Below are 53,984 nucleotides of genomic sequence, written 5' to 3' on the forward strand. Positions count from 1 at the left end.
GTAACACGCTCCTGACCGGCGTGACCGGCCGTCTGACCGGCGAGGGCCGGGTGATTTGCGACGGGCGGCCGCTCACCTACGACGCCACCGGCGTCTCGGCCAAGCTGCACCGGCTGCGGGGCGAGCGTGAGCAGTTGGCCGCCAAGCACCGGCACCAGGGCAAGCTCTTGGCGGGCATGACCGTCGCCGATTCCCGCTTCGCCGCGTTGGCCGCGGCCTACGAGGGCGTCGGTGTGGAACACGAGCGTGTGTGCGTGCGTATCCGGCATCTGAACACGGCGCTGGCCTGGTCGGCGGCGCGCTGGGCGGTCGATCAGGCCGTCGCCGCCGGGGCGACGGTCATCTACCTGGAGGACCTGGCCACCCTGGAAGCACGCGGACGCCGGGGGCGGGCGAACGCGCGCCTGTCGGGGCAGGTCCGCGGGCAGATCGTGGAGGCGATCCGGCACCTGGCGGCCAAGAGCGCGATCGCCGTGGTCACCGTCCCGGCGCGCGGCACCTCCAAGTATTGTCCCCGCTGCGGGGACGGCACCTCGGTCCTTACCCATTGCCCGGCCCCGGACCGGCTCGCCGAGAAGGGCTGGACGTGGGCGTACTGCCAGGGTTGCGGCCTGTCGTGTGATCGGGACTGGGCGGCGGCCGAGCGGATCGTCGCGCGCGGCCTGCTCGGCCAGCACGCCACCCGCACCCACCGCGCCACTGGCGCCCGCACCATCCCCACGGTGGTGGAGGGCAACGTGGCCCGCGCCCGCCGAACGCGCAGGCCCACCCGGGCGGCCCGGCGCGCCCGCCGCACCCAAATCGACGTGCACCCCCGGCCCGCGGCGCGGGACAGATCCAAGAACCGTCCCACCCCAAAACGACCGACCCGCACCGCGAACAACCCGGCGGACACCTCGGTGAACGCCTCAGCAGCGGATACCAATTCCGCAGACGATGCGATGACCTCCAGCCGTGTGCCCGACCGGCGCACGGTGCCCGCCCCATTCCCCTCGGAGAGTGGACAGTGTCCGGCGGGCCATGCACCCAAGGCGGGACGGCGCGAGCCGTACCGGACAGGGCATGTCAGGAATTCTCACCACCGGACCGGCTTCCACCACGCCAAAGCCACCCCCGTGCTCGCGCTCGCCAAGCACGGGAGCAGCCCAAAGCAGGCTACGCCCGTCCGAGTTGCCTGATTCCTTCAGGGAACCACAGAGGATTCAAGACGCTTACGGTTCGTGCTCGCGACCTCTACCGCCTCGCCGTCCCTTCCGATCCCCAGGTGCGTCCCGACGGGGGAGCGGTAGCGTACACACTGACGACCGCTGTCCGAGACTCCGACGAGAACCGCACCGAGATCCGCCCCGGTGTGGGGCCTCATGCGGTCGATGGGCGCGGCCGGGCTGATCTGCGCCCGCCCCGCCGACGTGGTCGCCTTCGGCCGCGCCCATCTGGAGAGTGGCCTGCTGAAGGATCCGAGCGTCATGTGGGAGCCGCAGGTCGACATCCCCAACCCCGCGTGTCCAGATGGTCTTCCAGGATCCGTACGCGTCGCTCGACCCGCGTATGACGATCGGGAAGGGCACCGCGAAGCGCTGCCGCGTCACCTGGTCCGCGGGGCTGCGCGACGAACTCGGACTGTCGATGCTGTTCATCTCGCACAACCTGGCCGTCGTCCGGTACGTCGCCGACACCATCGCCGTCATGCACCGCGGCCGGATCGTCGAGCACGGGCCCGCCGAGCGGGTCGTCGGCGAGCCGGCCCACGACTACACGCGCGCGCTGCTGGCGTCGGTGCCACGGCTCAGAGGGTGATCCACTCGGTGGACGTGGTCACCTCGTCGAGCACGTCCGGGATCGGCTCGACGCCGATTCCGGGGCCGGTGGGCACGTCCAGGTGCCCGTTCACGAGTTCGAACGGTTCGGTGATGTCGGTTGCGTAGTAGCGTCGCGATGCTGAGGTGTCGCCGGGGAGGGTGAAGCCGGGTAGGGCCGCCAGTGCCACGTTGGCGGCTCGGCCGAGGCCGGTTTCGAGCATGCCGCCGCACCACACGGCGATCCCGTTGGCCTGGCAGAGGTCGTGGATGCGCCGGGCTTCCAGGTAGCCGCCGATGCGGCCGGGTTTGATGTTGATGATGGAGCAGGAGCCGAGGGCGATCGCGGCGGCGGCGTGCTCGGCCGACTCGATGGACTCGTCCAGGCAGATCGGGGTGTTGAGGCGCTGTGCCAGTTTGGCGTGCTGGATGAGGTCGTCGTTGGCCAGGGGTTGTTCGATGAGCAGCAGGTCGAAGGCGTCCAGGTGGGCCAGGCGGGGGGCGTCGGTGAGTGTGTAGGCGGCGTTGGCGTCGACTTGGAGCAGCACGTCGTCGCCGAACCGTTCGCGTACGGCCTGGACTGGTTCGAGGTCCCAGCCGGGTTCGATTTTCAGCTTGATCCGGAGGTAGCCCTCGTCGAGGTAGCCGGCGACGGCGTCGAGCAGTTGCGGGATGGAGTCCATGATGCCGACCGATACGCCGCATGGCACGCGGGTGTGGGTGGCGCCGAGGAAGTGGGCGAGTGGCTCGCCGGCTGCGCGCAGTTGGGCGTCCAGTATGGCGGTTTCCAGTGCGGCCTTGGCCATGCGGTGGCCCTTGATCGGTTCGAGGGCGTGGCCGATGTCGTGGACGTTCGGGTTCTTGGGCAGGGCGGGTAGCAGGAAGCGGCGGATCACCTCGGCGGCGCCGTCGGCGTATTCGGGGGAGTAGAGCGGTTCGGACATGGCCACGCACTCGCCCCATCCTTCGGCGTTCGGTGTCACGACCCTGACCAGCAGGACGTCGCGGGCGGTCTCGGTGCCGAACGAGGTGCGGAACGGCGCCACCAGCGGCATCGCGATCCGCCGCAGCTCGACTCCAGTGATCTTCACACTCTCTCCACTACATAGAAGGACTTCTCGCAGAACCCGGTCACCTGACCGCCTTCGGCCATCAGGCCGCCGAGCACGTCGCGAACGGCGTGCCGCCACGCCTTGGCCGTGCCCGGATCGCTCCGCCGCAACGCCTCGATGTCGGCGGGCAGGCCGACCAGCACCGTCGCCCCGTCGGCGCGCCCCACGACGGGCCGCCCGCCCTCGTCCGCGAGCACCACGACGGCGTCCTGCGGCGCCGCTGTGACGTACGGTTCGCGACGTGCGAGAGCTTCGACGTGCGGTGCGGTGAGCGGCCAGGAGGCGAGCAGGCGGTCGGACTCGTCGCCCTGGTTGATGGCGTCGTCCATGACGCCGTAGAAGCAGGGCAGGTACTCCTGAGGGCGGGCGCCGAGTTTAGCCAGGTTGAAGTGGGCGTTGCGACGTACGAGAGGGTCGTAGGTCCAGGTGATGCACTCCAGGCCGCGTTCCAGGGCCCAGCGCCGCTGGTGCAGCTTCAGCTCCAGCCCGACGCCCCGCCGCGCGGTCGTGCCGGTGATGTGGGAGTGCAGCGTGCCGCCCGCAGCGAAGAAGCCGACCGAGCCGCCGACCAGCCGGTCACCGTCGAAGGCGCCCGCCACGTAGTTGCCGGAGTGCGCGAACGCGCACATCAGCTCCAGCGTGACGGGCGGGTCGCCGGATCCGAAGTGCCAGATCTCGTTGTACAGCTCAAGGACCCGTTCGAACTCCGCGATCTCATGGAGCTCCCTGACCGCGATCAACTTGCCGCCTTTCCTCCTGGACGTTCACCGGCGACGGTATGCCATGGTGCGGTCGGCGTATTCGTGCCGGACAACCAAGAGGAGGCGCGCATTCGTCGAAGCGCACCGGAGCCCGGTCAGAAGGCGACGCCGCAGCGCAGGATGACGTTGGCGTACGGCCGCGCCTCACCGGTGCGCACCACCAGCTTGCTGCCGGCGGAGAGCTGCTTGAGCCGCTCGTGCGGCACGTACGCCGGCCCCGGCAGCCGCTCGCCGAGCAGCGCGTCGCAGGCGGGGTTGGCCGCGCGGACCTCCTCGGCCGCCGTGGCGCCCTCGACGACGATCTCGGCGAGGATGCCGTCGAGCACGTCGGCGAACGACGGGATGCCCGCGACGAACGCCAGGTCCACCACCGGCACGCCGGCCGGCAGCGGCATGCCGCTGTCGCAGATGAGCAGCTCGTCGGTGTGCCCGAGCCGGGCCAGGGCTCCCGCCAGGGCCGCGTTGATGACGCCGCCGCGCTTCACAGGTCCTCCACCTCCGTCATCGTCGGGTACGAATCCTGCGCCCCCGGCCTGCGTACGGCCGCGGCGCCCACCCGGGCGGCGAATGCCGCGGCATCCGCGAGCGGCTCGCCCGCGGCCAGCCTCCAGGCCAGCGCCCCCGTGAACGCGTCGCCGGCCCCGGTCGTGTCCACGGCCGTCACGCGGGGACTGGGCACCGCGTGGACGGCGCCTGCCTCGGCCACCACGGCCCCGTCGGCGCCGAGCGTGATGACGACCGAGCGGGGGCCGAGTGCCAGCAGGCTCTTGGCCTGCCGGTCCGGCTCGCCGGGCACGCCGAGCAGCACGGCCGCCTCGTGCTCGTTGACGACCAGCGGATCGCACAGCGCCAGCAGCTCGTCCGGCACCGGAGCGGCCGGCGACAGGTTGAGCACCGCGCGGCGGGCCAGCCGGGCCGCGGCGAGCACCGCCGGCAGCGGGATCTCCAGCTGCAGGGACACGACCGGAGCCGACCGCAGCAGCGGCGCCGCGTCCAGCACGTCGGCTTCGGTGAGCCAGGCGTTGGCGCCGGGGGCGACGATGATGCTGTTGTCGCCCTGCGGCCCGACGGCGATCATGGCGATGCCGCTGGCGGCGGGCGTGTCGTGCAGGTGAGCGAGGTCGACGCTGTCACGTTCCAGCGACTCGCGCAGCAGCCGCCCGTGCCCGTCGGCGCCGACCCGGCCGACCAGCGCCACCCGCGCGCCGAGCCGCGCGGCGGCCACGGCCTGGTTGGCGCCCTTGCCTCCGGGGTGGACGGCGAGCTCCGAGCCGAGCACGGTCTCGCCCGGCGCGGGATGCCGTTCCACCCGGACGATCAAGTCGGCGTTGGCCGACCCCACCACCACGACGTCGAACGGGTGGCGGGGCCGGCCTTCGTCCTGTTCACCCACCGTGCTCATGCCCCGGTGAACTCGGACAGGTTGTCCTTCGTGGCGACCTTCACCGGCACGTTGAGGGTGGCCTCCAGCTTCTCGCCGCCCGCGGCCTTGACCGCGTTCTGCACGGACTGCTGGCCGAGCAGGGCCGGCTGCTGGGCGATGCTGGCCGCCAGGGTGCCGGCCTCGATCGCCTTCAGCCCGTCGGGGGTGCCGTCGAAGCCGACGACCTTGACCTCCTTGCCGGCCTTGGCGCCGAGCGCCTTGATCGCGCCGAGCGCCATCTCGTCGTTCTCGGCGAACACGCCGGTGACGCCCGGGTGCGACTGCAGCAGGTTCGTCATGACGTCCAGGCCCTTGGTGCGGTCGAAGTCGGCCGGCTGCTGGGCGACGACCTTGATGTTCGGGAACGCCTTGATGCCCTCGGTGAAGCCCTGGCCGCGGTCGCGCGAGGCCGAGGTGCCGGGCACGCCCTGGAGAACGACGACCTCGCCCTTCTCGCCGATCTCCTTGGCGAGCTGCTCCGCGGCCAGCTTGCCGCCGGCCACGTTGTCGGAGGCGACGGTCTGGGCGACCGTGGCCCCGTTGACGCCGCGGTCCACGGCGAGCACGGGAATGCTGGAACGTTCCGCGACCTTGACCGCGGGCGCGGCGGCGTCGGAGTCGACCGGGTTGATGATGATCGCCTTCATGTTCTGGCTGGTGAAGTTCTGCACCTGGTTCACCTGCTGGGAGGCGTCGTTCTGCGCGTCGGTGACGGTCAGCGTGACGCCCAGCTTCTTGGCTTCGGCCTCGGCGCCCTCGCGCAGCTGCACGAAGTAGGGGTTGTTCAGGGTGGAGATCGACATGCCGATCTTGACGTCGCCGCCGGAGGCGGTTGCCGGCGAGCCGGAGGAGGACGTGCCGGACGAGCCGCAGGCGGTCAGGCCGAGGGTCAGTGCGGCGCCCGCCGCGATGAGGGCGTGGATGCGCATGGGGTGGTACCTCACTTTGTTCTTACGGGTTGTGCGGTGGTGTCAGCGGCCGCTTCGGCGGCGCAGCGTGTCGAGCAGGACGGCCAGGGCGATCACCACGCCGATGACCACCTGCTGCCAGAAGGCCGAGACCGACAGCAGGTTCAGCCCGTTGCGCAGCACGGCCAGGATGAGCGCGCCGACCAGCGTGCCGAGCGCCCTGCCCTTGCCGCCCGACAGGCTCGCCCCGCCGATGACCACGGCGGCGATCGCGTCCAGCTCGTAGCCGGAGGCGGCCTGCGGCTGGGCCGAGGCGAGCCGGCTGGCCAGGACGATCCCGGCCACCGCGGCGAACGCGCCGGACAGGGCGTAGGTGACGAGTTTCTGCCTGCTGACGGCGATGCCGGACAGCCGGGCGGCCTCTTCGTTGCCGCCGATGGCGTACATCGCCCGGCCGGCGTAGGTGCGGTTGAGCACGACGGCGGCGATCACGCCCATGAGCGTCATCACCAGCACGGGGACCGGCAGGTAACCGCCGACGGTGTCGCCGAGGTGGGAGACCGCCTCCGGCATCTCGATGGGGCTGCCCTGGGAGACCACCAGGGCCAGCCCGCGCGCCACGCCCAGCATGGCGAGCGTGGCGATGAACGGCGGCAGCTTGCCGTACGCGATGAGCGCGGCGTTGACCAGCCCGCACCCGACGCCGACGGCGAGGGCGACGAGCGTGGCCAGCGGCCAGGGCAGGCCGGTGTCGGCGGCCGTCCAGGCCAGCACGATCGCCGACAGAGCGGCGACGGCGCCGACGGACAGATCGATCCCGCCGGTGATGATGACGAATGTCGAGCCGAAGGCGAGAATCGCGGTGACCGCCGCCTGGACGCCCACGTTCAGCAGGTTCGTCACGGTCAGAAAGTCGCCGGACAGCAACGACAGCGCCACGACGAGCACGACGAGCGCCGCGAGCGAGCCGTTCTCGGCCAGCAGGCTCCTGGCCGCCGGCCGTCCGGCCAGCACGTTAGTGGACACGGGCATCCTCCACCTCGGTGACGGCCAGCGCCATCACGGAGTCCTGGGTCGCTTCGGCGGCCTCCAGCTCGCCGACGAGCCTGCCTCTGGCCATGACGAGGACACGGTCGCTCATCCCGAGGATCTCGGGCAGATCACTGGAGATCATGAGGACCGCGTGGCCGGAGGCGGTGAGCGAATTGATCAACTGGTAGATCTCGACCTTGGCACCGACGTCGATGCCGCGCGTTGGCTCGTCGAGAATGAGCACGTTGGCGTCGGCGAGCAGCCACTTGCCGATCACGATCTTCTGCTGGTTTCCACCCGACAGGGTGCGCACCTCCTGGCCGAGGTGGCTCATCCGCACGCCGAGCTGGGCGGCCACCCGCGCGGCGGCCTCGCGCTGCCCGGCCCGGTCGACGAAACCGCCGCGGGTGGCGCCGCGCAGGGTGACCAGGCCCAGGTTCTCGGCGATGTCGGCGCCCAGGACGAGCCCCTGGCCCTTGCGGTCCTCCGGGACCAGACCCAGCCCGGCCTCCATGGCGGCGCGCACGTCGCCGCCGGGAAGCCGCCGGCCGCGCACCAGCACCTCGCCCGAGTCGTAGGCGTCGGCGCCGAACACCGCCCGGACCACCTCGGTGCGGCCCGCGCCGACCAGCCCGGCCAGGCCGACGACCTCGCCGGCGCGCACCTCGAACGACACGCCGGAGAACGCGCCGGCCCGGCTCAGGTCGCGCACCTGCAGCAGCGGCTCGCCGGCCGCGGCGACCTCGCGCGGGTACTGCTGGTCGATGGGCCGGCCCACCATGAGCCGGATCAGCTCCTCCTCGGGCGTGCCTGCGGGCACCTGCGCCACGGAGCGGCCGTCGCGCAGCACGGTCACCCGGTCGCCGATCTGCGCGATCTCCTCCAGGTGGTGGGTGATGAACACCACGGCGACGCCCCGCTCGCGCAGCTGCCCGACCAGGCCGAACAGGCGCTGCACCTCACTGGTGGTGAGCACGGCGGTGGGCTCGTCCATGATGAGGACGCGGGCGTTCAGCGCGAGCGCCTTGGCGATCTCGACCATCTGCATCTGCGCGATGCCCAGGTCGGCGACGCGGGTGTGCGGGTCGACGTCGATGCCCACCCGGTCGAGCAGGCCGCGGGCCTGCTCGTGCATGCGCCGCGTGTCGACGAACCCGAAGCGGCGCGGCGGCCTGCCCAGGGCGAGGTTCTCGCCCACCGTCAGCTGGGGGACCAGGTTGAACTCCTGGTAGATCGTGGCGATGCCGAGCCGCTGGGCGTCGGCGGCGGTCCGGATGGCGACCGGCTCGCCGTCGAGGAGGATGCGGCCGCTGCCGGGCTGGTAAGCGCCGGACAACATCTTGATGAGCGTGCTCTTGCCGGCGCCGTTCTCGCCGAGCAGGACGTGCACCTCGCCCTCGCGCAGGTCGAAGTCGACGCCGTCGAGCGCCACCACGCCGGGGAACCTCTTGCCGAGTCCCTCCACGCGCAGGATCTCCCGTGCCTGGCTCACGAGCCGTCCTCCTTGCCTGGGCCTGTCTCTCCGCACGACTCGCGGACCACGAGCGTCGCGGGCAGCACGACCGAGTCGGTGGCTCGGCCGTGCAGCGCGTCGAGGATCAACCTGACCGCGCGCCGGCCCAGCTCGGCGGTGGGCTGGCTGATCGCGGTGATGCGGGGATTGATGTGGTTGAACCACGGCACGTCGTCGAACGAGGCCAGCGCGACGTCGCCGGGGATGTCCAGGCCGCGCTCGCGGACCTCGTCGAGCGCGCCGAGGGTCATGAGGTTGTCGCCCAGGAAGATCGCCTGCGGTGGTTCGGCCAGGTCGAGGAGTTCGGAGGTGATCCGCCGGCCGCTGCCGGCGCGGAAGTCGCCGACGCGCACGTACTCCTCGGGGACCTCCAGGCCGTGCTCGGCCGCCGCCCGCAGGAAGGCCTCCGTCCGCTCGCGCCCGGTGGACAGGGTGCTCGGCCCGGAGACGAACGCGATCCGCCGGTGCCCGAGGCCGCGCAGGTGGGCGACCAGCTCGGCGATGGCGGTGCTGCCGTCGGCCCGCACCGACGGCACCTCCACGCCGCTGAGCGTCCGGTCGAGGAAGACCAGCGGCCGCTCCCCCCGGCTGACCTCCTCCACCAGGGGCGTCACCTCGGCGGTCGGGCAGATCAGCAGCCCGTCGACCCGCTGTTCCATCAGGGTGCGCACGTAGTGGTCCTGCTGGTCGGGGCGCTCGTCGGCGTTGCCCATGATCACGGTGTAGCCGGCCTCGCGGGCCTCGTCCTCCACGGCCCGCGCCAGCTCGGAGAAGAACGGGTTGAGGATGTCGCCGATGATCAGCCCGAGTGTCTTGGTGGCCTCGGTGCGCAGGGACCGGGCGACGGCGTTGGGCCGGTAGTTCAGCGCGGCCATCGCGTCGTGGACCCGGTTGCGCGTCTCCTCGGTGACGGAGGGGTTGTCGTTGAGCACCCGGGACACGGTCGCGACGGAGACACCCGCCTGCGCGGCGACATCCTTGATGCGAGCCACCTGACCTCCATGTAATCGGTTACATGAGGGTATGTAATCGGTTACATCCTTGTGAAGTGATGGAAAGTGTGATTCAGGTCACATTCCTCAGTAGGCGGTACGAGCACGAGCAGTGCGGCAATGGAGGTCGTCGCCTGCCCGTAAGGGGCCGGACGTCACGGCCGGCAGGCCAGGCGCTCGTCCAGCAGGTCGGCCACGCAGGCCAGGTAGAGCGGCTGCGTGCGGTCGCGCAGATCCGGCACCTTAGCCAGCCGGTACACCAGCGTGTTGCGATGGACGTGCAACGCCCGGGCGGCCCTGACCAGATTAGTGCCGTTCTCGCACCAGGCGATGATCGACTCGCGGAGCGCCGGCCAGTCGCGTTCCCGCCGCAACCCGCCGAGCGCGCCGTCGCACAGCCGCGCACGCGCCCTGGCGCCCGCCGCCGCCAGCGCCTGGTGCACCCGCAGATCGCCGATGAGGTGCACCTGGGCCGACGGATGGACCAGCCGCCCGAGCCTGAGCGCGTCGGCCGCGTCATGGTAGGAGTCGCGCAGCTCCGGCACCGACCGCGCGGGACCGCCCACCCCTAGCACCGCCCCGTCCACCGGCGCGGGTCTCCCGCCGCTCACCCGCAGGACCGCGAAAGTGCCCGAGCCGAGCGCGGCCACGATGTCCTGCGCGTCGCTGAACGCCTCCTGCAGCGTCCGCACCCGCGCCCCCGGCGCGTCCGCGACCACGGCCGTCCGCGGGATCCGCAGGTCGTAGCCGAGCTCGCGGGCCCGCGACAGCAGGTGGTCGGCCTCGACCACGCCGGGGTCGAAGGCGGTCAGGTCGCGGCACAGGTCCTCGATCGCCCGCTCCCGCAGCAGCCCCGACCGCAGCGCCACGGACTCCTTGAGCAGGATCTCGATCTGCCTGCGCACCACCAGCCCGAACCGGCGCACGCGAGACGGCGACCCGGTGATGCCCACCGTGCCGACCGCCGCGCCGTCGACCACGAGCGGCAGCGTGATACCCGGCCGCACCCCGCGCAGCTCGTGCGCCTGCGCCGAGCCGTGCCAGGCCGCGCGACGGGTCCGCAGCACCTCCACCGACGCCTCGTGGAAGGTGCCCACGCGCCGGGAGTCGCCGCTGCCGATGACGACACCGTGCTCGTCGGTGATGAGCACGTTGAAGCCGATGACCGCGCTGGTGTCGCTCGCGATCTCCTGCGCCAGCGATGGGGCGAGCATGTACGAATCACACAACATCACGACCTCGACCGGCAAGAGCCTCGTACGGATCGTACGGTGACGCCGCGCATGCGCATGCTTACCGTGGCGGGCAACATTCCACGAGGAGGCGGCCCATGACGGCACTCGACTGGGCGATGCTCGCGCTCTACTTCGCGGCACTCATCATCATCGGTCTCCAGACGATGCGGCGCATCAAGACGCCCGACGACTTCGCGGTGGCCGGCAACCGCATCATCTGGCCGGTCTTCTTCGGCAGCCTGGCCGCGTCGTTCCTCGGCGGAGGGGCGTCGCTGGGCAACGCGGCCACAGTGTTCAAAGAGGGCTACGTCTACATGTTCGCCTTCTTCGCCTTCGCCATCCAGACGCTGCTGGTGGGGGCGTTCGTGGCACCCCGGCTGAAACGCTATCCCGGGGCGCACACCGTCGGCGACGTCATGGAGCACCACTACGGACGCGCCGCCCGGCTGCTGACCGGCGTGCTGTCGCTGGCCTTGTGCGCCGGCATCCTCGGGGCGCAGGCCCTGGCGATCGGCACCGTCGTGAACGCCACCATCGACCTGCCCACCGTGCCGTCGATCCTGATCGGGATGGGCGTAGTGATCCTCTACTCCACGTTCGGCGGGGCGTGGGCGGTGATCCAGACGGACATGCTGCAGTTCGTGTTCCTCGGCGTCTTCCTGCCCGTGACGCTCATCATCGGGGTGTACCAGGCGGGCGGCGCGGAGGCGATGCTGGCCCGGCTGCCCGACCTGCACACGAGCGTCCTGGGCGACTACGGCCTGGTGGCTTTCCTCGGTGTCTTCCTGGCGTTCCTGCTGGGGGAGACGCTGGTGCCGCCCTACACCCAGCGCACCTTCGCCACCCCCGACTCCGCGCACGCCCGCAAGGGCTTCGTGATCTCCGGGATCTTCGCGTTCGGGTTCTTCTTCGTGACCGCCAGCATCGGGCTGGTGGCCCTGGTCATGTTCCCTGACATCGCGCCCGACCAGGCGCTGCCCACGGTGGTGATGCGGCTCGTGCCGGTCGGGATCGTCGGACTCGTCGTGGCCGCCCTGCTGGCGGTGGTGATGTCCACCGCGAGCTCGTACCTCAACTCGACGGCCGTGGTCTTCGTCAAGGACATCTACCAGCCCTTCCTCGATCCGTCGCTGACCGCTCGGCGCAGGCTGTGGCTGGAGCGGGCGCTCAGCCTGGTCGTGGGGGCGGCCGCCACCGTGTTCGCGGTCAGCGTGCCGTCGATCGTGGACGCGCTCCTGTACAGCTACGCCCTCTGGGCGCCCACGGTGATCGTCCCGCTGCTCGCGGCCGTGCTCTTCGGCGTGCGCAACAGGCCGGCCGCGCTGGCCGCGATCGTCGGCGGCGGGCTGGTCACGGGCGTGTGGACGTGGGTGCTCGGGGAGCCGTACGGGGTGACGGGCCTGATGGCGGGCGTAGCGGCCAACCTCCTGATCTTCATCCTCGTCGTCGTCGTTCGCAAACGCACTGAGCCGGAACTTGCCGAGGTGGCCTGACATGTACGGACTTCTTCTCTACGGTGTGCCGATCGTGCTGATCATCACCACGCTCTACGTGGGCTATCTGGGGTTCCGCTTCTACATCACCGAGGTCGTGCGCGCCCCGGCCGGTGAACGAGAGGAGGCGGAGTGAGGGTCGTCGTCGCGGGCGGCGGGGTCGTCGGGCTCTGGACCGCGGCGGAGCTCGCCGCGGCCGGAGCCGAGGTGGTGGTGGCCGACCACGGGCCCCAGGCCGGGGCCGCCGGGCCAGCCAGCGCGGGCTGGGTCGTGCCGGTGTTGTCGGCGCCGCTGTCCGGGCCCGGGGTGCTGCTCCGCTCGCTCGTGAGCCTCGCGCGTGGGCGGGCCTCGTTCGCGGTACGCCCCGCGCTCTCGCCCGGGCTGCCCCGATGGGCGCTTGGGTTCCTGCGCAGCGGCACGGCCCGCGCCCACCGCGCCGGCCTGCGTGCCCTGCTGGAGCTGGGGCTGTCCGCGGTGCCCGGGTTCGAGGCGCTGTGCCGGGCGCATCCGTTCGAGCTGCACCGGACGGGGCTGCTGATCGCGGCCCGCACCCGCCGAGGCGTGGAGGAGGCGCAGACGCTGGTGGAGGAGGCACGGGCGGCCGGCTACCCCGGCGCGGCCAAGACGTTCGACGGCCCGCAGGCCAGGGCGCTGGAGCCCGCGCTCGGCGAGCGGGTCGCCGGCGCCGTGCACGCGGGCGAGGACCTGCACGTCCGGCCCGAGCTGATGCTCGACGCGCTCGCCAGGGCGGCGCACGAGCGTGGCGCCGAGATCAGGCGGGGCGCGCCGGTGCTCGGCGTCGAGCGCACGGGCCACGGCCGCTGGCGGGTCGTGACCGCGCTCGAGACGATCGAGGCCGACCGAGTGGTGATCGCGGCCGGCATCTGGAGCGTGAGCCTGCTCGCCGGGCTGGGCGTGCGGGTGCCGCTCCTGCCCGCCGGCGGCTACAGCCTCACCTCGGCCGGGAGCGGCACGCCGCCCCGGCACGCGCTCAAGCTGATCGAGGACAACGTGGCGATCACGCCGTTCCACGGAGGGGTGCGCGTGGCCGGCATGTTCGAGCTGGCGGCCGGGCCGCGGCCGCCGGTCGAACGGCGGATGGGGCACGTGCTGCGGATGGCGCTGCCGTACCTGCGCGACTGGCGTCCCTCGGCGGCCAGGGTGACCTATGGGCTGCGGCCCGCCACGCCGGACAGCCTGCCGCTGATCGGGCCGGTCCCTGGCCACGACGGCGTGTACGCGGCGACCGGGCACGGCACGCTGGGCCTGACCCTGGCGCCCGGCACCGCAGCGCACCTGGCTCCGCTGGTGCTGGCCGGGCGGCCCGCGCGGGTCCTGGAGCCCTTCTCGCTCACGCGGTGGGCGGCGCGTAGGGCGTGACGTCCAGGGGCGGCTCCTCGCCGAGGGCCAGCGCGGCGGCGATCCTGCCGGTGAACGGGCCCGCCGTCAGCCCGTACGCGGACAGGCCGGTCGCCACCACCACGCGGTCGGTCAGCGGGCCGATTAGGGCCGGGCCCGGCGCGTACACCGGGCGCAGGCCCACCCGCGTCTCCGTCACCGACGCCCCGAACAACCCAGGGGCCACCCGCAGCCCCGCCTCGATCAGCTCGTCCAGGCCGCCCATCGTCACGCGCGGCGCGAACCCCACGTCCTCCACAGTCGCGCCGATCAGCACCCGCGAGTCGGCGAACCCCAGCAGGTACGGGCCGGCGCTGGGCAACACGATCGGCCACCACGCCGTGTCGATCCCTTCCAGCGTCACGTGCAGAATCTGCCCCCGCCTCGGGAACACCGGCAGTTCCACGCCCAGCGGCCGGCACACCTCGCCCGTCCACGCCCCAGCCGCGACGATCACCATGTCGGCCTCGAGCGGAACGCCCCCGCCGGCGAACCGGCGGGCCGACCCCATGGTCGCGGGCGGCGGGGCGGAAGGGACGAGCGGCGCGGCCTGCCGCCAGGACGTGGTCTCGCCGCTCACCTCACCCTGCGGCTCCGCGGGCGGGGGCGGCGCGGCCGGGCGCCACGGCTCGGTCGGGGACGGGCCGGCCAGAGCGTGCACGATCACCTCGCCGTCCGGGGTGAGCCGCGCGGCGCCCGTACGCACCTCGGCGCCCCTGGCGACGGCGGCGTTGAGCAGCGCGTCGCGTACCGAACAGCCGTCCACGCGGGCCGCGCCCGGCACCAGCAGCGCGCTCAGGGTGTCCGACAGCGGCGGGAACAGCTCGGCCGGGTCCGCCACGTCCGTGACCTCGCCCATCTCCGGCGCGTCCGGACGGCGGCGGCGCAGCAGGGCGCGCACCGGCTCCAGGTCCGCCGGGTCCTCCGCCACCAGCAGCGCGCCGACCTTGGCGTACCCGATGTCCTCGCCCAGCCCCTCCACCAGGTCCGGGTAGTGACGGGCGCCCTCGCGGGTGAGCCGGTACCAGTCGTCGTCCTCGGGATGGTCCACCCACGGGCACACGATGCCCGCCCCCGCCTGCGTCGCCTCACCCTGGTAGCCGCCGTCCACCACCGTCACGTCCGCGCCCCGGCCGCTCAGGTAGTAGGCCGCGCCCGCTCCGACGATGCCGCTTCCGATCACCACAACACGCATGAGGCCAATGATCGCAGCCCGAGTGACCTGGGCCGATGACCGGGCTGCCGCTTGTCGCGCGCATGCGTTCTCTGGAGGGGGCGCTGGGCTCCGCCCACCTGCGTGCGCCCGTGTCTCCTGCGCCCGTGTCTCGTAGGCCGGCCTGACGGCGGGGCCACCTCCCCGTGCGGCGCCACGGCGGGCTGAGGGGAGGCCGCGGTCCCGGGTAAGGGTCAGCGCATGGAGCTCTCCCTCACGAAGATCGACCTGCCGCGCCCCATCCGGGCGGCCGCATCGGATGGAACCACCGTGTGGTGCGCGGGCACCGACGGAATACGGGCCTACACGACGTCCGGCACGCTGCTGCGCCGTCCGGAGAGCGGCGGTCACAAGAGGGCACGCCCGCCGGAGCTCCTCTCTCTGGCGGCGGTGCCGGGGACGGTGGCTGGCACGCCGGGTTTGCCGGGAACGTTGCCGGAGACGGTGATGGTGCCCAGGACGTTCGCGGGGACGGCGGCGACCGAGGGCACCCTGCAGGGGACGCTGGCCGGAACCGCGGGACACCGCGTGTACTGGCTGGATCCGGCCGGTGCGCCCTTGGCCAGCGCGCGCTTCGACGGCCGGGTGCTCGCCGGCGGCGGGGAGATCTGGGCCGTCGCCGCCGGACAGGCACGCAGACTGGCCGGACCGGGCCGATTAGGGGAGCCGGTGGAGCTGCCCGGCCTGGACGCGTGCGCCGTGGAGGGCGGGCGGCTGTGGTGGACCTCGACACGGGACACCCTGCTGCGGGGCGGTCCCAGAGAGATCGACCTGGGGCGGCGCGAGCGCGGCGGCATGGCCGTGTGCGCCGGCTCCCTGTGGATCAGCGTGCGGGGCGGGCTGCTGCGCGTCTCGGCCTGGTCGGGTGAGCCGAGGCGGCTCGTGGGCGCGCCGGACGGGCCGGTGCCGTTCCTCGTCTGCGCGAACGGGGTCCTGGCGGGAGGAGGACGTGACCTGTTCGCGCTGGCCCCTGCCGCCGGCGCCGCGCTGCGCGTGATCAGGCTCGGGCTGCGGGCGCCGCTCGCGCTGGTGATCGCGGCCGGCAAGCACGTCTGGGCCTTCCCCGCCGGGCGCGCCCAGGCCCTGATCGTGCCTGCCGAACTCCTCAGCGGCGGCGGGCCCGGCCTGTGACCTTGCCGACGTGCCCGTCCCGCCGGCCGTTACCGGCAGGTGGCTGTGCCGACGTGCCGGTCCCGCCGGCCGTTACCGGCAGGTGGCTGTGCCGACGTGCCGGTCCGCCGCCCCTTACCGGCCGGCGCCCCAGCCGTGCGTCTTCATGAGCCGGGCCGCGACCCGGGCGAAGCGGTCGGCATCCAGCACTGCGCCCTCCCGCCGGATGTCGTCCTCATCCAGCACGAAAACCCGGTCCAGCCGTACGTACGACGCCCGGCCGTCGCGTCCCCACGCGCCGAGCGGCAGCCATTCGGGCCCGTCGTCGCCCTTGCTGGACAACATCATGCCCAGCAACCTGCGCCCAGTGCGCCCCACGACCAGCAGAGGCCGGTCCTTGCCCCGGGACGGGTCCTCCTCGTACGGCACCCAGGCCCAGACGATCTCCCCGGGGTCGGCCAGGCCGTCGAGGTCGGGGGAGTAGGCCAGGGTGGCGGGGCCGTTGAGCACGTGGATCTCGCGTACCGCACCCCGGGCAGGCTGGGGGTCCTCACCTAGATCGCGCATTGGGGGAGCTTACGGCCCGCGCCGGGCGGAAATCCACCCGGTCACGGATTTCGTGACGCGAGCAGGCGGCGCAGGGCCGTGGGGGTGTGGCCGACATGGCGGCGGATCGTGCGGGTCAGGTGCGCCTGGTCGGCGAACCCCAGGTCGGCGGCGAGCACGGCCAGGCTCGGCTCGCCGTTTTCCAGCCGGTCGAGCGCCCGCCCCACGCGGACCCGGTTGCGGTAGTGGGTCAGCGAGATGCCGAGCTCGCGGGTGAAGGCCCGGCTGAGCTGGTAAGGCGACACCTCCAGGAACTCGGCCAGCGACAGCAACCCGCCCGCCGCCGGGTGCCCGGCCGTGATGGCCTCGCGGGCGGCGCCGACGATGGCGGCGCTCGTGCGCATGGTGGCATGCCCTGGACGGCCGGCGACGGCCCCTGGTCGGCCGGCGGTGGCAGATGGGCGGTGGATGGCGGCCTTCGGGGAGCGGTCGGCATCCTGCGCGAGGGCGGCGCCGATCAGCGGCAGCAGCGACTCGGCCACCGCGAAGTCGGTGTCGCCGCCGCGCGCGGCCGCGAGCACACGGCGGTGGGCGAGGTCGAGGCGGGCGTCCACGTAGATGGTCGAGCGTGCCGTACGGGCGCCCTCGCCGGCGAGCACCCGCCACAGCCGGGGCGACAGCGACAGCGAGGTGCACACGTCGCCGCCCGCCGGATGGGCGAAGTGCTCCTCCTCACCCGGCACCCCGAGGTAGGCCATGGTCGGGTCGGCGACCACGCTCCGGCCGTCGGCCTTGCGCCGGAACGTGCCGCGGCGCACCAGCACCACCCGATATCGGTCGTTCACCTCCGCGGCCGACCAGCCTCGGTGGTCCTCGACGCAGGTCACCGCGTCGAGGGTGAATCCGGGCCCGGTAGCGAGAAGCACGGAGGAACGCACGCGACGAACGCTACGCCGCCCCTCCGACAAATCCCGGCGCGCAAGGATGTTCAAGACCCGGCCGACCCGTCACCGGCACGCTGTCCTCATGACCACGACGACATTGACCTCCATAGTCATCGACTGCGCCGACCCGACGGCCCTGGCGGCCTTCTACGCCAAGGCGACCGGATGGCGTGTCACCGACGGCGACGCCGACTTCGCCGGTCTCGAAGGCGGCCCGGTCTCGATCGGGTTCCAGCGGATCGACGGCTACCAGGGCCCGGGCTGGCCCAACGACGGCAAGCACGTGCACCTGGAGTTCCAGGTCCCCGACGTCGAGACCGCCAAGAAGGAGCTGACCGCGCTGGGCGCCACCGTCCCCGGCTTCCAGCCGGGCGGCGACTCCTGGACCGTCCTCCTCGACCCCGAAGGCCACCCCTTCTGCATCATGCAGGCCTAGAAGGCGGACAAGAAGGCCTAGAGGGCGGCGAAGAACGCCCTGATGTCGTCCGCCAGCAGAGCGGGGGCCTGCAGCGCGGCATAGTGGCCGCCGGTGGCGAACTCCGACCAGTGCACCACGTTGTGGACCTGCTCGGCGTAGCGCCGCACAGTGCTGTCGCCGGGGAAGACCGCGATGCCGGTCGGCGTCTTGTCGGGCTCGTCAGGCGGCGCCCAGTCGGGCGCGCTCTCCCGGTACAGACGCCCGGACGAGCTGGCCGTTCCGGTGAACCAGTAAAGGGACACGTTGGTCAGGACGTCGTCGGCGGACATGGCCCCGACGTCCCGACCCAGGAGGCGAACGCGTCCAGGTTCCAGGCGAGCTGCCCGGCCGGCGAGTCGACCAGGGCGTAGGCGAGGGTCTGCGGCCGGGTGCCCTGGATCACGGCGCACCCGGAGACCTCCTGCCACTCCAGCCGTGCGTGAGCAGCAGCGGCAGCGCATCCTCCCGGGCCGATCGCACGTGCGCGAAGTGGACGCGCTGCCCGTCGATCTCGGTCGTGTACTCCGGTAGGACGTTCAGCCGGGCCTCGTGCTCACGCCACGCATACGCATGGAGCCAGTAGTCCGCCAGCTCGCGGACCGCCTGCGGCGGCACCCGTACGACCACCCCACTCCCTCGAGCGCGTCCGGCCCAGGCGCGCAAGGAGATCGTCCAGCTGGGCTGCGGTATGTCGATGACGAATGCGTCCATGCTCGCCACGCTAGGACCGATTGCGGCCATATTCGGGCCACAATGGCGAGCGTGCTGAACACCCGTCCACTCCACGCCCGGCGTCTCCGGCGGCTACCGCCTCGGCGCCGGCGCCGAACTGCCGCCGCTGCTGCTCGACGATGACGAGGCCGTCGCGGTCGCGGTGGGGTTGCGTACCGCCGCGAACGGCACCGTGACCGGCATCGAGGAGACCTCCCTGCGTGCCCTCTCCAAGCTCGAACAGGTCCTGCCGGCCCGCCTGCGCCTCCGCGTCAACACGCTGCAGACGCACACCGTGCGGATCAACCGGGACGGCCCCACCGTGGACGCCGGCGTGCTCACCCGCGTGGCCTCCGCCTGCCGCGATCAGGAGGAGCTGCGTTTCGACTACACCGACCATCAGGGGATCGCCGGCCGGACCGCCGGCACGGTGGGGCCCGTGGACGAGCACTCCTGCGTGCTCACCCTCCGCGGTGACGACCTCCACCTCATGTCAGTGGTCGTGGCCTTCCTCGACGTCGACTTCGAGGTGCTCGAACCGGTCGAGCTGAAGGAAAAGCTGCACATCCTCGGGCAGCGCCTACTCTCCTCTAGAATCTGATTCTGTGTCGTCGACGTCAGCGTTTTTCACCCGGAAGCAGGGCGAGTTGATCCCCTCGCCGCACGCTCGCGGCCCCTGGTCCCCCGACATGCTCCACGGCCGCCTCCTCGGCGGGCTCGCCGCCCGTGCCCTCGAGGAGGCCCACGGCGAGCCGGGCCTGCACTTCGCCCGGCTGACCGTCGACCTGTTCCGCAACAGCCCGATGCTGCCCGTCACCGTGGAGACCACCCTGGTCAGGGACGGGCGCCGGATTCGGGTCGCCGACGCGGTCATCTCCACCGAGCAGGGGGTGATCGGGCGGGCCAGCGCCGTGCTGCTACGGCAGAGCGGGCCGCCTGGCGGTGCGCAGACCCTCGTCACGCCCGCCTGGGACGAGCCCGCACCGGACGGGCCGCCGGCCGAGTGGACCGGGTGGAGGCCGCCGTTCGATCTGTGGCGGCTGACCGAATGGGGCGCCCCGGGACCGGGGCGGGCGTGGATGCGGGAGACGTATCCGCTGGTGGACGAGGAAGCGGTGTCGCCGTTCGTCCGGGCGGCGCTGGCGGCCGACTTCGCCAGCCCGCTGAGCAACGCCGGAACGGACGGGCTGCGTTTTATCAACGCTGATTACACGCTGACCCTCGCCCGCCTCCCGGACAGCGACGTCCTCGGCATCGAGGCCACGGGACACGTGAACGCGGCCGGCGTCGCCACCGGCCAGGTCACCCTGCACGACACGACCGGGCCTATCGGCTTCTGTACGGTGACGGCGGTGGCCAACCCGGCCGGCATCGCCGGCCGCTGACCCGGTTGTGCCCCCGAGCCCCGTCAGGCTTCGGCGAACACCTCGTAGTGGTCGACGGTCCGTTCCCGGTCGACCAGGAACGCGTCGTCCTCGGGATAGAAGACCGCGCTGCCCGGATCGTCCCCGGCGAACGCCTTGATCGCGTCCCACGACTCCCACAGGGAGATCAAGAAGAACTCGGTCCTGTCGCCTGCGTCGCGCCTGGTGAAGTAGGCGCCCCGGTTGCCCGGAGTCGAGGTGTATCCGGTGAAGCCGGTGCGCAGCAGATAGGCCTCGTAGGCCTTCGCGTCGCTCGATCGCGTCCAGCCCCGCCACGTGCGAACGATCATAAGGTCCATGATGCTGCCACCGGCCATCGCCGTACAGCGGTGACATCCCTTCTGTGACGAAGGCGTCCGGATCAGTGAACCGCCGGCGCGTTTCCCGCGTACGCACTGGCAGACGCTTCAACGGATCAAAGGCGGGAGACCATGACGAGGCCAGGCCCCATCCTCACGTTGCTGGCGGGCATGGCGACCACGGCCGCCCTGGTGTCGCTCAGCCTCGCCGAGTCGCCCGCACCACCCCAGTCCGGCGGCATGACCTCGGCGTCCATGGAGAACCCGACGCCGACCGGCACCGCGGGCGAGGACTACCCGGCGGCCGGACCGCAAGACCCTGCCCAGACCCCGACCGGCAGCCCGAGCGCCGCACCCGCGACCGGGGTCGTCCGCGCCGACTACGCGACCCGGGTCCGGGGCAGCCGCGGGCTCTTGGCGATCTCCGTTCGCGGTGCCAAGGCGATCGCGTACTTCTGCGACGGCGAAACCGAAGCCTGGTTCCAGGGCACGGCCGACGGCGGCATCCTGACCCTGGAGGGCTTCGGCGGCGCCGACGTGAGCGCCGAGATCGCCGATGGCGCGGCCGTCGGCGAACTGTCGATCGGCGATCGGCGCTGGGACTTCACCGCGCCGACGGTGCGCAAGCCGTCGGGCCTCTACAGGGCGACGGCGCTGGTCCGGGGCGCGAAGCTGGTGGCCGGATGGATCTACCTGCCGGACGGCAGCAGAGTCGGCGCCGTGACCCTGGACGGCGCACTGGTCACCGCGGAGATCCCCGAGCCCGGGCAGGCCACGGTGATCAAGGGCGCGGTGATCACCCCTGAGGACGTGGACGCATTCATGGGAGGGCTGTGATGTACGACACCGAAGTCACCCGCCGGTCCGGCCCGGGCGCCATCCTGCTGCTCCTGCCCCTCGGCGTGGGCGCTCTCGTCGCCGTCGCCCTCGGCCGCTACGGCACGCTGCACCAGCCCACCGGCTTCGCCGTCGGCGTCGCGGGCTTCTCCGGCGCGCTCCCGATGAAGGCCTGGCTGACCACGGGCGCGTTCCTCCTCGCCGGGGTCCAGCTCTTCTCCTCCCTGGTGATGTGGGGCCGGATCCGGCTGGACCTGCCGTGGGTCTATGGCCTGCACCGCTGGTCGGGCCGGCTGGCGTTCCTGCTGACGCTGCCGGTCGCCTTCCACTGCCTGTACGCCCTGGGGGCGCGCTACGACGGCACCCGCGTGCTGGTCCACTCCCTGGCGGGCTGCTTCTTCTACGGGATCTTCACCACCAAGATGCTGGCCCTGTCCCGGCGCGGGATTCCCCCGTGGGCGTTCCCCATCCTGGGCGGGCTGGCCTTCACGGCGCTGGTGGCCCTCTGGGTGACCTCGTCGCTGTGGTTCTTCACGACGGCCGGCCTGACATGGTGACGGCGGCCCGCTCCGCTCGGAGCGGGCCGCACCGCGGCTAGGCCGGGTGTTCGGCGCGGTCGCCGGACCAGTCGGTGTGGAAGGAGCCCTCCTTGTCCACCCGGTGGTAGGTGTGGGCGCCGAAGAAGTCGCGCAACCCCTGCACCAGCGCCGCCGGCAGCCGGTCGCGCCGCAGCCCGTCGTAGTAGGCCAGCGCCGAGGAGAAGCCCGGCGTGGGCACGCCGATCTGCACCGCCGTGGTGACCACGCGCCGCCAGGCCTCCTGCGCCGCGTCCAGCGCCGCCGCGAACGTGGGGTCGGCCAGCAGCGTCGGCAGGTTCGGGTTGGCGTCGTAGGCGGAGCGGATCCGGTCCAGGAACTTGGCCCTGATGATGCACCCGCCCCGCCAGATGGTGGCCATGGCGCCCAGGTCCAGGTCCCAGCCGTACTCCTTCGAGGCGGCCGCCATCTGGTCGAAGCCCTGCGCGTACGCCACGATCTTGGACGCGTACAGTGCCTGCCGCACGTCCTCGATGAGCTCCCGCCCGCCGACCCCGGACAACTTCGGCCCCGCCAGCGACGCGGCGGCGGCCCGCTGCTCCGGGTGCCCGGACAGCGCTCGGGCGAATGTCGCCTCAGCGATGCCCGTCACCGGGACGCCGAGGTCGAGCGCGCTCTGCACGGTCCAGCGGCCGGTGCCCTTCTGCTCGGCCTGATCGACCACGACGTCCACGAACGGCTTGCCCGTCTCGGCGTCCACCTGCTCGAGCACCTCGGCGGTGATCTCGATCAGGTAGGAGTCCAGCTCGCCGCGGTTCCACTCCCTGAACACCTCGGCCAGCTCGGCCGGAGTCGCGCCCAGGGCCTGACGGAGCAGATCGTACGACTCGGCGATGAGCTGCATGTCCGAGTATTCGATGCCGTTGTGCACCATCTTCACGAAGTGCCCCGCGCCGTCCGGGCCGACGTGCACCGAGCACGGCACCCCGTCCACGGTGGCCGCGATGTCCTGCAGGATCGGGCCGAGCGCTTCCCACGACTCCTTCGACCCGCCCGGCATGATGCTCGGGCCGTGCAGCGCGCCCTCCTCGCCGCCGGAGATGCCGGTGCCGACGAAGTGGATGCCCCGCTCACGCAGCGCGGCCTCGCGCCGGCGGGTGTCCTCGAAGTGCGCGTTGCCGCCGTCGACGATCATGTCGCCCGGTTCCATCAGGTCGGCGAGCTGGTCGATCACCGCGTCGGTGCCCGCACCCGCCTTGACCATGATGATCGCCCGCCGGGGCCGCTTCAGCGAGGCCACGAAGGCGGCGAGGTCCTCGGACGGCACGAACGTGCCCTCCCCGCCGAACTCCTTGACCAGCTGCTGGGTACGGCCGAACGTCCGGTTGTGCACGCCCACCGCGTAGCCGTGCCTGGCGAGATTGCGTGCCAGGTTGCGCCCCATGGTGGCCAGGCCCGTGACGCCGATGTCTGCCAAGTCCATTTTCAAGCTCCTTTATGGGGAATACGCCTGATCCAGCCCGGGAGTTCGGGGGGATATTCCCTCTTAATCGAAACGCACGCCGAGTTCGTCAAGCCTGGCCAGCATGTCCGCCGGATCGGCGTACACCCTGAAGGCTCCCGCACGTTCGAGCTCGTCCCTCCCATACCCTCCCGACAGGAGTCCGATCCCGAGCGCGCCGGCCCGGCGGGCGGCGAGCAGGTCCCAGACGCTGTCGCCCACCACCATGGCATGCCGCGGATCCACACGCACCAGGTCCGCCCCGGCGAGGAACAGGTCGGGGTCGGGCTTCGCACGCCGCACCATGTCGCGGGTGATCATCGGGGTGTCCTCCGGCAGCCCCAGCATGCCGAGCGCCAGCCTGGCCGTGCGGGCATACCCACTGGTCGCGATCGCCCAGGGCACGCCGCGCGTGGTGAGCTCCGACAGCAGCTCGGCCGCGCCGGGCAGCGGCTTGACGGAGTGGACCTGCTGCTCGTACGCCTCCATGTGCGTGGTCTGCAGCTGGTCGATCTGCTCCCGCGACAGCTTCAGTCCGGTCTCACGCAGCAGCGCGCTGACGAACAGCCCGCCGCTCATGCCGATGCGGCGGTGGATGCGCCACACCGACAGGTCGATCCCCATGCTCGACAACGCCTGCCGCCAGGCGATGACGTGCTGGTAAACGCTGTCGATCAAGGTGCCGTCAAGGTCGAAGAGGAAGGCGGGCGTCGGAGCTTGCGGGAAGTCGCTCATGGGGTCCATGACACCATGAGGACATGCGGATCATCATTGCAGGTGGCCATGGGAAGATCGGGCTGCGGCTGGCGGAGCGCCTCAAGTCGGGCGCGGTCGGCCTGGTGCGCAACCCTGCCCACGTCGCCGACGTCGAGGCCACCGGAGCCGAGGCCGTGGTCTGCGACCTGGAGAAGGCGAGCCTGGACGAGGTGACGGAGATCGTGCGCGGCGCGGACGCCGTGGTGTTCGCCGCGGGCGCGGGGCCCGGCAGCGGCGCGGCACGCAAGGACACCGTGGACCGGGCCGCGTCCGTGCTGCTCGCCGAGGCCGCGGAGAGGGCGGGGGTGGGGCGCTTCATCCAGATCTCGTCCATGGGCGCGGGCAAGCCGCCGGCGCCGGGCCGGGACGAGGTGTGGGCCGCGTACATCGACGCCAAGACCGCCGCCGAGGAGGACCTGCGCCGCCGCGACGGCCTGGCCTGGACGATCGTCCGCCCCGGCCGCCTGACCGACGAGCCGGGCACGGGCCTGGTCCGGCTGGCGCCCGAGGTGCCGCCGGGGTCGGTGCCGCGCGACGACGTGGCCGCCGTGATCATGGCGCTGCTCGACAACCCGGGCACGGCCGGCCAGACCCTGGAACTCGTCTCCGGCGCGACGCCCATCCGCACCCTCGTCGCGACAGAGTGAGAACCATGACTGAATATCGTGTACTCGGACGTACCGGACTCAAGGTCAGTCCTCTCTGCCTCGGCGCGATGATGTTCGGCTGGTGGGGGGAGTCCGATCCCGGCGAGTCAGCCCGGATCATCGACCGGGCGCTGGACACGGGGGTCAACTTCATCGACACCGCCGACGTCTACTCGCAGGGGCAGTCGGAGGAGTTCGTCGGCCAGGCGCTCGCCAAGTCCGGCAAGCGGCACCAGGTGGTGCTGGCCACGAAGTGCCACGGCGTCATGGGGGAGGGGCCCAACGAGCGGGGCAACTCCCGCCGCTGGATCTTCCAGGCCGTCGAGAACAGCCTGCGCCGGCTCGGCACCGACTGGATCGACCTCTACCAGATCCACCGCCCCGACCCGGACACCGACATCGAGGAGACCCTCGGCGCACTCACCGACCTCGTCCGCCAGGGCAAGGTGCGCTACATCGGCAGCTCCACCTTCCCCGCCCACCAGATCGTCGAAGCCCAGTGGGCGTCGGACCGGCGCGGGCTGGAGCGGTTCGTGTGCGAGCAGCCGCCGTACTCGCCGCTCGTGCGCGGCATCGAGGCCGGCGTGCTGCCCGTGGCCGAGAAGTACGGCATGGGCGTCATCGTCTGGAGCCCGCTCGCCGGCGGCTGGCTGAGCGGCAACTACCGCAAGGGCCAGGACGTGCCGCAGACCCGCAGGGCGCAGCGGCTGCCCGACCGCTACGACCTGACGCAGGAGGTCAACCAGCGCAAGCTCGACGCGGTCGAGAAACTCGCCGTGCTGGCCGAGGAGGCCGGGATCACGCTGATCGAGTTGTCGATCGCGTTCACGATCCGGCACCGGGCCGTGACCTCGGCGATCATCGGGCCGCGCACCATGGAGCACCTGGAGAGCCAGCTCACCGCCGCCGACGTGCGGCTGAGCGACGACGTGCTCGACCGGATCGACGAGATCGTCGCGCCCGGCGTCACGCTCAACCCGGCCGACGCGGGCTGGCTGCCGCCGCAGCTGGCCGAGGCGAGCCTGCGCCGGCGGCCCCTGACCTGATACTTGCTGATTACTGGCTATCGCTTGCGGCCTGAACGGCTAGGTGTCCCTTGAAGCGTGGAGGGGGCATTCGATGGCGGACATGCCGTTCAGGTCGTTTTTCGGTGGAGATCCGTTCAGAGGGTTCGAGGAGCTCACGGGCCGGGTGTTCGGCGGTATGGAGGGCTGGCCGCCGACCCGGCCCAGCGTGCAGCGGGTGGACGTGGGCAAGCTCCTGAGCGCCTCGGCCCGGGAGGTGCTGCGGCGCGCGCTGGAGGCGGCCGGGCAGCGCGGCGCGCCGGACCTCGACGTGCTCGACCTGCTGGACGCGCTGATCGACGACGACGCCACCCAGACCATGCTGCGTACCGCCGGGGTGGACCTGGGCCGGCTGCGTGACCGCATCGACGAGATGAGCGGCCCCGGCCTGCCCGCCGAGCCGCCCACGACCCTCTCGCCCGCCGCCAAACGCGCCATCCTCGACGCCCAGCGCATCTCCCGCGCCCTGCAGTCCTCCTACATCGGCCCCGAGCACCTGCTGCTCGCGGCGGCCGCCAACCCGGACTCCAGCGCCGCCCGCCTCCTGCAGGAACAGGGCGTCTCGGCGAACGAGCTGCAGCAGGCCATCATGGCGGGCCCGGCCCGCCGAGGCGAAGCCCGCCGCGCGACGAACACGCCCTCGCTGGACGAGTACGGCCGGGACATCACCGAGCAGGCCCGGCAGGGCAAGATCGACCCGGTCGTCGGCCGTGAGGACGAGATCGAGCAGTCCATCGAGGTGCTGTCGCGCCGCACCAAGAACAACCCGTGCCTCATCGGCGAGCCCGGCGTCGGCAAGACCGCGATCGTCGAGGGCATCGCCCAGCGCATCGTCAACGGCAGCGTCCCCGATCCGCTCAAGGACCGCCGCGTGGTCGCCCTCGACCTGACCGGGATGGTGGCCGGGACGAAATACCGCGGCGAGTTCGAGGAACGCATCAAGAAGGTCATCGACGAGGTGCGCGAGCACGCCGACGAGATCATCGTCTTCATCGACGAGGTGCACAACCTGGTCGGCGCCGGCGCCGCCGAGGGCGGCATGGACGCGGCGAACATCCTCAAGCCCGCCCTGGCCCGCGGCGAGCTGCACGTGATCGCCGCCACCACGATCGACGAATACCGCAAGAACATCGAGAAGGACGCCGCACTCGAACGCCGCTTCCAGCCGATCCTGGTCGCCGAGCCGACCGTGGAGGAGACGGTGGAGATCCTGGCGGGGCTGCGCGACGCGTACGAGGCCCACCACCAGGTCCGCATCACCGACGAGGCCCTGGACGCCGCCGCGACCCTGTCGGCCCGCTACATCCCCGACCGCTTCCTGCCCGACAAGGCCATCGACCTGATGGACCAGGCCGCGGCCAGGGTGCGGCTGCGCTCGCGCACCCCCGGCAGCGACGTGCGGGAGCTGGAGGAACGCCTGGACTCGCTGCGCCGCGACAAGGACCAGGCCGTCGCCGCCGACGACTTCGACCGGGCCAAGGACCTGACCAGGGAGATCGACAAGGTCCGGCCGGAGCTGCAGCGCGCCAGACAGGGCACGGACACCGTGCCGCAGGTCATGGTGGAGGACATCGCCGAGGTCGTCTCCCGCCGCACCGGCATCCCGGTCACCCAGCTCACCGAGCAGGAACGCGATCGGCTCATGCGCCTCGAAGAGTACCTGCACCAGCGCGTGATCGGCCAGGACGAGGCGGTGACCGCGATCGCGGAGGCGGTACGCAGGGCGCGGGCGGGACTGTCGGACCCCAACCGGCCCATCGGCAGCTTCCTGTTCCTCGGCCCCACGGGCGTCGGCAAGACCGAGCTGGCCAGGGCGCTCGCCGCGGCCCTGTTCGGGGGCGAGGAGCACATGGTGCGCATCGACATGAGCGAGTACCAGGAGCGGCACACGCTCTCGCGCCTCATCGGCGCGCCGCCCGGATACGTCGGGTACGAGGAGGCGGGCCAGCTCACCGAGGCCGTACGCCGCCGCCCGCACGGCGTGATCCTCCTGGACGAGGTCGAGAAGGCCCACCCGGACGTCATGAACATCCTGCTGCAGATGCTCGACGACGGCCGCCTCACCGACGGGCACGGCCGCACGGTGGACTTCACCAACACGATCGTCATCATGACCAGCAACCTCGGCGCCCAGCTCATCCTGGAGTCCACCGCCGACCCCGCGCAGCTCGAGAGCCGGCTCATGGACCTGCTGCGCCGCTCCCTGCGGCCGGAGCTGCTCAACCGCATCGACGAGACGATCGTCTTCAAGCGGCTGGAGCGCGACCAGCTGCGCCGGATCGTGGACCTGATGCTGGAGCGCACCCGGCAGCGGCTCCGCGGACAGGACGTCACGCTGGAGGTCACGGACCCGGCCAAGGACTGGCTGGCGCAGCGCGGCTACCAGCCGGAGTTCGGGGCCCGGCCGCTGCGGCGGACGGTGCAGCGGGAGCTGGACAACCGGCTGTCCACGATGTTGCTGACCGGCGAGGTGTCCGAGGGCGGCAGGGTGACGGTCGACGTCGAGAACGACCAGCTCCGGCTCAGGGCGGTGGACCCGAAACGTGTGCTAGACTGAACTGCAGTTGTAGTTGTGGTACCCATAAAGACTTTGTGCGCGCCTGACAGACTGTGATCTTCGGGCGCGTTTTTGTTTTCCGGTCATCTCCGGATGGGCTCATCGCGGCGACACGGCAATTCGCACGGTGCGAATTGCGTTTCCTGCACACATCTCGAGGAGATCGATATGGCAACCGGAACCGTGAAGTGGTTCAACGCCGAAAAGGGCTTCGGCTTCATCGCCCAGGACAACGACGGCCCCGACGTCTTCGCGCACTACTCCAACATCGTCGCCAGCGGCGGCTACCGGGAGCTGCACGAGGGCCAGAAGGTGTCCTTCGACGTCGTCCAGGGCCAGAAGGGTCTGCAGGCGGAGAACATCGTCGCCGCCTGACCTGGCAGATGTCAGGGATCCGGGCCCGCACCGCTGCGGGCCCGGATCTGTCGCGTCCCCGGCTCACCCCGCATATCCGTGCTTTCGCGCCGCCTCCTCCGTGACCGGTCGCTTTATTCGTCAGAAGGGCGCATACTGAAACCAATGAGACCTCACGCCGCGGCCCGGCGACGCCTGCCAGGAAGCCCCTTCAACGTTGCCGAGCCTCCTCCACCTCCCGTCGAGCAGTTCGCCGTGCGGGACCAGGTCAGCCACGACAAATACGGCCTCGGCCGCGTCATCGCCGTCGAGCAGGATGTGGCTGTCCTCGTTGATTTCGGTGCGGAGACGCGCCGCATCAACGCGCCCTACGCCAAACTCGTCAAGCTGTGACGGTGACCGCGCTCCTCGCAGGAGTAGTGACCGGCGCGCGCAGCTAGGCAAGCGCCGCACGGGCGCGTTCCCGGCACTCCTGCAGGGTGAGGGCCGCCAAGGCCTCCCGGACTGCGGGAACGCACACCGGGGCCATGGACAGGCTCGTCACCCCCAGCCCCACCAGCAGGGGCGCCAGCAGCGGGTCGCCGGCCGCCTCCCCGCACACGCCGACCGGCTTGCCCGCCTCCCGCCCCGCCTCCGCGCACATCGCGATCAGCTCCAAAAGGGCCGGTTGACGGGGGTCGAGGAGATCGGCCAGGGAGGAGTGCTGGCGATCGGCGGCGAAGGTGTACTGGGCCAGATCATTGGTGCCGATGCTGAGGAAGTCCACCTCCTGCAGCAACCGCCGGGCCCGCAGCGCCGCCGCCGGCACCTCCACCATCACCCCGACCCTGGCAATGCCCTTGGCACGGGCGCGACGGGCGAAGCCGGACGCCTCGCCCATCGTGGTGACCATGGGCGCCATCACCCACGCCTGCGCGCCCGCGGCCCTGGCCGCTTCGGCGATCGCGTCGAGCTGCGTGTCCAGCACGTCCGGGAGCACCCGGTCCACCCGCAGGCCGCGCACGCCCAGGGCGGGGTTCGGCTCCCCGGGCAGCCCCAGGAAGGGCAGCGGCTTGTCGGTGCCGGCGTCCAGCGTGCGCACGATGACCGTCTCGGCCTGCGTGAACACCTCGATGTAGGCCGCGACCTGCTCCTCGAACGAGGGCGCCTGCCTGCGGTCCAGGAACAGGAACTCCGTGCGGAACAGCCCGACGCCCTCCGCGCCCGGGCGCAGGTCCGCCGCCGAGCCGACGTTGAGTAAGAGCTTGACGGGGTGGCCGTCGGCGGTCCTGCCGGGGCCGTGGCTCGCCGCCAGTCTGGCCTTCTCGGCGCGGTCGCGCTCCCCGACCTCGGCCGCCTCCGCGGCGGACAGGCCGAGGGCGATCTCGCCGGTCGTGCCGTCGACGCCCACGATGGTGCCGTCGGGGACGCCGGCGATCTCCGGGCAGGCCACCACCGCGGGCAGCCCCCGGCCGCGGGCCAGGATCGCGGTGTGGCTCGTCGGCCCGCCCCGCTCGGTGACCAGTGCCAGCACGTCGTCGCCCAGGCCGGCGGTGTCGGCGGGGGAGAGGTCCGCGGCCACCAGCACGTACGGGTGGCCGGGGGAGGGAAGCCCCGGCATGGGCAGGCCGAGCGCGAACGCCACCGCGCGATGCTTGAGGTCGTCCAGGTCGGCGGCCCGCTCGGCCAGGTAGCCGCCCAGCGCGGCGAGGGCGTCCCGGTGATGGGTGAAGGCCGCGTCCAGGGCGTGGGCCGCGTCCAGGCCGCTGCGTGCCTTTCCCTCGGCCTCCTCCCGCAGCATCGGGTCGTCGGCGATCATGGCGAGTGCCTCGAGGATTTCGGCGGCCTCCCCCTGCGCGCCGGTGGCCCGCTGGGCGAGGTCGGCGGCCACCGCACCCAGGGCCTTGACGACGGTGGCCGCCTCGGCGCCGGGGTCGGCGACCGGATGGGGGGCGGGCAGCCGCGGCGGCCCGGCCATCCGGATCACCGGGCCCGCCGCCCGGCCCTGGCTGACGCCGAGTCCGGTGAGCCGCCCGCCGGCCCCCGTCCAGGGGCCGCTGTCAGGACGGGAGCCACCGGCACGGGCTCCTGGTCCAGGCTCCGCGACGCCCGGCCGGAGCGGGGTGTCAGGCATCGAGGGCCTCTTCCGCGTCCAGGTCGCGCGCGAGCAGCGACGCCAGCGCGTCCAGCGCCTCCTCGGCCCCCGGCCCGTCCGCCTCGAGCGTCACCTCCGTCCCCTGGACGGCCCCCAGCGACAACACTCCCAGCATGCTCTTGGCCGGCACGGCCTTCTCGCCGAGCCGCACCGTCACGGGCACCCCGAGCCGCACCGCCTCCTGGACGAAGAGCTTGGCGGGCCGGGCGTGCAGGCCGCTGGCAGAGGCCACGGCGACCGTTCGATGTGCCATCAGAGCGTCTCCTTACGGTTCGATCGTGACCTTGATGGCCGCGCCCCGGCTGACGAGGTCGATCCCGTCGAGCACCCGGGGGAGTGGCAGCCGGTGGGTGATGAGGTCGGAGACCACGACGGCCCCCTCGGCCACCAGCCGCAGCGCCGAGGCGTTGTGGGCGGGGCTGGAGCCGTTCGCGCCGACGATCGTCAGCTCGCGGTAATGCACCAGGTTGGAGTCCAGCGCGATGATCGGGTCGTCCTTGGGCAGGCCGCCGAAGAAGCTGATCCGGCCCTGCCGGGCCGCCATCCGCACCGCCTGCTCCTGCGCCGCCCCTGACGCCGCCGCCGTGATCACCACGTCGGCGCCGCGCCCGCCGGTCAGCTTCAGCACCTGCTCGACGGGGTCGGCGTCGATGGCGGCGTCCGGGCTCACCAGTTCGGCGGCCATGGCCAGGCGCTGCGCGTTGACGTCCACGAGGAACACGCGGGCGGCGCCGCGCGCCCGCGCCAGCCGGACGTGCAGGCAGCCGATCGGGCCCGCGCCCATCACCACCACGTCGTCGCCCGCGCCGACGCCCGCCAGCTCCTGCCCGTTCAGCACGCAGGCCAGGGGCTCGGCGACCGACGCCTCGGCGAAGCCGACGCCGTCGGGGATGGCGTTGACGCCGTCGACGGCGAGCACCTTCGCCGGGATGATCATGTACTCGGCGAAGCCGCCGTCGTAGTGGTAGCCCATGGACTCCTGGTTCGGGCAGACCGTCTGGCGGCCGCGCAGGCACTCGGCGCACGCGCCGCACGGGATGGCGGCGATCACCTGCACCCGGGCGCCGGTGTCCACGACCTCGCCGGCGATCTCGTGCCCCATCACCCGCGGCGGCCTGATGTGGTGGTGCCCGAACTTGTAGATCTTGGCGTCCGTGCCGCAGGTCGAGCAGTTGCGTACCCGGATCTTCAGCTCGCCCGGCCCGGCCACGGGCTCGGGCGCGTCCTCGATCCTGATGTCGCCCGGGGCGTGGAATCTGGCGACTTTCATACGAGCTCCTTCATCACCTGTGAAACCTCGGTCGCCTCGCGGAGGGCCCGGGCGCGGTCGGGGTCGAGCAGGATCTCGGCCAGCGCCGCCAGCAGCGGTACGTGGCCGCCTTCCCTGGCGGCGATGCCGACGCAGAGCGTGACCTGCTCGCCGTCCCAGTCCACGCCGCCGGGGAAACGCACGACGCAGATGGCGTCCCGCTTGATGTCCTCCTTGGACGCGTCCGTCCCGTGCGGGATGGCGACGCCCTCGCCGACGTAGGTGGAGATCGACCGCTCCCGTTCGAGCATCGCCTCGACGTACGGCTCCGCGACCGCCCCCACCTCGACCAGCACCCGGCCGCAGAGGCGGATGGCCGCGTCGCGGTCGGCGGCGCTCTCGTGCAGCCGCACCGCCCGCGGGTCGAGCAGGTCGTCACGCATCGACGGTGCCGCCGTTCTTGATGGTGTTGACCAGCCTGGTCACCGCCGGGTCGCCGAGGAAGATCTGGAACGGCACCAGCAGCTTCCCCGGAGCGGCGGCCCTGGCGCGGGCGGCCAGCCCGGCGTGGCACAGCACCACGTCGGCGTCGTCGGGGATGGAGTTGACCGGCGTGTGCTCCACGATGACGCCGCTGTCCTTGAGCTGCTTGCGCAGCGTGGAGGCGAGCATCACGCTGCTGCCCATCCCGGCGTCGCAGGCGACGATGATCTTTCGGATGTCCTTGGCGTCCATGGCTCAGGCCTCCTTGGTGGTGGGTTCGGTGCTGGAAACTTCTTCATCGGCGGCCTTCTCGCCCCTGCCGAAGCCGAGCAGGAGGGCGGCCACGGCGAACGACACGGCCGTGGCCACGAGGATCCCGAGGCTCGAGCCCAGCCAGCCGCCCTTCGGCGTGACCGCCAGGTAGGCGAAGATGCTGCCCGGCGACGGGGTGGCGACCAGGCCGGCTCCGGTGATCATGAACGTGAACACCCCGGCCGCGCCGCCCGCGATGACGGCCGCGATGAGGCGCGGCTTCATGAGAACGTACGGGAAGTAGATCTCGTGGATGCCGCCGAAGAAGTGGATGATCATCGCAGCGGGCGTGCTGGGCCGCAGCTCGCGCGGCCCGAACAGCAGGTACGCCAGCAGCAGGCCGAGCCCGGGCCCCGGGTTCGACTCGAGCATGAACAGGATCGACTTGCCCTGCTCGGCCGCCTGCGCGACACCCAGCGGGCTGAGCACGCCGTGGTTGATGGCGTTGTTCAGGAACAGCACCTTGGCCGGCTCGATGAGCACGGACGCCACGGGCAGCAGGTTGTTGGTGATCAGCCACTCCACGGCGTTGCCCGCGGCCGTGGTGACCGCCTGCACGATGGGACCGATGCCGAGGAATCCGACGATCGCCATCGCGCCGCCCACGATGCCGGCGGAGAAGTTGTCCACCAGCATCTCGAACCCGGCCCTGGTCCGCGCCTCCGTGAACTTGTCCACATATTTCAGGATCAGGGCGGTGAGCGGGCCGATGATCATGGCGCCCAGGAACATCGGGGCCTCCGTGCCGACCACGACGCCCATCACCGCCACCGCGCCGACGACCGCCCCACGCTGCCCGTGCACCATCCGCCCGCCGGTGTAGGCGATGAGGACCGGCAACAGGGTCGAGATGATCGGGCCGACCATCTTGGCGAGGTCCTCGTTCGGCAGCCAGCCGGTCGGGATGAACAACGCCGTGATCAGGCCCCAGGCGATGAACGCGCCGATGTTCGGCATGATCATGCCGGCCAGATGGCCGCCGATGCGCTGGATGGTGGCCTTGACGCCGGTACCGGTGACCGGAGGTGTGTAAGTATCGGCCATGGAACTAGCTCCTTCGGGGGGTTGTGCAGAGAATCAGCGGCTTTGCCGGCTATTGGGGAGGAGCGGGCGGGGGTGAGGTGAGGAGGCGGGCCGGGTCGGGCTGATGGACGGTGACGGCGCCGAGGTCGATGTCGGCGGGTCCCGGCATACGGCTTCCGGGCAGGCCTACCGCGGCGGCGCCCCAGGCCAGGGCCCGCGCCAGCGCGTCAGGCCCGTGGCCGCCGTCCGCTAAGAATCCGGCCAGCATGGCGTCGCCCGCGCCGACGGAGCTGCGGGGCTCGGTCACCGGCGCCTCGCCGTACCAGATGCCGGACTCCTCGACCAGCACCGCGCCGTCGGCGCCCAGGCTGGCCAGCACCGTGCGCGCGCCCGCCGCACGGAGCTTGCCCGCGGCCTTCACCACGTCGCCGAGGCAGCGGATGGGCATGCCGGTGGCCGCGGCGAGCTCCTCCACGTTCGGCTTGACCAGGGCCGGCGCCGCGCCGAGCGCGCACGACAGGGCAGGCCCGCTGGTGTCGACCGCCACAAGGATGCCCGCCTCGGCGAACCTGAGGCACAACCGGGCGTAGACGTCGGCGGGCACCTCGGGGGGCAGGCTGCCGGAGGCGACCACCCAGTCCGCCTCGTGCGCGGCGGCCAGCACCGCCTCCGCGATCGTGTCCAGCTCGCCGGGCGACAGGGCCGTGCCCGGCTCGTTGATCTTGGTGGTGGTGCCGTCGGGCTCGGCGAGCGTGACGTTCGACCGGGTCGGGCCGGCCACCGGGACGGTGACCATGTCGAGCCCCTGGGCGGCGAGGAGACGGACGAGCTGCCTGCCCTCGTCCCCGCCGAACGGCACCACCGCGCGCGAGGCGACCCGGTTGGCCAGCAGGGCGCGCGAGACGTTCACGCCCTTGCCGCCCGGATCCAGGCGGGCGGCGGCGGCGCGGATGACCGCGCCGCGGTCCAGCGCGCCGATCTCGATCGTGCGGTCCAGGCTGGGGTTGAGCGTCAGGGTGAGGATCACGCCCTGATCACCTCCGGCCCCGCCGCCGCCACGTCGGCGGCGAGCGTGACGTCCAGCCCGGTGTCGCTGATCACCACGTCGATCTCGCTCAGCTCGGCGAACGTGGCCAGGTAGGTGTTGGAGAACTTCGTGTGGTCGGCCAGGAGCACGCTGCGCTGCGCGGCCTTGACCATGGCCCGCTTGATCGCCGCCTCGCCCGGGTCCGGCGTGGTCAGCCCCCGGGCCGGCGAGCAGCCGTTGGTGCCGATGAACGCGACGTCCACGTTGAGGTGCGCGAGCGGGCGCAGTGCCCAGTCGTCGACCGTGGCGAGCGTCTTGCCGCGCAGCCGCCCGCCCAGCATGATCACGTGCAGGTTGGGGCGGGCGGCCAGGACCGTGGCCAGCGGCGGTGAGTTCACCACGACGGTGAGCTCGCGGTCAGCCGGCAGCACCTGGACCAGCCGGCCCGTCGTGGTGCCCGCATCGATGATGACCGATCCGTCCTCGGGCAGCTCGGCCAGCGCCGCCTTGGCGATGCGCTCCTTCTCGGCCGTCATCAGCTCGTCGCGGGCGGCCAACGCGGGCTCGAAGCCCAGCCGCTCCACGGGGATCGCGCCGCCGTGCACCCGGCGCAGCACACCCGCCCGCTCCAGCGACGTCAGGTCGCGGCGGATCGTCTCGGTGGTCACGTCGAGATCGGCGGCCAGCGTCACCACGTCGACGCGGCCTGTGGCACGCGCTCTCCGCAGGATCTCCTGCTGCCGCTCCTCCGCGTACATGATGTTGATTCACCGCCGTTTCGTGTTGGTTTCATCTGTGTTTATACCCGGTTCTGTTGGGAGGTCAAGAGTTGGACAGGAGAATCTGGTACTTATAGGCGCGTGCGTATGAAGCCCTGGGCCGCAGTGCTCCTCGTTGTCGCCGCCCTCGCCACGCCCGCTCAGGCCGCCGCGACCGCCCCACCGCGCGTTCCGGCCGGGACCACGGCGGCGTGGGTGGTGTTCGACCGGCAGGCAGGCAAGATCGTGGCCACCCGCAACGCGCACCGCGCCTACCGCTCGGCGTCCGTCGTCAAGATCCTCATCGCGATCGACTACCTGGAGCGGCGCAAGAGCGTGCCGGCCGCCGACGCCAGGCTGCTGAAGGTCATGTTGCGGTCCAGCGATGACGACGCGGCCTCGGCGTTCTGGGACCGGGGCGGCAAGGGGCAGATCATCGTGCGGATGGCCCGCAAGCTGAGGCTGGCCGACACGGCGCCGCCGCCCGCGTCCAAGCCCGGCTTCTGGGGGTACAGCTCGCTGAGCGCGTACGACATCGTCCGGACGTACCGCTACCTGCTGGACACCGCCGACGCCCGGGTCAGGGACACGATCCTGGGCCACTTGCGCCGGGCCACGCCGTGCGGCATGGACGGCTTCGATCAGACCTTCGGCATCCCGGACGCACTGCCCCGGCCGTGGGCGGTCAAGCAGGGCTGGTCGGGGTTCGGCACCACGCCGCCGATCAGGTGTGACGCCAAGGCGGTCAGCGCGCCCGTCTCGTGGATCGCCCAGCGCGCCATCGGCTCGGGCGTGCCCGACTACGGCCGTCCCGTGCTGTACACGACCGGGCTGGTGGGCAAGGGGGAGCGGTACGTGATGGCGGTGCTCACGACGCACCCGGCGGGCAGCACGTGGAGCGCCTCCGTCAAGCGCATCACCACCCTGACCAGGGACCTCTACCGCAGCATCTCCTAAGAGCTATTCCTTGAGGCGGGATAGTCCAGGTTGCAGGTGCGTCTGTCCGGCGTGGTTCCCTCCTGGACGAGTGGGGTTACCGGCTCGGCCGCGATAACGCCACGCTGCTGCCGATGGTGGCCTGCCGGCTGTTCCTGCTTAACTGCAGCCCTCACTTTGACGAGTTGACCACCGAGCTGTTCGATCGCGTGCACCGACCGTCTGCTGCCGGGCACGCAGATGTCTGCGATCCGCCCCGGGAGGGCACCGGCCGTCACATGGCCAGCGCCACCGGCGGCGCACCGGAATGGGAGCGGTGGGGCGACCGCTGGCATGCCACCTCGACGTTGACGCCCCGCACCCGCAGCGGCGTCCGCTCCAACCTGCTCAAAGTTGGCCGCTGGCTCCAGGCCGGAGCATCCGACGCCGCTGATCCGGCGGACTGGACCAGGCAGACCTGCGCGGCCTGGGTCGCCGCGCTCGACCGGATGAACGTCGGTGACTACGTCCAGCGCACCGTCGGCCTCAAGGACCGTGTCCGCAAGCCGCTGGCAGCCAGCAGCAAGGAGGGGCAGCTCGCCGCGCTGCGCAGGTTCTTGACCGACTGCCAGGAATGGGAGTGGCTGCCCCGTCGTTTCGACCCGCAACGTGCGCTGGCGACCCCGCGCAGCATCGCCGCTCTGCTCGGCCGAAGCGGACCGGCCCGCGTAGCGGGGCCAGGAACAGCCGTTGCGCCGCCAAAGCGGAACGGTGTCCGCGCGGATCAGATTGGCCGGTTGTGCTGCTCGATGTACTGGTGCATGACCGAAAGGGGTGCTCCGCCCACTGATCCGGCGAAGTAGGAGCCTGACCAGAGCCTGTTCGCCCTCCAGTAGTGGCGGGCCAGTTCGGGGAACTCTTGCCGCATCCGCCGGGAGGACACGCCCTTGAGGCTGTTGACGAGCCGGGAGATGGCGACCTTGGGCGGGAAGTTCACCAGGAGATGGACGTGGTTGGCCTCGCCGTTGAACTCGGCCAGTTCGGTCTCGAAGTCGGCGCACACGTCTCGCATGATCTGCTCCATGCGTTCCAGGTGGGGTCTGATGAACACCTGGTGCCGGTATTTGGTGATGAAGACCAAATGTGCGTGGAGTACGAAAATGCAGTGCCTACCGGTCCTGATGTCTCCGTCATCGGCCATAGACCAATGATAGGATCATGGTGTGCGGCTGCGTTACGCCTACCGGCTCGACCCGACTCCAAGCCAGCGGATCGCGCTGGCGCGGGCGTTCGGGTGCGCCCGGGTGGTGTTCAACGACGCTCTGGCTTTGCGTAACCAGGCGTACGAGAACGGGGAGCCGTTCATCACCGACGCCGAACTGTCCGTGCGGGTGATCACGAAGGCGAAGGCGACGCCGGAGCGGGCCTGGCTGGGTGAGGTGTCGGCGGTGGTGCTGCAGCAGGCGCTGGCCGACTGCACCACCGCGTTCCGCAACTTCTTCGACTCGCTGGCCGGTCGGCGCAAGGGCCCGAAGCTGGGGCCGCCTCGGTTTCGGTCCCGCAAGGACAACCGGCAGGCGATCCGTTTCACCAAGAACGCCAAATTCAAGATCACGACAGGCGGGAAACTGCGCCTGCCGAAGATCGGCGAGGTGGCGGTGCGCTGGTCCCGGGACCTGCCCGCGCCGGCGTCGTCGGTGACGATCAACAAGGACGCGGCCGGTCGGTACTTCGCCTCGTTCGTGGTCGAGGCCGCCCCCCAGCCGCTGCCCCCGGTGGAGGCAGACGCCGGCATCGACTTGGGGCTGGGACATTTCGCGATCCTGCCGGACGGCACAAAGATCGACTCTCCGCGGTTTCTGCGCCGGGCGGAGAAGAAGCTCAAGCGCCTGCAGCGGGCGCTGTCCAGGAAGGAGAAAGGCTCGGCCAACCGGGCCAAGGCCCGGGACGCGCTGGCCCGCCAGCATGCCAAGGTCGCCGACGCGCGCCGCGAGTTCCACCACCAGTTGTCCACGACGTTGATCCGCGAAAACCAAGCGATCTACGTGGAGGATCTGGCGGTCAAGGGACTGGCCCGCACGAAGATGGCCAAGAGCGTGCACGACGCCGGGTGGGGCCAGTTCGTCGGCATGCTGGAGTACAAGGCCAAGCTGCACGGCGGACGCTGGTCAAGGCCGGCCGGTTCTTCCCCTCCAGCAAACGCTGCTCGGCCTGCCACACCGTGGTCGCCGCGTTGCCGCTGCACGTCCGATCGTGGACGTGCAGCGCATGCGGCACGCTCCACGACCGGGACGTCAACTCTGCCGTCAACCTCCAGCAGGAGGGCAGACGGCTGGTCGCCGCTGGACGGAAACCCGCACCTGAGACGGGCGGGAAGCGGAGACTCAAAACGCCTGCGGAGACCGGTAAGACCCACCATCCACACTTCGGCGTGGGCGGCGGGGCACGGTCGATGAAACAGGAAGCCACGGAAGCGCCGCCGCCTGAGCGGCAGCGGTGCAGGCCGAATCCCCGGGATTGAGCCCGGGGAGCGCGTCAAATGTTCTCCCGCACGCTGCGACTGGTGGATCGAGTTCGGCGGCGAGCGGGACACCGTGCACGACAACGACCGCATCCGCGACGAGCTGTGGTCGGTCATCTACGGCATCTGGGACTACATCAAGAACTCCGGGAAGTTCGACGCCGACACGATGACCCTGGAGTGGGTGGGGTCGCTGCCCGGCAAGCGGGAATACCGCCGCCTCCTCGGCGACTACGTGCTCACCCAGCACGACGTGCTGGCCCAGACACCCTTCGAGGACCGGATCGCCTTCGGCGGGTGGTCGATCGACCTCCACCCGCCGCAGGGCATGTACGCGAAGGAGGACGGCGCCAAGCAGCGCTTCGCCGACGGGATCTATCACCTCCCTTACCGGTCCATCTACATCCCGGCGCTGGGCACCAGCCAGGAATGCCACGCCTGCCACACGATCACCGAAGGCTCCCGCGAGAGTCAGTCCCGGTTCGTGTGCAAGAACCCAGCCTGCGGGTGGATCGGCAACGCCGACGTCAACGCCGCCCGCACCCAGTTGTACCGGTACAACTCAGCCGCCGGACGGGCGGTCACTGGACGTGGAGGCCCTGCACCACTGGGGCCGGTGAAGCGTCAAGCACCTCATGGCGGGACCACCCGCACCACCCCGCAACGGGTGGCCGCGTAGCGGCCATGAGAATCCTTCCCAATCAAAGGGAGGAGCACGTCAATGTCCTGGGGGAGTCGATGGATGCAGGCCACCTACCTCTATCTGGTCAACACCCGAGGTGCCCGAGAATCACGCGCGCAGACTACGCCGGGCACTCGAAGAATGCCCGCACAAGGCCGAGTCGCAGACCACGACCTCGCAGGAGGGATGATCACGATGGCCATGTACGAGTTCGTGGTCCACTTCATCGGACCGGCAGGTGGTGATGCCCTGATCAACCGACTCTATGAGGCCGGGTGGGACGACGCAACGATCGCATTCGACGCCTGGGAGGCCGGCGGCGAGGGGTTCGCCGAGTTCGATCCCGAATCCAGCAGCGCCATCCAGGCAATGGTGCCCACACAATCCATTCCAGATCAGCCGGTAGGGCCTCGTCATCGTCATGAGCAAGCGCATCACCATCATCGCGGCCTATGCCGCGGTTGTCCGACGTTCGGTCAAGGAACCGCTGAAGCGTTTCCGACCTGCTTCGTGCCGGGAGACCGCAGCCGCTCAGGTCTAAGTCGAGCAGGGGTGGCGCCGTGAGGGCGGCAGGGCACCGATATCGGCCCTCCCAGCGTCAGCCGGGGCTGGAACTCCATAGAAGTGTTTCAACCGTCCAGCCGTCTGCACCGACCTTTGAAACAGAGAATCCGCAGGACGCGTCCGGCCGCGGGCGGTGTTGCATGGGGTCGCCATGAAACAACCCGCAAGCAGGGCGGCTTCTTGCGGGACGCTCTGGACGTCTCGGAGACGCTCTGGGCGTCCCGGTCGACGTCCTGGCGGTCGTGGGCGGCCAGGCCAACCAGCCGCCCGGCGGCGTACGAGTTGCCGTTGTCAGCGCGGGCGCGAAGATCATCCCGCCGCCCCGAGACCCTATACTCCTTCAATCTTGCGATCTTCATACAATATTCTTGTACTCATGCAAAAAGTGTTGCATGCTTCTCGTATGATTTCACGTGAGATGCTTACTGATCTCGCGGCGATCCGCCACCCGATGCCGGTCGCCACCGAGCACGACGAGACCACATCCGAGTCGTTCGACACTGCGGTCGCCGGCGTCGAGGAAGCCCGCGCCGCGTTCGTGGAGAGCCTGGACGCGGCATGGGACGCCAGCGGCCCCGGGTTCGATCCCCTGCTGACCACCATCGAGGACCTGGTCGCGGTCAAAAAGGACGCCGACACCCAGATCCGGCTCCTCCTCGCCTACGGCCGCGCCTACGTCGCCCCACGCCCCTACACCCTGGAAGCCCTGGGGCAGGCCGCCAACCTCAGCCCCTCCGGCGCCAGCCGCGCCTTCGGGGCCGACGAGGTCGTCGAGGTTGGCGACCGCACCGGCCTGCGCCCACCCGCCTCCAAGATCGAGGACTACGACGCCGACGATCCCCGACTCGGCCAGGCCAGCCGCACCCGCTGCACCTGGGGCGGCGGCGACCGCAACAACCCCTGCCCCAACGACCCCAAATACACCGTTACCGACAAGTCCGGCACCCGCTGGGCCTGCTGTGACGATCATCTCCCCCGCTACCTCGCCTCCCGGCCCTCGCGCTGAATGAATACCAGGGAAGCTGAGCGGGCAGTTTGGGCAGTTTCCCCGGCCGCATACAGACCTAGAAGCTCACTGAAGATCTTGTTCTTGGTGGCCTGTGAGGTGGCAGGAGGCTGGGATTCTTCAGGAGAGTCGGGGAGCCAGTGTCCAGATGTCGCTGGTCCGGGTGAGCCCGAGGTTGATCAGGGTCCGGAGATCGAGGGCGGCAGCGCGGGACAGTGCGAGCCGGGACAGCAACATGCGGAGCCGTGCTCCGCTGACCTCCACGGGCCCTCCGCCGTCCAGATATGCCTGGGCTGGGGCCAGAAGTACGACTCGCACAGGCCAGACCCTACTTGGTGCAGATGGCGGCGTACCTGCCGTTCGGCGTTCACCTGAACCGGGCGGAATTCGACTAGGTAGGGCCTACTCACGACAGACCGCGATTTCGCCCCGATGGTGGAGACCCGAGTTCCAGCTCCATGGGGGGTATCTGCGGAATGCGCACCATCAGATTCTTAGTGGCCATCTTGCTGGCCCTCGCCGCCGCGATGGTGGCGGGGGCGGTACCGGCCACGGCGGCGACCGTCGAGGTCACCGTCCACCTCTACCGGGTGGTCGAACTGTCCTGTGACGAAGGCGCGGGCGAAGCCTGCGGCAACGACTACTACCCGAAGTTCGAGGTCGACCATCAGGGCCTGTTCGACGGCAGCGACACCTACTGCTGCGCCCACGGCGACGACTTCAGGACCAACTGGGTCTACAAGAAGACCGTCGACACCAGCCACAACCCGGTCCGGATCCAGATGCAGCTGTGGGATCAGGACGATCTCAGCTTCGACGACCCGATCAGGTGGACGAAGGGCGGCAGCGCCACGCTCGACCTCGACTTCAACCTGGACACCTGCGTGTTCACCGGCGGCGGGCTGACCACCCAGCAGGGCGCGAACGCCCCGACGCTCGCGGGCGAGAGCGAGGGCTCAGGCGAGGACTCCGCCCGCGGCTACTTCACGATCACCACGCCCGACTGCCTGAAGCCCGAGCGCGACGCCGACAGCGACGGCGACAGCCTCATGAACAGCTGGGAGACCGCTGGGCGCGGCATCAACGTCGACAACGACGGCACCATCGACCTGGCGTTGGGCGAGGCTCCCTACAACGCCGTGCCGTACCGCAAGGACCTGTTCGTCGAGGCAGACTACATGAAGGGCCAGAAGCCGCAGGCGGGCGCCCTCGACGACGTGGTGAAGGCCTTCGACGCGGCGCCGGTCGACCCCTATCCCGACCCGGCGGATCCGTCGAAGGTCAAGTACCGCGGCATCGCCCTGCACGCCATGGAGGGCGAGGAGATGCCGAACGTCCCGAACATCAAGTTCTCCACCTCGATCGACGGCGACCAGAACGACTTCAACGACTTCAAGAACGGCAACCCGGTCGTCAAGGAGGCGGGCAAGTGCTCGGGGCGCTTCGGCACGCAGGCTGACAGGACGAGCCCGAACTGCGTGAACATCCTTGAAGCTCGGCGCAAGGCGTTCCGCTACATGATCTTCGCGCACACGTACGAGGAGAACTCCGACTCCTCGGGCCGCGCCGAAATCGACCTCAACACTCTGGTGGGCGGCAACGACTTCATCGTCACACTCGGCTCGTGGTCGTCGTTCACCAATGTCGGCGGACGCAAGAACGCCGAGGCCGCTACCTTCATGCACGAGCTCGGCCACACGCTGAGCCTGGGCCACGGCGGCGACGACTCCGTCAACTGCAAGCCCAACTACCTCAGCGTGATGAACTACACCCTGCAGTTCACCAACCGCGACCCCGCCCGGCATCTCGACTACTCCAACGCGACCAAGGGCACCGTCCTGCTCACGCAACTGAGAGAGCAGCACCTCAACGAGAACAACGGCGTGTACGGCACGCCGAACCCGGCCAGGAACATCGTGTACGGCGTGGGCGGCAAGATCAGGACAGCCACCGCCACCAACGGCCCGATCGACTGGAACGAGAAGGACGGCAACACCGAGAGCGACATCCCGGCCGACATCAACTGGATCGAGGCGGTCAAGCCGGGCTGCGACGTGGCCAAGAACGACGACGTCCTGACCGGCCACGACGATTGGTCGCACCTCCAGTACGACCCCAAGATCCACATCGGCTTCTTCGGCGACGGGCCCCGGCTCAACCTGCCCGAGGAGCTCACCGAGCAGGCCGTGCTGGCCATGACGCAGAAGGCCGACCTCAAGGTGAGCAAGAGCGCCGACCAGGCGGAGGCGGCTGGAGGCGACACGGTCGGCTACACGGTCGCCGTGACCAACCTCGGCCCCGGCACCGCGACCGCGATCCAGCTCACCGACACCCTGCCCGACGGCAGCAAGCAGCAGCGCTCGCTGCCCGACCTGGCCGACGGCGCCGTCAACACGGTCACGCCGAAATTCACCTACCAGGTGCCGTGCGCCACCCCCGACGGCACCGTGCTCACCAACAGCGTGACGGTCACCGGCACCGACACCGACGGCGTGCCCGACCCGGCGGTCAGCGACAACACGGCCCAGGCCAAGACCACGGTGCAGGCCCCGGTGCTGACGGCGGCGCTGAGCGCGACGCCGGCGGTCAACGCCGGTGAGGCGATCACCTACACCCTCACCTACGCCAACACGGGCGGCGGCGCGGCCTCGAACGTCGTGGCCACGGTGAAGCTGCCCGCCGGGGTCTACTACAGCAAGGCCCTCGACCAGGGCACCGGTCCCAAGCCCAGCGAGGTGACCCCGAACGCCGACGGCTCCACGACCCTGACCTGGAAGCTGACGGACGTCCCTGCGAAGTCGGGTGACCGCGTCGTGACCTTCACCGCGCGGCCGACGCTGCTCGCCCTCGCGGGCACGGCCTACGCCGCCGAGGCCTCGCTGAGCTACCGCAACGCCACCGGCGCCTGCACCTTCGACCCGGTCACCGGATCGGCCACCACCACGATCACCGTGGTGCCGCCGACCCGCGACCCCAGGTCCAAGGGCTTCTGGAAGACCCACGAGGAGCTGTGGACGGCCGAGTTCCTCGCCCGCGTCCAGGCGACCGACCAGCGCTACGACGCCGACCAGGACGGGGCGCTCTCCCCGGCCGAGGCGACCGCGGCCTTCACCGGTGACAACGCGCCCAAGTCCGTGCTCCAGGAGCACCTGCTGGGCACCTATCTCAACCTGAGCACCCGCAGGATCAACGCGGGCACCGTGATCACCTCCCCGGTGGGCGGCACGGTGCGCGAGGCGGTCCTCGAGGCGCACGCCACGCTGCTCCTGCCGGTCGACTCCTCGACTTCGGCCAGGTACAGCCGGATCATCGACGTCCTGAACGACGTCAACGCCAACCGGATCGAGGTGTACTGACCCCCAGGCTTCCCTCAACGCGCGGATCTCCTCGGGCGTGTGCTCCCGGGCGACGTACGGGAGGTCGAGCAGGTGCTCGCAGTCCGGAAAGCGCTCCCGGACCACCGAGGTGTCCTCGAGGATCCGCGCGTAGAGGGAAGCCCTGTCCATGGAGAAGATGTCGATGACGACCAGCCGGCCGTCCAGCGCGTGCCGGATGCGGCGGAGCAGGTTCAACAAGCTGTCCGGAACCATGGAGGCACCTCAGGTGAAGGTGAAGCTCCCCACTTGGAAGAACGACCTTCCGCCTCCAATCCTTGGTCTGCTCGGCTTGTCCTGGGGCGACAGCGCCGGGAAGAGCCGGCCCCCCGGTCATCTACGGACTCCAGCCCGGGGCGCGGGGGATCATCCCGGCGCCCGAGGCCCCGCCGAAGGCCCTTCTTCTTGCTTTGTCCGAGGCGTTTGCCAGGCTGTGGCCATGATGCGCGCGTAGGCGGCGATGGCTTCGCTGCCGAGTTTGACGTAGCGCATAGGGGTGCCGTCAAGAAGCGCGCTATGAGCCGCCAAACCGAGTCTGAACTGGGCTTTCGGAGGGGCAGAACCTGCTGGTCATCCGGGCCGGCGCGGGCGCGTACGGGTTCAAAGGGCGATGGGGCCGAGGTCACGGGCGGTCTCGGCGAAGTCCCGGATGAGGTCGGTCTCGGTGGCGGTGCGCCAGATGAGCGCCCAGCGGGCCAGGGGAGCGTCGCGGATGGGCACGTGGATGTGGTCGGGCCGGGCGTAGTAGCGGATGGCAGGTGCTCCGTGGCCCCCGACAACATCAAACGCGACAAGCGGCTTGCCTAGTGAAGGCGTTGTAGGCCAAGATCGTCGCCTGGCCGACCGCGTCCAGGAAGCGAGGCAGGACCTGTTCCCAGGTGGGGGGCGCCGCGCACGTCGGCCGCGCTGATCCCGTGCACGGCCTGCGCTTCGGCGCTGATCGACGCGTCCGATCGCATCCTGAGCCGCCCATCGGGAGGGTGCGGGCCGTGGCGGTGGACGACTTCGCCCTGCGCGACATCTACGCCACGATCGTGGTCGATTTGGAGGCCCGGCGTCCGGTGGAGGTGCTCCCGGGCCGGGAGGCGGGCCCGGTGGCCGAGTGGCTGACCATGCACCCTGAGGTCGAGATCGTCACCCGCGACCGCGCCCGTGCCTACGCCGAGGCCGCTCGCATCGGAGCGCCTCAAGCCCTGCAAGTGGTGGATCGCTGGCACGTCTGGAACAACCTGAACGAAGCCGTCGAGAAGACGGTCGGCGCGCACCACGGCTGGGTCAAGCAAGCGTATGCCGAACTGCCCGGCAACGGCGGCGAGCTCGCGGCCCCGCCCGAGCCGCCGGACGGCTACCTGGACGTGAACGGCCGCGAACGCGCCCTGGTGACCCGGACGACCAGGCGATACGCCGAGGTTCAGGAGTTGGTGGCCCAGGGCCGATCGCTCAAGGGCATCAGCCGGGACCTGAACCTCGACTACTACGCCGTACGCCGCTACGCCCGCGCGGCCAGCCTGGAGGAACTGCTGATCGCTGCCACCCACCGCACCACGCTGCTGGATGCCTATAAGTCGTACCTGTATGAGCGGGTTCAGCCAGGGGTGCCGCAACGCGAGTCTGCTGTTTCGTGAGCTCCAGGCACATGGGTACCAGGGCAGCGCGAGCCCGGTCGACCGCTACATCCGGCTGCTCCGCAAGGGCAGCATCGCCCCGCCACCACCCAGGCCCACACCCAAACCCCGCAAGATCACAGCCTGGATCATGACCCATCCCGACAACCTGCGTCCCGACCACGCGCTCGACCTCACGCAGGTCCGCGAGGCCTGCCCCGAACTGGACGCCACCTTCCGCCACGTGCGCAGCTTCGCCACCATGATGCGCGACCTACGCGGCGACCGTCTCCCCGCCTGGATCGACGCAGTTCCTGAAGAGGACCTGCCCCACCTGCACCGTTTCGCCCACGGTCTGCGCTACGACCTCGACGCCATCATCGCCGGCCTGTCGGTTCCCTGGAGTTCCGGGCAGGCCGAGGGGCAGAACACGCGAGTAAAGTTGATCAAGCGGCAGGGATATGGCCGCGCGAACTTTGACCTTCTCAGGAAGAAGATCCTGCTTCGAGACTGACGTCCCGCATCACAAGATCAGCGACAGAGCCTATTTACTCGTACTCACCTCTGCACATCAAGGAGTACGCAGACAAACGGTCGTTTTCTGAAGCTGAGCCGCCCAGCAGGTGGGCTGCTCGTTCCGTGCGCAGGTGGAGTGCCGTGCGGCCGTTGCGTTCTGTTGCCACCAGGTCCGCCCCGCGCAGCGCGCCCAGGTGTTGGGAAACGGCGCTCGGGGTGATGTTCAGGCGGGTGGCCAGGGCCGCGGTTGTCAGGGGTTCGGCCAAGGCGGCGAGGATCTGCGTTCTCGTGCGGCCGAGCACCGGGGCCAGGCCGGTCAGCGCCGGTTGAGGCAGCTCCCAGAGGAGGCCGACGCCCACCGCCGGATAGCGGATCGACGCGGCGGTGACCGGGGCCTTGTCGACGCCCACGTTCGGCCAGTTGAAGACGCTGGGCAGCAGGACCAGGCCATGCTCGCCGGCGTCCACCGTGCAGACGGAGTGCGGGGTGCGCCGGCCGTGCACCACCAATTGGCCGCCGTCCCAGGCGATGTCCCGGTGCAACTCGGCGAACAGCGCCTGCACCCCGCCCTCCACCAGGGTCAGCGCGCGCCGCCCGAGGTCGGCCTCCAGCACGGCGCGCATCCGGCCCCACTGCGGCGCGATCAACTGCTCGTGGCCGCGATGCAGCGCCTCGACCAGCCGCGGCAGGACCGTCGCGGGCTCGGGGGCGCGCTCGGCCGGCGTGCCCAGGACCGCGCCGTACTCGTGCCGGAAGAAGTCCTCTGGCGTGGCCCGCACCAGTTCCAGCTCCGTCGCCAGCGAAGGCAGGCGCTGCCTGGGCGCCGGGAACAGGAACGAGGGCAGCCGTCCGGAAATGAGCGCCCGCAGCAGCGGCAGCTCGCGTTCGCGCGCCAGCAGCGGGCGCGCCTGGCGCACCCAGGGTCGGTGGACGGCGTGGCCGCCCGTACCGAGCAGGATCCGCAACGCCAGCACGGTCTCGCCCAGCGGTGAGATGGCGAACCGTACCTTCGCGACCGACGCCGCGGTAAACCTGATCTCGACCGCCATCCGCCCTCATCATGTAGCTGTGGCTAAACGATAGCCGAGACGCGGTGTATCCCCGCAGGCTGTCGGGCATGGATTCCTTCACCTCCTACGATGGCGTCGAGCTCGCCTGCCGCGTATTCGGCGATGGCCCTCCCGTGGTCTGCCTGCCCGGCGGGCCAATGCAGGCTTCGGCCTATCTGGGCGACCTTGGAGGCCTCTCGGCACAACGGCAGTTGATCATGTTGGATCTGCGGGGCACGGGGCAGTCCGACATGCCGGAGGACACCGCCTCGTACCGCTGCGACCGCCTTGTCGATGACGTCGAAGCTCTGCGCGAGCACCTTGGCCTCGACCGGATGGATCTGCTCGCCCATTCCGCGGGCACGAATCTGGCCGTGCTATACGCGACTCGCCATCCGGAACGCGTCGGAAAGCTGGCGCTGATCACTCCGAGCGTCATCGCCGTCGGCATCACGATCAGTGGAGAGGCCCGGCGGGCGACGGCCCTACTGCGCAAGGACGAGCCCTGGTTTCCGGCCCCGAGCCGTTCGCGCCTACGAATCCGCACCGGAGGGCACATCTGGTTCCGAGGAGGTAGCCGAAGGCCCTCAGGCCGAGAAGAGCCCGTGGCGCAGGGTCCGTTACTTCTTCGCCGAGCCATCGGTCCGCGTGGCCGTCTGCGCCAATCTGGACCGCGCGAGCCAGCGGATCGCCCCGCTGATCGCGGCGACCACCGAGCTGACAGAAACGCAGGCTCGCGTGACCACGAACGCCCTCGTCTTCGGTTATTTCGCCGCACTTGAGCAGTGGTACCTCGACGGCGGCAGCCGCCCTATCGCCGACTACGTCGAGGAGGGCCTGCGTCCACTGCGCAGCGTCTGGCCGTCCTCTGACCACGAACATCCCGCATAAATTCTGCACGCACTCGCTTGGCGCCCGACGCCATCCAGACCAAATCGCCTTCCTTCGACGCCACCTTCCCTCGAGTTGACATCCGCCGTCCGCGAGGGCGCATGCGCCGGGCCGCCGACGGTTGTCGACCCCGGCGGAAGCCGATCCGGATGATCCTGCTTGCGCGGTCTGCGCAAATCTCGACCAGATCGCGGGTCATGGACATGGTGGGCGATTCGACCAACAGCGGATCGTGGGCTTCCGCCTCGCGGCGCGTAGGCGAAACGTTCCCCATACGTCACATTACGGACAAACGTTTCTTGGAGTGCCATGTTGTACGGGCGTCAGGCGGAGCAGTCCGTCATCGGCGGGTTGCTGGAGGGTAGGTCCGGCGCTCTGGTGGTGCGTGGCGAGGCGGGCATCGGCAAGTCGGCCCTCCTGGAGTTCTCCGCGGCGAGCACGCGGGGACGGGTGCTGCGGGTGACCGGCGTCGAGTCCGAGGCGGATCTGCCGTTCGCCGCCTTGCACCTGCTGCTGCGCCCGGTCGTCGATCACGTCGAGGCGCTGCCGCAGCAGCAGGCGGAGGCGTTACGTGGCGCGCTCGGCCTCGGCGGCGACAACCGCGGAGACCGCTTCCTTGTCGGGCTCGCGACGCTCAGCCTGCTGGTGGAGCTGTCGGCGGCGGGCCCGGTGCTCTGCCTGGTCGACGACGCGCAGTGGCTGGACGGCGAGTCGGCCGACGCGCTGCTGTTCGCCGCACGCCGCCTGCATGACGAGCCCGTCGCCGTCCTGTTCGCCGCACGGGAGGGCGAGTTTCCCGCCAGGGGTCTGCCGGAGTTGCGGCTGGGCACGCTGGATGCCGAGGCGGCCCGGAAGGTTCTCGCCGAGCAGGCGGCGGACCTGCCGCCGGCCGTTCGCGACCAGGTGGTGGCCGAGGCCGGGGGTAACCCGCTGGCGCTGGTCGAGCTGCCCCGCATGCTCACGGGTGAGCAGCGCAAGGGCGCGCTCGTGCCGCTGTCGTTCTCTCTCGGTACGGCGCAGCCGGTGACGGACCGGGTGCTGATCGGTTTCCGTGATCGGATCGCGGCGCTGCCTGACGCTACCCGCTCCTGCCTGCTGGTGGCGGCCCTCGATCACCACGACGAGCTGGATGTGCTGGCGCGTGCGGTCGGGCTGCTGGGCGCCTCGCTGGCCGACTTCGCCGCAGCGGAGCGCGCGGGCCTGGTCCGGGTTGGCTTAGGGGGTGTGGCGTTCCGTCATCCGCTGGTGCGCACCGCAGTGTTGCTGGCCTGTGACATCGCCGCCCGGATGGCCGCGCATCGGGCGCTGGCCGAGGCGGTCGATGAGGACCGGCGGGCCTGGCATCTGGCCGCCGTCACCCTGCAGCCTGAGGAGGAGGTGGCCGGGCAGCTGGAGGGCCTGGCGCTGCGCGCCCGGCGGCGGGGCGGGCAGGCGGCGGTGTCGGCGGCCTACGCGCGGGCGGCCGAGCTGTCGGCCGATCCTGGCCAGGCGGTACGCCGGTGGACGGCCGCCGCCGGCGCCGCGGCCGAGGCGGGCCTGTGGCAGCGCGCGGGTGAGCTGGTGGACCGGGCGCGGCATCAGGCCGAGGCGGTGACGCTGGAGGGTTGTGTGCTGGCCGAGCTGGCCCAGGTGAGAGCGAAGCTGGAGATCGAGGCGGGCCGGCCGCTGGCAGGCGTGCGGCTGCTACACGAGGGCGCCGAGGCGGCCGACGACCTGCCCGCCAGGCTGTCGCTGCTCAGCCTTGCGGGCTTCTACACCTGGGCCAGTGCCACCCACCCCGACCAGCTCGCGCTGGCCCGCCGTACCGAGGAACTGTGCCCGGACGGCGACGGGCTGCCCGCTCTGGTGCGCACGATCAATCACGCCATCCGCCTGATCCTCGAGGGTGACGCCGTGACCACGCTCACCTACCCCATGCCGGACCAGGCCGAACGCATCCCGTCCGAGCTGCGCTTCCTCATCGTCCACCAGAGCATCGTCCGCGCCGACCTCGACGGCATGCTGGAAGGCTCGGCCCAGATCGTCGAGGAGTACCGGGCGGAGGGACGTCTGGGACGCATGCCCCAGGCCATGACGATCTTCACCATCGCGCAGCTCCTCAACGGACACCACCGCTCCGCGCGCGCCACCGTGGTCGCGGGTCTGGCCCTGGCCGCCGACGTCGGCCAGCCGCAGTGGAGCAGCTACCTGGCGGGCGTGCACGCCTGGCTGTCCGCGGTCGCCGGCGCGCAGGAGGAATGCGCGGCGATGGCCGCGCAGGCCATCCGGGACGCCGGCCACCGCCGGTGGATGCCGGGATACTGCTGGGCCGAGTACGCCCTCGCGGCACTGGACTTCGGGCTGGGCCGCTACGAAGCGATGCTCGACCGGGTGGACCGCGCCATGTCCGGTCCCACCCGCCATGCCTTCCTGTGGCGGTATTCCTGGCCCGACTACATCGAGGCCGCCGTCCGGATCGGGGATCCGCAGCGTGCCCGGGACCAGCTCCGTCGCTACACGGAGTGGGCCGAGGCCACAGGTCAGGCCAGGCCGCTTGCCGTCCTGCATCGGGTCCGTGCGCTGCTGGCCCCGGACAGCGAGGCCATGGGCCTGTACGAACGTGCGCTGGCCCTGCACGGCGAGGGCGAGCAGCCCTTCGACGAGGCACGCACCCGCCTGGTCTACGGGGAGTGGCTGCGCCGAACCAGGCGGCGCGCCGAGGCGCGCGGCCAGCTCCAAGCCGCCATGGATGCCTTCGACCGGCTCGGCGCGACCCCGTGGGCTGCCCGCGCTGCCGCCGAACTGCGCGCCACCGGACTCTCCCAGCCGGATCGCTCTGGTGCCAGAGATCCGCTGGACGTGCTGACCCCCCAAGAGCTCCAAGTGGTACGGCTGGCCGTCACCGGCGCCTCCAACCGCGAGATCGGCGCGCAACTCTTCCTGAGCCCGCGCACGGTCGCCTCCCACCTGTACAAGGCATTTCCCAAGCTGGGCGTCTCCTCGCGCGCCGAGCTGACCAGGCTCCCGGGACTGATCTGAGGGCAGGTCACACTCGGCGGTAGATGATCGGCTGCGCGGCGATGCCGTTGGCCTTGAAGTTGGTCAGCACGAAGCGGCGGAAGGTGGGCCGGAAGATCAGGCTGGGTAGGAAGGTCCGCCAGTTCGGCCAGCTCGCGTGGTTGACGAGCCCGTAGTCGGCGGGCTCGTCCTCCAGTGGCTGCATCAGGGCGGAGTTGGGCAGTGCGGTCTTGGCCTGGAACCACCCGGCGGTGTATTGCCATACCTTCAGCAGGGTCTCGCGGTCGTCGGCGTAGAAGTAGTTGAGCAGGAAGCAGCGGTCCTGACTGCCGACGACGCAAATCAGGGCGCTCGTTCGCCGCTTCTGCCATCGGACTGATGTTCCTGACCGTCACACCAGCAGGCCGACTGTGATCGTCTCCTCGCCATGGTCCCCGGACAGGGTGATCGACAGTTCCCATACGCCGTCCATGGTGAACACGTCCTGTGTGGCGACGAAGCGGCCGGGGTCGGCTCGCACGGTGCCGACCGGCGGCAGCGCGTGGCCCATGCTGGGCATGGCCGCCGCCAGCGTGACCGTTTCGGCCTTGCCCGAGGTCACCCGTACCTCGACACGATCGGCCGCAGCACGGTGACGGTGTAGTGCGTGCCCGCCACCGCCACACTCTCGGGGTTGCCGCCGATCCAGCGCGAGGTGACGGCGAACAGCACACCCGCGATGAGCAGGCAGACGCCCGCGTACTTCATCGATCTACCTCCATGGTGAAGGGCCGCGTCAGGAGACGGCCTCCAGCGGCGTACTGGACCCAGGCCAGGTAGCGGCCCGGTTCGGGGAGCGTGAGCGTGAAGCGCAGTGCGGAAGGACCGGCCGCCGTCCCGTGGGCGTGCGCCAGGTGGGCGCCGTCCCGGCTCCGGACGACCATGTGGCCGGGCATACCCAGCCAGAGCTGGATCTGCCCCTCCGTGGCGACCTCGATGGTCACCGGGCTTCCGGCGACCGGCGCTGGCGGGGTCAGGCTGGGCATGGCGACCTCCTGCACGGAGGCGTCCGGCTGTGCCGTACCGGAGACTTCGAAGGCGCCAGTGAGAAGCTGCCCGCCTGACTGCTGCCGCTCGATCTCGGCATAGGCCAGGTAGCGACCCGGATACGGCAGGCTCAGCCGTACGGCCAGCACACCCGGCGCGGTCCGCAACGGATGCACGTGCCGGAAGATCACGCCGTTCTCGCTGGTGACCACGAGATGCGCCGGGGCCTCATGGTGGACGGCGAGGTCGTCCACCGGCCGTCCGGTCGCGCCGTCCGCGAGCCGCAGGATCAGGGTGAACTCGGCTCCCGTGACAGGTCGGGCGGGCTGGGTGGAGAAGCTGCCCTGCGCGTAGGGCCTGCCGGACTCGGCTTGCGGTGCGCTGCCCTCCGGCTGAGCGGGGGGCAGATACGGCCCGAGCAGCATCACGGTGACCGCGACTGCTCCGGCTGCACTCGCACCGCTCATGAGGAGCCGGGACATGCTTTTGGCGAGCACGCCGCCTACCAGCAGGAGACCAGTCACCAGGAAGGCGCCGTCCATCACCATCGTCCAGGGGGCGCTCTCGGGCACCAACACGCGGAACGGGATCATCGAGACCTCGTCACCGACGCGGACGCGCAGCTCGTGCGGGCCGGTGTGGGTGACCCACAAGGCGGCGGGATCTTGCCCGACACTCGCCGAGCCGGACGACCTGCTGCCGTCGGTCAGCGACCGTAACTCCAGCTGCAGGCTCGCGGGATCCGCCGCTTCCGCGGCCACCCGCAGCGCCGCCGGCACTTGCGAGAGCCCCGCGATGACGAGCGTCACCTCGCCCGTTTCGAAAGTCTGCGTCACTCGCAGATCCGCCCCCGCCTGGACGACATGCGCCCGAGCCGGGGCAGGAAGCGACAGCACCACCAGCCACGCGACGGCCAGAAGCCGCATCGCGCCATTGATCGCCTTCATGGGCAGGACACTAGGCAGCGGCTGCTATCTCCCGCCTCTGTCGGGTGACTGATATGCCCGGCATGCCTATCAGTCATCTGACAGAGGCGGCCGGCATCGCGCTCTCCCTAGCGTTCCGGCCATGACCAAACGACCTGAGCCCTACTCGGCAACCGTGATGGCGATCCTCGCCCTGGCCTTCTGCGCCTGGGCCTTGCTCACCCTGCCCATCCAGGGCGCGGTGATCCTCGTGGTCGCCAGCGTGCTGGGCTGGAGCGGCTGGATAGCCTTCAGCTACACCCGCCCGG

At 70.8% G+C, this 53,984-nt stretch carries 60 protein-coding genes and 3 pseudogenes (1 of these 63 running past the window's edge); 30 read left to right on the top strand and 33 right to left on the bottom strand.

Annotation, left to right across the window (positions count from 1 at the left end; all coding sequences use genetic code 11):
* Positions 1 to 1,178 (top strand): zinc ribbon domain-containing protein (locus Q9G87_RS55235; protein WP_305924728.1); only part of this gene is annotated, 1,178 nt, incomplete at its 5' end.
* Positions 1,179 to 1,509: 331 nt separating this feature from the next.
* On the top strand, positions 1,510 to 1,797 hold the full coding sequence (locus Q9G87_RS55240; protein ID WP_305924729.1) for an ABC transporter ATP-binding protein: 288 nt from the start codon (positions 1,510 to 1,512) through the stop codon (positions 1,795 to 1,797).
* Here the strand turns inward: Q9G87_RS55240 and menC are convergent.
* The 9 genes from menC to Q9G87_RS55280 form a co-directional block, all read right to left on the bottom strand.
* Positions 1,787 to 2,887: an o-succinylbenzoate synthase gene (gene menC / locus Q9G87_RS55245; RefSeq protein ID WP_305924730.1), complete on the bottom strand. Its 1,101-nt coding sequence runs from the start codon at positions 2,885 to 2,887 to the stop codon at positions 1,787 to 1,789. The genes Q9G87_RS55240 and menC overlap by 11 nt on opposite strands.
* Positions 2,884 to 3,648, bottom strand: coding sequence for a GNAT family N-acetyltransferase (locus Q9G87_RS55250; protein WP_305924731.1), 765 nt, complete (start codon positions 3,646 to 3,648; stop codon positions 2,884 to 2,886). Before Q9G87_RS55250 ends, menC begins: the two co-directional genes overlap by 4 nt.
* 116 nt (positions 3,649 to 3,764) lie before the next feature.
* Complete coding sequence (gene rbsD / locus Q9G87_RS55255; protein ID WP_305924732.1) at positions 3,765 to 4,154, bottom strand: D-ribose pyranase; 390 nt, start codon at positions 4,152 to 4,154, stop codon at positions 3,765 to 3,767.
* Positions 4,151 to 5,071, bottom strand: coding sequence for a ribokinase (locus tag Q9G87_RS55260; protein ID WP_305924733.1), 921 nt, complete (start codon positions 5,069 to 5,071; stop codon positions 4,151 to 4,153). Before Q9G87_RS55260 ends, rbsD begins: the two co-directional genes overlap by 4 nt.
* The gene (locus tag Q9G87_RS61150) at positions 5,068 to 6,021 is read right to left on the bottom strand and encodes a D-ribose ABC transporter substrate-binding protein (protein ID WP_371825984.1); all 954 of its coding nucleotides are present in this window, start codon (positions 6,019 to 6,021) and stop codon (positions 5,068 to 5,070) included. The genes Q9G87_RS55260 and Q9G87_RS61150 overlap by 4 nt, the downstream gene beginning before the upstream one ends.
* 42 nt (positions 6,022 to 6,063) lie before the next feature.
* Entirely contained in the window at positions 6,064 to 7,032 is a 969-nt protein-coding gene (locus Q9G87_RS61155) for an ABC transporter permease (protein ID WP_371825985.1), read from the bottom strand.
* The gene (locus Q9G87_RS55270; protein ID WP_305924734.1) at positions 7,016 to 8,524 is read right to left on the bottom strand and encodes a sugar ABC transporter ATP-binding protein; all 1,509 of its coding nucleotides are present in this window, start codon (positions 8,522 to 8,524) and stop codon (positions 7,016 to 7,018) included. Before Q9G87_RS55270 ends, Q9G87_RS61155 begins: the two co-directional genes overlap by 17 nt.
* A complete protein-coding gene (locus Q9G87_RS55275) occupies positions 8,521 to 9,537 on the bottom strand; it encodes a LacI family DNA-binding transcriptional regulator (protein WP_305924735.1) in 1,017 nt (338 codons plus the stop codon). The genes Q9G87_RS55270 and Q9G87_RS55275 overlap by 4 nt, the downstream gene beginning before the upstream one ends.
* Positions 9,538 to 9,692: 155 nt before the next feature.
* Positions 9,693 to 10,751, bottom strand: coding sequence for a CdaR family transcriptional regulator (locus Q9G87_RS55280; protein ID WP_305924736.1), 1,059 nt, complete (start codon positions 10,749 to 10,751; stop codon positions 9,693 to 9,695).
* 116 nt (positions 10,752 to 10,867) lie between these two features.
* On the opposite strand from Q9G87_RS55280, the gene Q9G87_RS55285 reads away from it, so the two are divergent.
* Genes Q9G87_RS55285 through Q9G87_RS55295 form a run of 3 tightly spaced genes read left to right on the top strand, consistent with a single transcriptional unit; the run spans position 10,868 to position 13,645 of the window.
* The gene (locus Q9G87_RS55285; RefSeq protein ID WP_305924737.1) at positions 10,868 to 12,265 is read left to right on the top strand and encodes a sodium:solute symporter family protein; all 1,398 of its coding nucleotides are present in this window, start codon (positions 10,868 to 10,870) and stop codon (positions 12,263 to 12,265) included.
* Position 12,266: 1 nt separating this feature from the next.
* Entirely contained in the window at positions 12,267 to 12,401 is a 135-nt protein-coding gene (locus Q9G87_RS55290; protein ID WP_305924738.1) for a hypothetical protein, read from the top strand.
* Positions 12,398 to 13,645, top strand: a complete 1,248-nt coding sequence (locus tag Q9G87_RS55295; protein WP_305924739.1) for an NAD(P)/FAD-dependent oxidoreductase — start codon at positions 12,398 to 12,400, stop codon at positions 13,643 to 13,645. Before Q9G87_RS55290 ends, Q9G87_RS55295 begins: the two co-directional genes overlap by 4 nt.
* Here Q9G87_RS55295 and Q9G87_RS55300 read toward each other — a convergent pair.
* The gene (locus Q9G87_RS55300) at positions 13,617 to 14,858 is read right to left on the bottom strand and encodes an NAD(P)/FAD-dependent oxidoreductase (RefSeq protein WP_305924740.1); all 1,242 of its coding nucleotides are present in this window, start codon (positions 14,856 to 14,858) and stop codon (positions 13,617 to 13,619) included. The genes Q9G87_RS55295 and Q9G87_RS55300 overlap by 29 nt on opposite strands.
* A 219-nt stretch (positions 14,859 to 15,077) precedes the next feature.
* On the opposite strand from Q9G87_RS55300, the gene Q9G87_RS55305 reads away from it, so the two are divergent.
* The gene (locus Q9G87_RS55305; protein ID WP_305924741.1) at positions 15,078 to 16,007 is read left to right on the top strand and encodes a hypothetical protein; all 930 of its coding nucleotides are present in this window, start codon (positions 15,078 to 15,080) and stop codon (positions 16,005 to 16,007) included.
* 114 nt (positions 16,008 to 16,121) lie between these two features.
* Here the strand turns inward: Q9G87_RS55305 and Q9G87_RS55310 are convergent, their stop codons facing one another.
* On the bottom strand, positions 16,122 to 16,553 hold the full coding sequence (locus Q9G87_RS55310; RefSeq protein ID WP_305924742.1) for a type II toxin-antitoxin system PemK/MazF family toxin: 432 nt from the start codon (positions 16,551 to 16,553) through the stop codon (positions 16,122 to 16,124).
* A gap of 41 nt (positions 16,554 to 16,594) precedes the next feature.
* Positions 16,595 to 17,470: a helix-turn-helix domain-containing protein gene (locus Q9G87_RS55315; RefSeq protein WP_305924743.1), complete on the bottom strand. Its 876-nt coding sequence runs from the start codon at positions 17,468 to 17,470 to the stop codon at positions 16,595 to 16,597.
* An 88-nt stretch (positions 17,471 to 17,558) separates the two neighbouring features.
* Between Q9G87_RS55315 and Q9G87_RS55320 the strand changes: the two genes are divergently transcribed.
* Complete coding sequence (locus tag Q9G87_RS55320; protein ID WP_305924744.1) at positions 17,559 to 17,912, top strand: VOC family protein; 354 nt, start codon at positions 17,559 to 17,561, stop codon at positions 17,910 to 17,912.
* 17 nt (positions 17,913 to 17,929) lie between these two features.
* On the opposite strand, the gene Q9G87_RS55325 is transcribed toward Q9G87_RS55320, so the two are convergent.
* From Q9G87_RS55325 to Q9G87_RS55335, 3 genes are read right to left on the bottom strand one after another with little or no spacing between them, the layout of a single operon-like run.
* Positions 17,930 to 18,223, bottom strand: a complete 294-nt coding sequence (locus Q9G87_RS55325) for a hypothetical protein (protein WP_305924745.1) — start codon at positions 18,221 to 18,223, stop codon at positions 17,930 to 17,932.
* Positions 18,202 to 18,336: a hypothetical protein gene (locus Q9G87_RS55330; protein WP_305924746.1), complete on the bottom strand. Its 135-nt coding sequence runs from the start codon at positions 18,334 to 18,336 to the stop codon at positions 18,202 to 18,204. The genes Q9G87_RS55325 and Q9G87_RS55330 overlap by 22 nt, the downstream gene beginning before the upstream one ends.
* On the bottom strand, positions 18,333 to 18,644 hold the full coding sequence (locus Q9G87_RS55335; RefSeq protein WP_305924747.1) for an epoxide hydrolase N-terminal domain-containing protein: 312 nt from the start codon (positions 18,642 to 18,644) through the stop codon (positions 18,333 to 18,335). Before Q9G87_RS55335 ends, Q9G87_RS55330 begins: the two co-directional genes overlap by 4 nt.
* 61 nt (positions 18,645 to 18,705) lie before the next feature.
* Between Q9G87_RS55335 and Q9G87_RS55340 the strand changes: the two are divergent.
* Both Q9G87_RS55340 and Q9G87_RS55345 read left to right on the top strand, forming a co-directional pair.
* Positions 18,706 to 19,245: pseudogene (locus Q9G87_RS55340) on the top strand (hypothetical protein); the annotation flags it as partial.
* 4 nt (positions 19,246 to 19,249) lie between these two features.
* Positions 19,250 to 20,029 (top strand): acyl-CoA thioesterase domain-containing protein, encoded by a 780-nt coding sequence (locus Q9G87_RS55345; protein WP_305924748.1) that lies wholly within the window; start codon positions 19,250 to 19,252, stop codon positions 20,027 to 20,029.
* 23 nt (positions 20,030 to 20,052) lie between these two features.
* Here the strand turns inward: Q9G87_RS55345 and Q9G87_RS55350 are convergent, their stop codons facing one another.
* The gene (locus Q9G87_RS55350) at positions 20,053 to 20,358 is read right to left on the bottom strand and encodes a hypothetical protein (RefSeq protein ID WP_305924749.1); all 306 of its coding nucleotides are present in this window, start codon (positions 20,356 to 20,358) and stop codon (positions 20,053 to 20,055) included.
* A 141-nt stretch (positions 20,359 to 20,499) separates the two neighbouring features.
* Here Q9G87_RS55350 and Q9G87_RS55355 point away from each other — a divergent pair, with 141 nt between their 5' ends.
* Together Q9G87_RS55355 and Q9G87_RS55360 are read left to right on the top strand one after the other, a co-directional pair.
* Positions 20,500 to 21,204: a hypothetical protein gene (locus Q9G87_RS55355; RefSeq protein ID WP_305924750.1), complete on the top strand. Its 705-nt coding sequence runs from the start codon at positions 20,500 to 20,502 to the stop codon at positions 21,202 to 21,204.
* Positions 21,204 to 21,761, top strand: a complete 558-nt coding sequence (locus tag Q9G87_RS55360; RefSeq protein WP_305924751.1) for a DUF6529 family protein — start codon at positions 21,204 to 21,206, stop codon at positions 21,759 to 21,761. The genes Q9G87_RS55355 and Q9G87_RS55360 overlap by 1 nt, the downstream gene beginning before the upstream one ends.
* A gap of 37 nt (positions 21,762 to 21,798) precedes the next feature.
* Here Q9G87_RS55360 and gndA read toward each other — a convergent pair whose 3' ends face one another.
* Together gndA and Q9G87_RS55370 are read right to left on the bottom strand one after the other, a co-directional pair.
* Positions 21,799 to 23,223, bottom strand: coding sequence for an NADP-dependent phosphogluconate dehydrogenase (gene gndA, locus Q9G87_RS55365; protein WP_305924752.1), 1,425 nt, complete (start codon positions 23,221 to 23,223; stop codon positions 21,799 to 21,801).
* Between the two features lie 63 nt (positions 23,224 to 23,286).
* Complete coding sequence (locus tag Q9G87_RS55370) at positions 23,287 to 23,976, bottom strand: HAD family hydrolase (protein ID WP_305924753.1); 690 nt, start codon at positions 23,974 to 23,976, stop codon at positions 23,287 to 23,289.
* A gap of 23 nt (positions 23,977 to 23,999) precedes the next feature.
* On the opposite strand from Q9G87_RS55370, the gene Q9G87_RS55375 reads away from it, so the two are divergent.
* The 5 genes from Q9G87_RS55375 (at position 24,000) to Q9G87_RS55395 (ending at position 29,012) form a co-directional block, all read left to right on the top strand.
* Positions 24,000 to 24,644 carry an SDR family oxidoreductase gene (locus tag Q9G87_RS55375; protein ID WP_305924754.1) on the top strand — a complete coding sequence of 215 codons (645 nt, stop codon included), beginning with the start codon at positions 24,000 to 24,002 and terminating at the stop codon, positions 24,642 to 24,644.
* Between the two features lie 5 nt (positions 24,645 to 24,649).
* On the top strand, positions 24,650 to 25,690 hold the full coding sequence (locus Q9G87_RS55380; protein WP_305924755.1) for an aldo/keto reductase: 1,041 nt from the start codon (positions 24,650 to 24,652) through the stop codon (positions 25,688 to 25,690).
* A 73-nt stretch (positions 25,691 to 25,763) separates the two neighbouring features.
* Positions 25,764 to 28,265 (top strand): ATP-dependent Clp protease ATP-binding subunit, encoded by a 2,502-nt coding sequence (locus Q9G87_RS55385; RefSeq protein ID WP_305924756.1) that lies wholly within the window; start codon positions 25,764 to 25,766, stop codon positions 28,263 to 28,265.
* A gap of 168 nt (positions 28,266 to 28,433) precedes the next feature.
* Positions 28,434 to 28,640, top strand: coding sequence for a cold-shock protein (locus Q9G87_RS55390; protein ID WP_305924757.1), 207 nt, complete (start codon positions 28,434 to 28,436; stop codon positions 28,638 to 28,640).
* A 144-nt stretch (positions 28,641 to 28,784) separates the two neighbouring features.
* Complete coding sequence (locus Q9G87_RS55395) at positions 28,785 to 29,012, top strand: hypothetical protein (RefSeq protein ID WP_305924758.1); 228 nt, start codon at positions 28,785 to 28,787, stop codon at positions 29,010 to 29,012.
* A 43-nt stretch (positions 29,013 to 29,055) separates the two neighbouring features.
* Here the strand turns inward: Q9G87_RS55395 and ptsP are convergent, their stop codons facing one another.
* Genes ptsP through Q9G87_RS55435 form a run of 8 tightly spaced genes read right to left on the bottom strand, consistent with a single transcriptional unit; the run spans position 29,056 to position 35,605 of the window.
* A complete protein-coding gene (gene ptsP / locus Q9G87_RS55400) occupies positions 29,056 to 30,732 on the bottom strand; it encodes a phosphoenolpyruvate--protein phosphotransferase (protein ID WP_305924759.1) in 1,677 nt (558 codons plus the stop codon).
* The gene (locus Q9G87_RS55405) at positions 30,725 to 31,006 is read right to left on the bottom strand and encodes an HPr family phosphocarrier protein (protein ID WP_305924760.1); all 282 of its coding nucleotides are present in this window, start codon (positions 31,004 to 31,006) and stop codon (positions 30,725 to 30,727) included. Before Q9G87_RS55405 ends, ptsP begins: the two co-directional genes overlap by 8 nt.
* A 12-nt stretch (positions 31,007 to 31,018) precedes the next feature.
* Entirely contained in the window at positions 31,019 to 32,023 is a 1,005-nt protein-coding gene (locus Q9G87_RS55410; protein ID WP_305924761.1) for a zinc-dependent dehydrogenase, read from the bottom strand.
* Positions 32,020 to 32,445 carry a PTS sugar transporter subunit IIA gene (locus Q9G87_RS55415; protein WP_305924762.1) on the bottom strand — a complete coding sequence of 142 codons (426 nt, stop codon included), beginning with the start codon at positions 32,443 to 32,445 and terminating at the stop codon, positions 32,020 to 32,022. Before Q9G87_RS55415 ends, Q9G87_RS55410 begins: the two co-directional genes overlap by 4 nt.
* Complete coding sequence (locus Q9G87_RS55420) at positions 32,438 to 32,737, bottom strand: PTS lactose transporter subunit IIB (protein ID WP_305924763.1); 300 nt, start codon at positions 32,735 to 32,737, stop codon at positions 32,438 to 32,440. The genes Q9G87_RS55415 and Q9G87_RS55420 overlap by 8 nt, the downstream gene beginning before the upstream one ends.
* A 3-nt stretch (positions 32,738 to 32,740) precedes the next feature.
* Positions 32,741 to 33,841 (bottom strand): mannitol-specific PTS transporter subunit IIC, encoded by a 1,101-nt coding sequence (gene mtlA, locus Q9G87_RS55425; protein ID WP_305924764.1) that lies wholly within the window; start codon positions 33,839 to 33,841, stop codon positions 32,741 to 32,743.
* Positions 33,842 to 33,890: 49 nt separating this feature from the next.
* The gene (gene pfkB, locus Q9G87_RS55430; RefSeq protein ID WP_305924765.1) at positions 33,891 to 34,847 is read right to left on the bottom strand and encodes a 1-phosphofructokinase; all 957 of its coding nucleotides are present in this window, start codon (positions 34,845 to 34,847) and stop codon (positions 33,891 to 33,893) included.
* Positions 34,844 to 35,605 carry a DeoR/GlpR family DNA-binding transcription regulator gene (locus tag Q9G87_RS55435; RefSeq protein ID WP_305924766.1) on the bottom strand — a complete coding sequence of 254 codons (762 nt, stop codon included), beginning with the start codon at positions 35,603 to 35,605 and terminating at the stop codon, positions 34,844 to 34,846. Before Q9G87_RS55435 ends, pfkB begins: the two co-directional genes overlap by 4 nt.
* 108 nt (positions 35,606 to 35,713) lie before the next feature.
* On the opposite strand from Q9G87_RS55435, the gene Q9G87_RS55440 reads away from it, so the two are divergent.
* Together Q9G87_RS55440 and Q9G87_RS55445 are read left to right on the top strand one after the other, a co-directional pair.
* Positions 35,714 to 36,562 (top strand): D-alanyl-D-alanine carboxypeptidase family protein, encoded by an 849-nt coding sequence (locus Q9G87_RS55440; RefSeq protein ID WP_305924812.1) that lies wholly within the window; start codon positions 35,714 to 35,716, stop codon positions 36,560 to 36,562.
* A 164-nt stretch (positions 36,563 to 36,726) separates the two neighbouring features.
* Positions 36,727 to 37,383 (top strand): hypothetical protein, encoded by a 657-nt coding sequence (locus Q9G87_RS55445; protein ID WP_305924767.1) that lies wholly within the window; start codon positions 36,727 to 36,729, stop codon positions 37,381 to 37,383.
* Here Q9G87_RS55445 and tnpA read toward each other — a convergent pair.
* Positions 37,305 to 37,721, bottom strand: coding sequence for an IS200/IS605 family transposase (gene tnpA / locus Q9G87_RS55450; protein ID WP_305924768.1), 417 nt, complete (start codon positions 37,719 to 37,721; stop codon positions 37,305 to 37,307). The two genes, Q9G87_RS55445 and tnpA, sit on opposite strands and share 79 nt — an antisense overlap.
* A 22-nt stretch (positions 37,722 to 37,743) precedes the next feature.
* Here tnpA and Q9G87_RS55455 point away from each other — a divergent pair.
* From Q9G87_RS55455 to Q9G87_RS55470, 5 genes and pseudogenes are all read left to right on the top strand, one after another.
* Positions 37,744 to 38,622, top strand: a pseudogene (locus Q9G87_RS55455) (RNA-guided endonuclease InsQ/TnpB family protein); the annotation flags it as partial.
* Between the two features lie 8 nt (positions 38,623 to 38,630).
* The gene (locus tag Q9G87_RS61160; RefSeq protein ID WP_452452683.1) at positions 38,631 to 39,041 is read left to right on the top strand and encodes a zinc ribbon domain-containing protein; all 411 of its coding nucleotides are present in this window, start codon (positions 38,631 to 38,633) and stop codon (positions 39,039 to 39,041) included.
* Positions 39,037 to 39,720 carry an FAD-dependent oxidoreductase gene (locus Q9G87_RS55460; RefSeq protein WP_305924813.1) on the top strand — a complete coding sequence of 228 codons (684 nt, stop codon included), beginning with the start codon at positions 39,037 to 39,039 and terminating at the stop codon, positions 39,718 to 39,720. The genes Q9G87_RS61160 and Q9G87_RS55460 overlap by 5 nt, the downstream gene beginning before the upstream one ends.
* A 189-nt stretch (positions 39,721 to 39,909) precedes the next feature.
* Entirely contained in the window at positions 39,910 to 40,287 is a 378-nt protein-coding gene (locus Q9G87_RS55465) for a hypothetical protein (RefSeq protein ID WP_305924769.1), read from the top strand.
* 418 nt (positions 40,288 to 40,705) lie between these two features.
* Complete coding sequence (locus Q9G87_RS55470) at positions 40,706 to 41,293, top strand: hypothetical protein (RefSeq protein WP_305924770.1); 588 nt, start codon at positions 40,706 to 40,708, stop codon at positions 41,291 to 41,293.
* 120 nt (positions 41,294 to 41,413) lie between these two features.
* Here Q9G87_RS55470 and Q9G87_RS55475 read toward each other — a convergent pair whose 3' ends face one another.
* Positions 41,414 to 41,611 carry a hypothetical protein gene (locus tag Q9G87_RS55475; protein WP_305924771.1) on the bottom strand — a complete coding sequence of 66 codons (198 nt, stop codon included), beginning with the start codon at positions 41,609 to 41,611 and terminating at the stop codon, positions 41,414 to 41,416.
* A 179-nt stretch (positions 41,612 to 41,790) separates the two neighbouring features.
* Between Q9G87_RS55475 and Q9G87_RS55480 the strand changes: the two genes are divergently transcribed.
* The 3 genes from Q9G87_RS55480 to Q9G87_RS55490 all read left to right on the top strand — a co-directional run bounded on the left by Q9G87_RS55480 (position 41,791) and on the right by Q9G87_RS55490 (position 46,785).
* On the top strand, positions 41,791 to 44,649 hold the full coding sequence (locus Q9G87_RS55480) for a DUF7507 domain-containing protein (protein WP_305924772.1): 2,859 nt from the start codon (positions 41,791 to 41,793) through the stop codon (positions 44,647 to 44,649).
* 1,007 nt (positions 44,650 to 45,656) lie between these two features.
* Positions 45,657 to 46,292 carry a transposase gene (locus Q9G87_RS55485; RefSeq protein ID WP_305924773.1) on the top strand — a complete coding sequence of 212 codons (636 nt, stop codon included), beginning with the start codon at positions 45,657 to 45,659 and terminating at the stop codon, positions 46,290 to 46,292.
* Complete coding sequence (locus Q9G87_RS55490; protein ID WP_305924774.1) at positions 46,243 to 46,785, top strand: transposase; 543 nt, start codon at positions 46,243 to 46,245, stop codon at positions 46,783 to 46,785. Before Q9G87_RS55485 ends, Q9G87_RS55490 begins: the two co-directional genes overlap by 50 nt.
* Positions 46,786 to 46,819: 34 nt before the next feature.
* Here Q9G87_RS55490 and Q9G87_RS55495 read toward each other — a convergent pair whose 3' ends face one another.
* Complete coding sequence (locus Q9G87_RS55495) at positions 46,820 to 47,836, bottom strand: DUF5937 family protein (RefSeq protein WP_305924775.1); 1,017 nt, start codon at positions 47,834 to 47,836, stop codon at positions 46,820 to 46,822.
* A gap of 158 nt (positions 47,837 to 47,994) precedes the next feature.
* On the opposite strand from Q9G87_RS55495, the pseudogene Q9G87_RS55500 reads away from it, so the two are divergent.
* The 3 genes and pseudogenes from Q9G87_RS55500 to Q9G87_RS55510 form a co-directional block, all read left to right on the top strand.
* Positions 47,995 to 48,216: pseudogene (locus Q9G87_RS55500) on the top strand (alpha/beta fold hydrolase); the annotation flags it as partial.
* A 79-nt stretch (positions 48,217 to 48,295) separates the two neighbouring features.
* Positions 48,296 to 48,727, top strand: a complete 432-nt coding sequence (locus tag Q9G87_RS55505; protein ID WP_305924776.1) for an acyl-CoA-like ligand-binding transcription factor — start codon at positions 48,296 to 48,298, stop codon at positions 48,725 to 48,727.
* A gap of 309 nt (positions 48,728 to 49,036) precedes the next feature.
* The gene (locus Q9G87_RS55510) at positions 49,037 to 51,745 is read left to right on the top strand and encodes a helix-turn-helix transcriptional regulator (protein WP_305924777.1); all 2,709 of its coding nucleotides are present in this window, start codon (positions 49,037 to 49,039) and stop codon (positions 51,743 to 51,745) included.
* Positions 51,746 to 51,752: 7 nt separating this feature from the next.
* Here the strand turns inward: Q9G87_RS55510 and Q9G87_RS55515 are convergent, their stop codons facing one another.
* The 4 genes from Q9G87_RS55515 to Q9G87_RS55530 form a co-directional block, all read right to left on the bottom strand.
* Positions 51,753 to 51,929 carry a hypothetical protein gene (locus Q9G87_RS55515; RefSeq protein ID WP_305924778.1) on the bottom strand — a complete coding sequence of 59 codons (177 nt, stop codon included), beginning with the start codon at positions 51,927 to 51,929 and terminating at the stop codon, positions 51,753 to 51,755.
* A gap of 186 nt (positions 51,930 to 52,115) precedes the next feature.
* A complete protein-coding gene (locus tag Q9G87_RS55520; protein WP_305924779.1) occupies positions 52,116 to 52,325 on the bottom strand; it encodes a hypothetical protein in 210 nt (69 codons plus the stop codon).
* Complete coding sequence (locus tag Q9G87_RS55525) at positions 52,322 to 52,471, bottom strand: hypothetical protein (RefSeq protein WP_305924780.1); 150 nt, start codon at positions 52,469 to 52,471, stop codon at positions 52,322 to 52,324. The genes Q9G87_RS55520 and Q9G87_RS55525 overlap by 4 nt, the downstream gene beginning before the upstream one ends.
* Positions 52,468 to 53,697, bottom strand: a complete 1,230-nt coding sequence (locus tag Q9G87_RS55530) for a hypothetical protein (protein WP_305924781.1) — start codon at positions 53,695 to 53,697, stop codon at positions 52,468 to 52,470. Before Q9G87_RS55530 ends, Q9G87_RS55525 begins: the two co-directional genes overlap by 4 nt.
* 121 nt (positions 53,698 to 53,818) lie before the next feature.
* Here Q9G87_RS55530 and Q9G87_RS55535 point away from each other — a divergent pair, with 121 nt between their 5' ends.
* Positions 53,819 to 53,984 carry the beginning of an HXXEE domain-containing protein gene (locus Q9G87_RS55535; protein ID WP_305924782.1) on the top strand. 434 nt of this gene lie beyond the right edge of the window, so the window shows 166 of its 600 coding nt (coding positions 1-166); its start codon is at positions 53,819 to 53,821; its stop codon lies off the right edge, out of view.

Source organism: Nonomuraea turcica, assembly GCF_030718205.1.
Taxonomy (GTDB): domain Bacteria; phylum Actinomycetota; class Actinomycetes; order Streptosporangiales; family Streptosporangiaceae; genus Nonomuraea.

Coding starts and splice junctions, on each gene's coding strand:
- Q9G87_RS55240 (WP_305924729.1), top strand. CDS start 1,510: ATGGTCTTCCAGGATCCGTACGCGTCGCTCGACCCGCGTATGACGATC.
- Q9G87_RS55260 (WP_305924733.1), bottom strand. CDS start 5,071: ATGAGCACGGTGGGTGAACAGGACGAAGGCCGGCCCCGCCACCCGTTC.
- Q9G87_RS61150 (WP_371825984.1), bottom strand. CDS start 6,021: ATGCGCATCCACGCCCTCATCGCGGCGGGCGCCGCACTGACCCTCGGC.
- Q9G87_RS61155 (WP_371825985.1), bottom strand. CDS start 7,032: ATGCCCGTGTCCACTAACGTGCTGGCCGGACGGCCGGCGGCCAGGAGC.
- Q9G87_RS55280 (WP_305924736.1), bottom strand. CDS start 10,751: ATGCTCGCCCCATCGCTGGCGCAGGAGATCGCGAGCGACACCAGCGCG.
- Q9G87_RS55285 (WP_305924737.1), top strand. CDS start 10,868: ATGACGGCACTCGACTGGGCGATGCTCGCGCTCTACTTCGCGGCACTC.
- Q9G87_RS55290 (WP_305924738.1), top strand. CDS start 12,267: ATGTACGGACTTCTTCTCTACGGTGTGCCGATCGTGCTGATCATCACC.
- Q9G87_RS55300 (WP_305924740.1), bottom strand. CDS start 14,858: ATGCGTGTTGTGGTGATCGGAAGCGGCATCGTCGGAGCGGGCGCGGCC.
- Q9G87_RS55305 (WP_305924741.1), top strand. CDS start 15,078: ATGGAGCTCTCCCTCACGAAGATCGACCTGCCGCGCCCCATCCGGGCG.
- Q9G87_RS55310 (WP_305924742.1), bottom strand. CDS start 16,553: ATGCGCGATCTAGGTGAGGACCCCCAGCCTGCCCGGGGTGCGGTACGC.
- Q9G87_RS55320 (WP_305924744.1), top strand. CDS start 17,559: ATGACCACGACGACATTGACCTCCATAGTCATCGACTGCGCCGACCCG.
- Q9G87_RS55325 (WP_305924745.1), bottom strand. CDS start 18,223: ATGTCCGCCGACGACGTCCTGACCAACGTGTCCCTTTACTGGTTCACC.
- Q9G87_RS55335 (WP_305924747.1), bottom strand. CDS start 18,644: ATGGACGCATTCGTCATCGACATACCGCAGCCCAGCTGGACGATCTCC.
- Q9G87_RS55350 (WP_305924749.1), bottom strand. CDS start 20,358: ATGATCGTTCGCACGTGGCGGGGCTGGACGCGATCGAGCGACGCGAAG.
- Q9G87_RS55355 (WP_305924750.1), top strand. CDS start 20,500: ATGACGAGGCCAGGCCCCATCCTCACGTTGCTGGCGGGCATGGCGACC.
- Q9G87_RS55360 (WP_305924751.1), top strand. CDS start 21,204: ATGTACGACACCGAAGTCACCCGCCGGTCCGGCCCGGGCGCCATCCTG.
- gndA (WP_305924752.1), bottom strand. CDS start 23,223: ATGGACTTGGCAGACATCGGCGTCACGGGCCTGGCCACCATGGGGCGC.
- Q9G87_RS55370 (WP_305924753.1), bottom strand. CDS start 23,976: ATGAGCGACTTCCCGCAAGCTCCGACGCCCGCCTTCCTCTTCGACCTT.
- Q9G87_RS55375 (WP_305924754.1), top strand. CDS start 24,000: ATGCGGATCATCATTGCAGGTGGCCATGGGAAGATCGGGCTGCGGCTG.
- Q9G87_RS55380 (WP_305924755.1), top strand. CDS start 24,650: ATGACTGAATATCGTGTACTCGGACGTACCGGACTCAAGGTCAGTCCT.
- Q9G87_RS55385 (WP_305924756.1), top strand. CDS start 25,764: ATGGCGGACATGCCGTTCAGGTCGTTTTTCGGTGGAGATCCGTTCAGA.
- Q9G87_RS55390 (WP_305924757.1), top strand. CDS start 28,434: ATGGCAACCGGAACCGTGAAGTGGTTCAACGCCGAAAAGGGCTTCGGC.
- Q9G87_RS55395 (WP_305924758.1), top strand. CDS start 28,785: ATGAGACCTCACGCCGCGGCCCGGCGACGCCTGCCAGGAAGCCCCTTC.
- ptsP (WP_305924759.1), bottom strand. CDS start 30,732: ATGCCTGACACCCCGCTCCGGCCGGGCGTCGCGGAGCCTGGACCAGGA.
- Q9G87_RS55405 (WP_305924760.1), bottom strand. CDS start 31,006: ATGGCACATCGAACGGTCGCCGTGGCCTCTGCCAGCGGCCTGCACGCC.
- Q9G87_RS55410 (WP_305924761.1), bottom strand. CDS start 32,023: ATGAAAGTCGCCAGATTCCACGCCCCGGGCGACATCAGGATCGAGGAC.
- Q9G87_RS55415 (WP_305924762.1), bottom strand. CDS start 32,445: ATGCGTGACGACCTGCTCGACCCGCGGGCGGTGCGGCTGCACGAGAGC.
- Q9G87_RS55420 (WP_305924763.1), bottom strand. CDS start 32,737: ATGGACGCCAAGGACATCCGAAAGATCATCGTCGCCTGCGACGCCGGG.
- mtlA (WP_305924764.1), bottom strand. CDS start 33,841: ATGGCCGATACTTACACACCTCCGGTCACCGGTACCGGCGTCAAGGCC.
- Q9G87_RS55435 (WP_305924766.1), bottom strand. CDS start 35,605: ATGTACGCGGAGGAGCGGCAGCAGGAGATCCTGCGGAGAGCGCGTGCC.
- Q9G87_RS55440 (WP_305924812.1), top strand. CDS start 35,714: ATGAAGCCCTGGGCCGCAGTGCTCCTCGTTGTCGCCGCCCTCGCCACG.
- tnpA (WP_305924768.1), bottom strand. CDS start 37,721: ATGGCCGATGACGGAGACATCAGGACCGGTAGGCACTGCATTTTCGTA.
- Q9G87_RS55465 (WP_305924769.1), top strand. CDS start 39,910: ATGATCACGATGGCCATGTACGAGTTCGTGGTCCACTTCATCGGACCG.
- Q9G87_RS55470 (WP_305924770.1), top strand. CDS start 40,706: ATGCTTACTGATCTCGCGGCGATCCGCCACCCGATGCCGGTCGCCACC.
- Q9G87_RS55490 (WP_305924774.1), top strand. CDS start 46,243: ATGAGCGGGTTCAGCCAGGGGTGCCGCAACGCGAGTCTGCTGTTTCGT.
- Q9G87_RS55495 (WP_305924775.1), bottom strand. CDS start 47,836: ATGGCGGTCGAGATCAGGTTTACCGCGGCGTCGGTCGCGAAGGTACGG.
- Q9G87_RS55510 (WP_305924777.1), top strand. CDS start 49,037: ATGTTGTACGGGCGTCAGGCGGAGCAGTCCGTCATCGGCGGGTTGCTG.
- Q9G87_RS55515 (WP_305924778.1), bottom strand. CDS start 51,929: ATGCAGCCACTGGAGGACGAGCCCGCCGACTACGGGCTCGTCAACCAC.
- Q9G87_RS55525 (WP_305924780.1), bottom strand. CDS start 52,471: ATGAAGTACGCGGGCGTCTGCCTGCTCATCGCGGGTGTGCTGTTCGCC.
- Q9G87_RS55530 (WP_305924781.1), bottom strand. CDS start 53,697: ATGAAGGCGATCAATGGCGCGATGCGGCTTCTGGCCGTCGCGTGGCTG.